43 protein-coding genes (1 of these 43 cut by a window edge) are annotated in these 56,801 nt (G+C 73.6%); 19 read left to right on the top strand and 24 right to left on the bottom strand.

Translation table 11 applies throughout. From position 1 onward, the window contains the following. Positions 1-61 precede the first annotated feature (61 nt). Entirely contained in the window at positions 62-1,348 is a 1,287-nt protein-coding gene (locus IE106_RS07185; protein WP_229840116.1) for a hypothetical protein, read from the bottom strand. Between the two features lie 957 nt (positions 1,349-2,305). Here IE106_RS07185 and IE106_RS07180 point away from each other — a divergent pair. Beyond that, positions 2,306-3,163 carry an alpha/beta fold hydrolase gene (locus tag IE106_RS07180; protein ID WP_189530999.1) on the top strand — a complete coding sequence of 286 codons (858 nt, stop codon included), beginning with the start codon at positions 2,306-2,308 and terminating at the stop codon, positions 3,161-3,163. A 160-nt stretch (positions 3,164-3,323) separates the two neighbouring features. On the opposite strand, the gene IE106_RS07175 is transcribed toward IE106_RS07180, so the two are convergent. The 5 genes from IE106_RS07175 to IE106_RS07155 all read right to left on the bottom strand — a co-directional run bounded on the left by IE106_RS07175 (position 3,324) and on the right by IE106_RS07155 (position 8,240). After that, a complete protein-coding gene (locus IE106_RS07175; RefSeq protein ID WP_189530996.1) occupies positions 3,324-5,228 on the bottom strand; it encodes an ABC transporter ATP-binding protein in 1,905 nt (634 codons plus the stop codon). Positions 5,229-5,258: 30 nt separating this feature from the next. Next, positions 5,259-5,675: a lasso peptide biosynthesis B2 protein gene (locus tag IE106_RS07170; RefSeq protein WP_189530994.1), complete on the bottom strand. Its 417-nt coding sequence runs from the start codon at positions 5,673-5,675 to the stop codon at positions 5,259-5,261. A gap of 187 nt (positions 5,676-5,862) precedes the next feature. Further along, positions 5,863-6,126: a lasso peptide biosynthesis PqqD family chaperone gene (locus IE106_RS07165; protein ID WP_189530991.1), complete on the bottom strand. Its 264-nt coding sequence runs from the start codon at positions 6,124-6,126 to the stop codon at positions 5,863-5,865. 4 nt (positions 6,127-6,130) lie between these two features. Further along, positions 6,131-8,002: a lasso peptide isopeptide bond-forming cyclase gene (locus tag IE106_RS07160; protein WP_189530989.1), complete on the bottom strand. Its 1,872-nt coding sequence runs from the start codon at positions 8,000-8,002 to the stop codon at positions 6,131-6,133. Between the two features lie 130 nt (positions 8,003-8,132). Beyond that, the gene (locus tag IE106_RS07155; protein WP_164551888.1) at positions 8,133-8,240 is read right to left on the bottom strand and encodes a keywimysin-related RiPP; all 108 of its coding nucleotides are present in this window, start codon (positions 8,238-8,240) and stop codon (positions 8,133-8,135) included. A 782-nt stretch (positions 8,241-9,022) separates the two neighbouring features. Between IE106_RS07155 and IE106_RS07150 the strand changes: the two genes are divergently transcribed. The 3 genes from IE106_RS07150 to IE106_RS07140 all read left to right on the top strand — a co-directional run bounded on the left by IE106_RS07150 (position 9,023) and on the right by IE106_RS07140 (position 12,892). Continuing rightward, positions 9,023-10,225 (top strand): NAD(P)/FAD-dependent oxidoreductase, encoded by a 1,203-nt coding sequence (locus tag IE106_RS07150; protein ID WP_189530987.1) that lies wholly within the window; start codon positions 9,023-9,025, stop codon positions 10,223-10,225. A gap of 22 nt (positions 10,226-10,247) precedes the next feature. Then, on the top strand, positions 10,248-11,204 hold the full coding sequence (locus tag IE106_RS07145; RefSeq protein ID WP_189530985.1) for a sigma-70 family RNA polymerase sigma factor: 957 nt from the start codon (positions 10,248-10,250) through the stop codon (positions 11,202-11,204). A 1,280-nt stretch (positions 11,205-12,484) separates the two neighbouring features. Continuing rightward, positions 12,485-12,892, top strand: a complete 408-nt coding sequence (locus IE106_RS07140; RefSeq protein WP_189530983.1) for a hypothetical protein — start codon at positions 12,485-12,487, stop codon at positions 12,890-12,892. A 245-nt stretch (positions 12,893-13,137) separates the two neighbouring features. Here the strand turns inward: IE106_RS07140 and IE106_RS07135 are convergent, their stop codons facing one another. Continuing rightward, complete coding sequence (locus IE106_RS07135; RefSeq protein ID WP_189530982.1) at positions 13,138-13,629, bottom strand: YflT domain-containing protein; 492 nt, start codon at positions 13,627-13,629, stop codon at positions 13,138-13,140. A gap of 251 nt (positions 13,630-13,880) precedes the next feature. Between IE106_RS07135 and IE106_RS07130 the strand changes: the two genes are divergently transcribed. Then, on the top strand, positions 13,881-14,312 hold the full coding sequence (locus tag IE106_RS07130; RefSeq protein WP_189530979.1) for a hypothetical protein: 432 nt from the start codon (positions 13,881-13,883) through the stop codon (positions 14,310-14,312). Between the two features lie 154 nt (positions 14,313-14,466). On the opposite strand, the gene IE106_RS07125 is transcribed toward IE106_RS07130, so the two are convergent. The 3 genes from IE106_RS07125 to IE106_RS07115 form a co-directional block, all read right to left on the bottom strand. Further along, a complete protein-coding gene (locus IE106_RS07125) occupies positions 14,467-14,946 on the bottom strand; it encodes a hypothetical protein (protein ID WP_189530978.1) in 480 nt (159 codons plus the stop codon). Continuing rightward, entirely contained in the window at positions 14,943-16,802 is a 1,860-nt protein-coding gene (locus IE106_RS07120) for a glycoside hydrolase family 15 protein (protein WP_189530976.1), read from the bottom strand. Before IE106_RS07120 ends, IE106_RS07125 begins: the two co-directional genes overlap by 4 nt. Positions 16,803-16,990: 188 nt before the next feature. Then, on the bottom strand, positions 16,991-17,428 hold the full coding sequence (locus tag IE106_RS07115) for a hypothetical protein (RefSeq protein WP_189530974.1): 438 nt from the start codon (positions 17,426-17,428) through the stop codon (positions 16,991-16,993). An 84-nt stretch (positions 17,429-17,512) separates the two neighbouring features. Between IE106_RS07115 and IE106_RS07110 the strand changes: the two genes are divergently transcribed. Further along, positions 17,513-18,217 (top strand): helix-turn-helix transcriptional regulator, encoded by a 705-nt coding sequence (locus IE106_RS07110; protein ID WP_373295917.1) that lies wholly within the window; start codon positions 17,513-17,515, stop codon positions 18,215-18,217. A 179-nt stretch (positions 18,218-18,396) separates the two neighbouring features. On the opposite strand, the gene IE106_RS07105 is transcribed toward IE106_RS07110, so the two are convergent. The 3 genes from IE106_RS07105 to IE106_RS07095 all read right to left on the bottom strand — a co-directional run bounded on the left by IE106_RS07105 (position 18,397) and on the right by IE106_RS07095 (position 23,476). Beyond that, complete coding sequence (locus tag IE106_RS07105) at positions 18,397-21,789, bottom strand: GDSL-type esterase/lipase family protein (protein ID WP_189530970.1); 3,393 nt, start codon at positions 21,787-21,789, stop codon at positions 18,397-18,399. Between the two features lie 212 nt (positions 21,790-22,001). Further along, positions 22,002-22,658 carry a hypothetical protein gene (locus IE106_RS07100; protein WP_189530968.1) on the bottom strand — a complete coding sequence of 219 codons (657 nt, stop codon included), beginning with the start codon at positions 22,656-22,658 and terminating at the stop codon, positions 22,002-22,004. Beyond that, the gene (locus tag IE106_RS07095; RefSeq protein WP_189530965.1) at positions 22,655-23,476 is read right to left on the bottom strand and encodes an ATP-binding cassette domain-containing protein; all 822 of its coding nucleotides are present in this window, start codon (positions 23,474-23,476) and stop codon (positions 22,655-22,657) included. Before IE106_RS07095 ends, IE106_RS07100 begins: the two co-directional genes overlap by 4 nt. A gap of 427 nt (positions 23,477-23,903) precedes the next feature. Between IE106_RS07095 and IE106_RS07090 the strand changes: the two genes are divergently transcribed. Beyond that, on the top strand, positions 23,904-24,734 hold the full coding sequence (locus IE106_RS07090) for a glycoside hydrolase domain-containing protein (RefSeq protein WP_189530963.1): 831 nt from the start codon (positions 23,904-23,906) through the stop codon (positions 24,732-24,734). Between the two features lie 420 nt (positions 24,735-25,154). Here the strand turns inward: IE106_RS07090 and IE106_RS07085 are convergent, their stop codons facing one another. Further along, complete coding sequence (locus tag IE106_RS07085) at positions 25,155-25,871, bottom strand: TetR/AcrR family transcriptional regulator C-terminal domain-containing protein (RefSeq protein WP_189530961.1); 717 nt, start codon at positions 25,869-25,871, stop codon at positions 25,155-25,157. 97 nt (positions 25,872-25,968) lie between these two features. Here IE106_RS07085 and IE106_RS07080 point away from each other — a divergent pair, with 97 nt between their 5' ends. Together IE106_RS07080 and IE106_RS07075 are read left to right on the top strand one after the other, a co-directional pair. Continuing rightward, a complete protein-coding gene (locus IE106_RS07080) occupies positions 25,969-27,654 on the top strand; it encodes a CocE/NonD family hydrolase (protein WP_189530958.1) in 1,686 nt (561 codons plus the stop codon). A gap of 629 nt (positions 27,655-28,283) precedes the next feature. Further along, entirely contained in the window at positions 28,284-28,853 is a 570-nt protein-coding gene (locus IE106_RS07075; protein WP_189530956.1) for a DUF3885 domain-containing protein, read from the top strand. Here IE106_RS07075 and IE106_RS07070 read toward each other — a convergent pair. Continuing rightward, positions 28,835-29,419, bottom strand: coding sequence for a YrhB domain-containing protein (locus tag IE106_RS07070; RefSeq protein WP_189530954.1), 585 nt, complete (start codon positions 29,417-29,419; stop codon positions 28,835-28,837). The two genes, IE106_RS07075 and IE106_RS07070, sit on opposite strands and share 19 nt — an antisense overlap. A gap of 433 nt (positions 29,420-29,852) precedes the next feature. Between IE106_RS07070 and IE106_RS07065 the strand changes: the two genes are divergently transcribed. The 4 genes from IE106_RS07065 (at position 29,853) to IE106_RS07050 (ending at position 35,171) form a co-directional block, all read left to right on the top strand. Continuing rightward, positions 29,853-30,467: a class I SAM-dependent methyltransferase gene (locus IE106_RS07065; RefSeq protein ID WP_189530952.1), complete on the top strand. Its 615-nt coding sequence runs from the start codon at positions 29,853-29,855 to the stop codon at positions 30,465-30,467. 541 nt (positions 30,468-31,008) lie between these two features. Further along, on the top strand, positions 31,009-31,905 hold the full coding sequence (locus IE106_RS30925; RefSeq protein ID WP_373295912.1) for a cysteine/serine endopeptidase inhibitor: 897 nt from the start codon (positions 31,009-31,011) through the stop codon (positions 31,903-31,905). A 162-nt stretch (positions 31,906-32,067) separates the two neighbouring features. Beyond that, on the top strand, positions 32,068-32,439 hold the full coding sequence (locus IE106_RS30660) for a ClpX C4-type zinc finger protein (RefSeq protein WP_373295911.1): 372 nt from the start codon (positions 32,068-32,070) through the stop codon (positions 32,437-32,439). A 302-nt stretch (positions 32,440-32,741) separates the two neighbouring features. Next, positions 32,742-35,171 (top strand): SCO7613 C-terminal domain-containing membrane protein, encoded by a 2,430-nt coding sequence (locus tag IE106_RS07050; protein ID WP_189530950.1) that lies wholly within the window; start codon positions 32,742-32,744, stop codon positions 35,169-35,171. Between the two features lie 163 nt (positions 35,172-35,334). Here IE106_RS07050 and IE106_RS30815 read toward each other — a convergent pair whose 3' ends face one another. Together IE106_RS30815 and IE106_RS07040 are read right to left on the bottom strand one after the other, a co-directional pair. After that, the gene (locus IE106_RS30815; protein ID WP_189530948.1) at positions 35,335-38,772 is read right to left on the bottom strand and encodes a phosphocholine-specific phospholipase C; all 3,438 of its coding nucleotides are present in this window, start codon (positions 38,770-38,772) and stop codon (positions 35,335-35,337) included. Between the two features lie 232 nt (positions 38,773-39,004). After that, a complete protein-coding gene (locus IE106_RS07040) occupies positions 39,005-39,658 on the bottom strand; it encodes an esterase/lipase family protein (RefSeq protein ID WP_189531202.1) in 654 nt (217 codons plus the stop codon). A gap of 465 nt (positions 39,659-40,123) precedes the next feature. Here IE106_RS07040 and IE106_RS07035 point away from each other — a divergent pair, with 465 nt between their 5' ends. Genes IE106_RS07035 through IE106_RS07020 form a run of 4 tightly spaced genes read left to right on the top strand, consistent with a single transcriptional unit; the run spans position 40,124 to position 42,183 of the window. After that, on the top strand, positions 40,124-40,549 hold the full coding sequence (locus IE106_RS07035) for a Tat pathway signal sequence domain protein (RefSeq protein WP_189530946.1): 426 nt from the start codon (positions 40,124-40,126) through the stop codon (positions 40,547-40,549). Continuing rightward, complete coding sequence (locus IE106_RS07030; RefSeq protein ID WP_189530944.1) at positions 40,546-41,157, top strand: class F sortase; 612 nt, start codon at positions 40,546-40,548, stop codon at positions 41,155-41,157. The genes IE106_RS07035 and IE106_RS07030 overlap by 4 nt, the downstream gene beginning before the upstream one ends. A gap of 41 nt (positions 41,158-41,198) precedes the next feature. Further along, a complete protein-coding gene (locus IE106_RS07025; protein WP_189530942.1) occupies positions 41,199-41,690 on the top strand; it encodes an RNA polymerase sigma factor in 492 nt (163 codons plus the stop codon). Then, positions 41,674-42,183: a hypothetical protein gene (locus tag IE106_RS07020; RefSeq protein WP_189530940.1), complete on the top strand. Its 510-nt coding sequence runs from the start codon at positions 41,674-41,676 to the stop codon at positions 42,181-42,183. The genes IE106_RS07025 and IE106_RS07020 overlap by 17 nt, the downstream gene beginning before the upstream one ends. 64 nt (positions 42,184-42,247) lie before the next feature. Here IE106_RS07020 and IE106_RS07015 read toward each other — a convergent pair whose 3' ends face one another. From IE106_RS07015 to IE106_RS06995, 5 genes are all read right to left on the bottom strand, one after another. Next, positions 42,248-43,999 (bottom strand): M4 family metallopeptidase, encoded by a 1,752-nt coding sequence (locus IE106_RS07015; RefSeq protein WP_189530938.1) that lies wholly within the window; start codon positions 43,997-43,999, stop codon positions 42,248-42,250. 447 nt (positions 44,000-44,446) lie between these two features. Next, positions 44,447-46,063: an ADP-ribosyltransferase domain-containing protein gene (locus tag IE106_RS07010; RefSeq protein WP_189530936.1), complete on the bottom strand. Its 1,617-nt coding sequence runs from the start codon at positions 46,061-46,063 to the stop codon at positions 44,447-44,449. 85 nt (positions 46,064-46,148) lie between these two features. Next, positions 46,149-46,826: a macro domain-containing protein gene (locus tag IE106_RS07005; RefSeq protein ID WP_189530934.1), complete on the bottom strand. Its 678-nt coding sequence runs from the start codon at positions 46,824-46,826 to the stop codon at positions 46,149-46,151. A gap of 244 nt (positions 46,827-47,070) precedes the next feature. Continuing rightward, complete coding sequence (locus tag IE106_RS07000) at positions 47,071-49,653, bottom strand: collagenase (protein WP_373295910.1); 2,583 nt, start codon at positions 49,651-49,653, stop codon at positions 47,071-47,073. A gap of 574 nt (positions 49,654-50,227) precedes the next feature. After that, positions 50,228-51,667, bottom strand: coding sequence for an aminopeptidase P family protein (locus IE106_RS06995; protein ID WP_189530932.1), 1,440 nt, complete (start codon positions 51,665-51,667; stop codon positions 50,228-50,230). Between the two features lie 908 nt (positions 51,668-52,575). On the opposite strand from IE106_RS06995, the gene IE106_RS06990 reads away from it, so the two are divergent. After that, positions 52,576-53,538, top strand: a complete 963-nt coding sequence (locus IE106_RS06990; RefSeq protein ID WP_189530931.1) for a LysR family transcriptional regulator — start codon at positions 52,576-52,578, stop codon at positions 53,536-53,538. 214 nt (positions 53,539-53,752) lie between these two features. On the opposite strand, the gene IE106_RS06985 is transcribed toward IE106_RS06990, so the two are convergent. Both IE106_RS06985 and IE106_RS06980 read right to left on the bottom strand, forming a co-directional pair. Next, complete coding sequence (locus tag IE106_RS06985) at positions 53,753-54,187, bottom strand: VOC family protein (protein WP_189530929.1); 435 nt, start codon at positions 54,185-54,187, stop codon at positions 53,753-53,755. Between the two features lie 180 nt (positions 54,188-54,367). Beyond that, on the bottom strand, positions 54,368-55,522 hold the full coding sequence (locus IE106_RS06980) for a trypsin-like serine protease (protein ID WP_189530928.1): 1,155 nt from the start codon (positions 55,520-55,522) through the stop codon (positions 54,368-54,370). A gap of 861 nt (positions 55,523-56,383) precedes the next feature. Between IE106_RS06980 and IE106_RS06975 the strand changes: the two genes are divergently transcribed. Beyond that, positions 56,384-56,801, top strand: the 5' portion of a protein-coding gene (locus tag IE106_RS06975) for a hypothetical protein (protein ID WP_189530926.1). Its footprint extends 77 nt past the window's final position; only the first 418 of its 495 coding nucleotides appear in the window; it begins with the start codon at positions 56,384-56,386; its stop codon lies beyond the right edge, outside the window.

Raw genomic sequence — 56,801 nt, 5'->3', positions numbered from 1 at the left:
GGGGGGGGGGGGGGGACAGAGGTGGTGTCGATGGCCGCAGGAGACAAGAACCGTTGCCGTACTAATCCCTGATCTTGAGGAACCGCATCCGCGTCGCCCCGTTGCTGTCGGTGCCCCCGGCCTCGGCGGTGGAGATCTTGCCGCCGGTGAGGACGAACATCAGGTGCAGGCGGACCGTACGGGGGCCGGAGGCGACCGTGTACTCGGTCATGATGTGCGTCGTTCCGCCCTGCTGCTCCTGGCGTTCCGCGTTGATCGCCGCGATCTGGGTGAAGCTCGTCAGGAGGGTGTCCGCGGTCTCGTCCCGCAGCCAGCCGATGATGTAGCCGCTGCCGCCGGTGGCGGAACCGAGCGAGTACCGCACGTCGCTGTCGATGTGGTACACCCCGGCCTCCGGGAGTACGACGTCGGACTCCGGGACCGGTACGTCGGCACCGGCCTTGGCCAGGAGGTTGGCGTGCTGCCGCTCGGTGTTGAGGAACCCGCTCACCGGTGTGAGACGGGCGCCGACCCGCCACCTCTCGGGGCAGCCGCGCGTCCCGGTGACGTCGATGTCCACCGACCGTTCGGTGCCGGTGTTGCCACCGGGCGCGATGCCCGTCACGTCGATCCGGGGTACGAGCAGCCCGCCGGTCGTGTTCCGGGCGGCGTTGCACGGGGACGGGTCCAGTGCGGGGGTGTCGGGCGCGTACAGGCATCCGTCGCTGCCCCGGACGATGGCGTTGCCCCGGTCGGTGGACAGGCACGGCGGACGGGCGGGGGCGCATCCGTCCTGGCAGGAGACGACCGGGACGACCGGCGGGACGGGGGCGTACGGGGTCGAACCGTCGAGGGTGTCGGTGGTGCAGGTGACCGCTCCGTCGCAGGTGCGGCACGTCGTACGCAGGAACGACCTGCCGCAGCCCGGGGTGGCCGCCCGCACGGTGAGGACGAAGCTGTCGACCGTCCACTGCTTGGGGCCGACCCGGCAGGCGTCGTCGTTGCCGGTCTCCAGGTTGAGCTCTATGACGACCTTTCCGGCGAGGACGTCCGCGAGGGGCACGGCAGTCGGCGGGATGACGCCGTCGTCCTCACCGCCCGCCGGCAGATCGGGCGGGCCCAGGAGGTCGGTGCGGACCGGGGTCGTGCCGTTCCACAGGGCGAAGCGGCCGTAGAGCCGGCACGCCGTGCTGCTGCCGTCGTTGCGGACGTGGACCGAGGCGCTGACCGTGACCTCGGCGGGCTTGCCGCGCAGCGACGCGGGGTCGACACGTACGACGCCGGCGAGCCAGGTGTGCTGCCCGTTGTGCGTCCCGTCGTCGGCCGGGAACGTGCCGGTGCCGCTGTCCAGGATGGTCTGGGCAACCACGGGGTCCAGCGCGGCGTGGGTGTGGGCGATGGTGTAGTACGGCGTCGGGTCGATGCTCCTGGCGGTCGCCGTGACCCGGTACGGCGCGGAGTCGCGCAGCGGGATCGTCTCGCAGTGCTCACACTGCCTGGGGTCGCAGCACGAGGAGCCGCAGCGAGTGGAGCCGGAGCGCCCGGAGTCGGCACACCTGGATGGGGGGCAGGGGACGGGAAGGCGGGCCGGCTCGGTTGGCTGTCGGCCACCGACGGCGATCGGAGACTGTGCGCAGCCGCATCCACTCATGGGACAACTCCTCGTGTGGGGTGGGGTGGCAGCAGTGACGGCGTGCCGCCGTGCCGCTCGGGGCACGGGTGCACGGGTGCACGGGCGAATGAGGTGTCGCGCGGCCGGAGCGCACGGGAACCGCTCCGGAACGGGCCTGTCGGAAACTCACGGCGGACCGGAAGCCTGCCGAGCGACGGGCAGGAAGAGGGAGAAGGGGAAAGGTGAGGAAGCCCGCCCGGACGCAGGCATATCGAAAGCTCATCCGTTCAGCTTCTCTGAAGCCGTTCCTAACGTACTATCTCGTGATCTGCCGGGCATTAACTCGAAAGAGTGGTTGCTTCTCATCGGGCGGCCGGCGGCCTCTTCCCGGCGCCGCACTCCGCCGCCCGACGAAGCCCCGTACCCGGAACAGGGCCCCGGACCCGGGCCGTTGACGGCGAAGGACACCCCGGCGCGGACCCGAGCGGGGCCGGTCGACTGCCTGCCGGCCCCACGAACGCCGTCCACGCCACCACCTGGCCTTCCTCGGCCTCGCCGCAGCCGTCCGCCGCCACGAACGACTCCTCCGCCTCACCCCACAGGGCACGGCTTAAGCTGGGCGGGCCAGGCGGGGAACGCTCCATACGGCGGCGGAGACGACGCGGTCGTGGGGGCCGCCTTCGACATCGGGAACGACCTGCTCCAGGGAGTGCGATGCCGCAGATCGAGCTTTCGGCCGGAACCATCGACTACCAGGACACCGGCGGCGACGGGCCGGTGCTGGTGTTCTGCCACGGCATGCCGATGAACGAGACGCAGTGGCGCAAGGTGGTGCCGCTGTTGGACGGGTACCGCTGCGTCCTGCCCACGCTGCCCCTCGGGGGGCACCGCAGGCCGATGGCCCCGGGAGCCGACCTGTCCCAGCGGGGAATCGCGCTGCTCCTGGGGGAGTTCCTCGAACGGCTCGGCCTCGATGACGTGACCCTCGTCCTCAACGACTGGGGCGGCGGCCAGTTCCTGGTGTCGGAGGGCAAGGCCCAGCGCGTCGCGCGCTTGGTGCTGGTGGCCTGCGAGGCGTTCGACAACTTCCCGCCGGGGCCCGCCAAAGCGGCGGCCGCGGTGTGCAGGGTTCCCGGTGCCGTCTGGCTCCTGACCCGGCTCATGCGCGTCCCCGCTTTCCGGAAGAGCCGCAACGGATACGGCGGGATGAGCTTGCGCGGGATCCCCGACGAGATCATGGCCGACTGGTTCGCCCCCGCCACCCGCAGCAGGGCCATCCGCAGGGACTTCGCCAAGTTCGCCACTTCGGCGCCCAGACGTGAGGTCCTGCTGGCCTGGAGCGAGCGGCTGCGCGACTTCGACCGCCCGGTGCTGGTCGTCTGGGCGACGGAGGACCGGCTGATGCCCCGTGAGCACGGCCGTCGGCTGGCGCAGCTGTACCCGCAGGGTCGGCTGGTCGAGATCGCCGACTCGTCCACCCTCGTGCCGGAAGACCAGCCCGAACGGCTCGCCGAAGCGCTCACCGACTTCCTGACCCGAACCGGGGCGGAGCCGGTGCGGCCCGCCGGCTGAGCCGAGGGGACGACGCGGGCGTCCCGACCCGGCCCGTACGCAGGTGAAGCGGCCGGATGGGAAGGTCGGCCGCCGGGGCCGCCGGCGTCCTCGGCGCGGGTGACGGGTGGTCACGCGGTTCGCCTCTCCCAAAAGCGCCTCGACACGGCCCCCGGTTCGCTCACCCGTCGAGCAGTTGGGTGCTCGCCAGTTCGCCGTAGAGCGCGTCCCGCGCCATGAGGTCGGTGTGGGTGCCCACGGCCCGTACCCGTCCCGCCTCCATGACCACGATCCGGTCCGCCGTGGTCACGGTGGACAGGCGGTGAGCGACCACGAGCACGGTCGTGTCGCGGGCGGTTTCGGTGATCGTGTCGCGCAACGCCGCTTCGTTGACCGCGTCGAGCTGGGAGGTGGCCTCGTCCAGCAGCAACAGCATCGGGCGGCGGAGCAGGGCCCGGGCGATCGCCACGCGCTGGCGTTCGCCCCCGGAGAGCCGGCCGCCCCGGTGGCCGACGTCGGTGTCCAGCCCGCGGGGCGAGCGGTCGATCACCTCGTCCAGCCGGGTCAGGCGCAGAACACGCGCGAGTTCCTCCCCGGAGGGGACGGCACCGCCGAGCGTCAGGTTGTCCCGCAGGGTGCCCGCGAGGACGGGGACGTCCTGTTCGACGTAGCCGATGGAGGCGCGCAGCCGGTCCAGCGGCCACTGCCTCACGTCCTTCCCGCCCAGCAGGACGCGGCCGGAGTCGGGGTCGTAGAAGCGCTCCACCAGGGAGAAGACCGTGGTCTTGCCCGCGCCCGAGGGGCCGACGAACGCGGTCAGCCCGCGGGCGGGGAGGGTGAAGGAGACCTCGTGGTGGACTCGGGGGGCTCCGGGCCGGTAGGCGAAGGACACCCGGTGGAACGCCACGTCGAGGGGCGCGCGCCCGGCTGTCTCCCCGCCCCGCGCGGCCCGCCTCGTGGTGGGCGTCCGCCGCCCGCCGTGCGCGGCCCGCTCGGCTCCCCCGCCCTGTTCGGTGTGTTCCGCGTTCTTCGTGTGCTCGACGTGTTCCGCGTACTCGACGTCGAGCTCCTCCACCTGCTCGATGCGGACCGCGGCCGCCGAACCGACCTGTAGCTGGCCGACGCCCTCGACCAGCTGCCCGATCCGGGGGGCGAGGGCGAACAGGTAGAGCAGGAAGGCGACGAGCGTGGAGACGCCGATGGCCCCGGAGGCGACGCGTGCGCCCCCCACCCCGAGCACCACGAGGAAGCTGACCTGGACGACGACCGCCGAGGCCGTCGCCGACACCGCCTCCCATCCGGCGGCGTGCACCCCGGTGCGCCGCGCCTCCTCGGCCGCCCGGTGCAGCGCTTCGGCCTCCCGGTGCTCGGCCCCGAACGCCTTGACGGTACGGAAGGCTCCCAGGGCCCGCTCCAGGGCGACCCCGATGCGGCCCACCGCCTCCTGCGTGCGGCGGGTGGCCCGGCCGATCCGGGGCGCCACGAGGGCGACGACGACGCCGACGAAGGCGACGACCGCGAGGGTGACGCACAGCAGCACGGCGTCGAGCAGTCCCATCAGGACGACCGTCGCCACGGTGACCAACGTGCCGGTGACCGCCGCGGACACCGCCTGCGGGGCGGTCTGGCGCAGCAGCGTCGTGTCGGAGGTGACCCGGGCGATCAGGTCGCCGGGTTCGGTGTCCTCCACCACGGGCACGCGGAGCCGTAGGATCCGGTCGACCAGCCGGCGGCGGGCGGCGCAGACGACGGACTCAGCCGAGCACTGCAGCAGGTAGTGGCCCAGTCCGGCGAGGAGGGCCCCCGCGACCACCAGCAGGCTGAGGACCACGACCGGGCCGGCCGCGGGCTGCCCCTGTCCCATGTCGTCCATCACGCGCTTGGCCGCCAGCGGCTGGGCCAGGCCCAGGACGCTGCCCACCAGCCCGGCGACGAGACCGGCGGTGATGCGGGCGCGTTGCGGGCGCAGATGCCCCACCAGCGCCCGGTGGCCCGACCGGGCGGCGCCGGTGCCCCCGGGCGCCGGGTGCGCCTTCGGAGCGGCGGGGCCGTCGCCGGTGGCCTCGACGGCGGACGCCCCGGTCATCGCCGTGCTCCGCGGTGACAGGGCATCTGCTCACTCCACGGTGAAGAAGCGCTGGAAGTAGTCGGCCGGCGCGTCCTCGCCGACGAGGACGCCTTCGGCCTCCACCCAGGCGTGCGCGGCGAACGGCGGTCGGGTGCGCACCCCCACGCACCAGACGGGCCACAGGCCGTAGCAGCGGCACAGCAACACGGTGGCCAGGGACCGGGGCAGGCATCCTTTGTGCCCTCCGGCGGCGAGGCTCACGGCGAGCACCGTCTGCCTCACCGCGGCCGCCTCGGCGAGGGTGGCGGGCCTGGCACCGCCGCGCATCCGGCTCAGGACGGCTCGGATGCGGTGGGGCGGCTGGGTCGCCAGCAGGTGGGCGCAGGCCACCGCCGCCCGTGCCAGGAGACGGCGGGCGACCGGAACGGAGCGCGGGTCGTAGGGCATCGCTTCCGGTGTCGTCATGCGTACCTCTTCGTTCCGGGGAGAGGGGTTGGGCGGTCGTACGGGCGGGCGGACCACCGGGCGAAGGCCACCGGGCGGGAAGGCTCGTCCCGCGCGGGCAGGGCCGGCGGTGGGCCGGGGGGGCCGGGCGCCTCGTGTCCCGGGGCGGGGGCTCCACCGGCCGGTGGGCCGGAAGCGCCCGGGGCCCCTACGGATCGGGGACGACGAGTCCCGCGTCGCGCAGTTCGTCGGTGATGCGCCTGACGTCTTCGGCGGCCAGGTCCGTGTCGACGTCGTCGTACCGGGTGGTCAGGATCTCGACGGCCCGCTCGGGGCCGCCTCCGTCCAGCAGGTTCCGCAGGACGACGGCGGCCGTCGGGTTGAGTGTCCAGTACTCGGCGCTCTCCTGGTCGAGGAGCGCCAGGCCGTACTCGGTCTCGGTCAGCAGGACACCGTGCTTCAGCGTGGGCATCGGTTCACCTCTCCTCGTGTTTGCCGCCGACCGGGCGGGGTGCCGTCTCCCGTGAGCGCAGCCACACCTCACAGGCGACGGTGGGGTGCAGCAGGTAGCTCTCCGTCTCCGCCGAAAGGGCGCGGCGGCACCATTCGCGCAGGACGCGTTCGTCGACCAGGCCGAGCCGGGCCAGTCGGGACTCCTCGCACAGCGCCAACAGGGCCGGGCGGTGCTCCCGCAGGCCGGCCTCCTCCTCAAGGGTGGCGTTCGCCTTGGTGCCGCGGGTGCGGACCGCCTCGGGCACGATGCCGCGCATGGCCTCGACGATGAGGGGCTTGTAGCGCCAGGGGGTGATCCGCTCCTGTGGCCGGACGGCGAGGGCCGCCTCGATGACGCGGGCGTCGTAGTAGGGGGCGGAGACGGTGATCCCGAGTGGGGCGGCCATCTGCCCGATGTGCCGGGTCCACTGCGAGATGCCGTCCATCGCGACCAGTTCGCGGTGTTCGCCGTGCCCCCTGCCCCGGGGTTCGACGGCGGACGGGCCGGTGCGCAGGAGTTCGCGGGCCGCCGCGACGGCGTCCGCCGTGGCCCAGGGCGGCATCCGCGGCGGTACCGCCCAGTCGAGCAGCGGCTCGTCGGCGGCGACCGGGGGTTCCGTCAGGTCGCGGGCCGTCCGCTCGGTCCAGGCGCGGTAGGGGCGCCGGTCCAGGAGCTGGCGCAGCACCGCCCGTCGGGTCCACTGGTACTTGGCGGCGTACCCCCGGGCCGAGCGCAGTGCGACGAGGGGGTGGGTGAGCACCAGCGCGTGCAGCCGGGCGGGTGCTCCGGCCAGGAGTTCGTCACCGCCCAGGCCGGTGAGGTGCAGGCCGGAACCTCGGGCCGCGGCCAGCTCCACGATGCCCATGCGGCGGTTGCGGTCGACGGTGAGGATGCTGGGGGTGTCCAGGACGTCGTCGAGCGTGTCGATCCCGTCGAACGTCATGGCCACGTCGCCGGCCGGTACGACGTGGTGTTCCACGCCGCCCAGGGCTTGGACGGTGCGGCCGGCCCAGTGCACGTCGTCGCCGGCCTCGTCGTGGAGGGCGGCGGTGTAGGCGACGACTTCGGCGTCGCCGCGCACCGCGGCGCAGTACACCGCCGTGGAGTCCAGGCCGCCCAGGTCCGACGTCACCAGGTCCCGGCCTCGGGTGCGCACCTCCACCGCTTCGACGAGCGCGTCCCTCAGGCGCCCGGCGCCCTCGGCCAGAGGGACGACGGGGTCGGGCGGCGACCACCAGCGCGTGGTGCGGGTGCGCCCGTCGGGGAGCAGGGTCAGGTGGTGGCCGCCCGGCAGTGCGTGCAGTCCCCGCCACAGGGGGGCGCCCGCCCAGGGGTACGGCACTCCCAGGGTGAGCAGTTCGAGGGCGATGCGGCGCTCGTCGAGTCCGACACCGACCAGTTCGGCGAGGACGTCGGCCCGGTCGCAGGCCACGCCCACCCTTTCGGAGCCGGGCGGTGCCGTCTCGGTGTGGAAGACGCGCCGCAGCTCGACGACGGAGCCCCGCACCCGGACCCGGCCGGCTCCGCTGGCGATCAGGTGGAAGCTGCCGGCCCAGTCGGCGGCGTGGTCCAGTGCCTCCAGGGAGCGGGCGCGGGTCACCGCAGCGGCGGCCCGTTCGGCGTCCCGCGCAGTGGCGGCGTGCTCGCCGGTCACCGCGACACGGGTGCCTTCGTGTTCCCCCACCACCATGGCCCGCAGCGCCCAACGCCCCACGATCCAGGGCCTTCCCGAGGCGTGGCGCAGGTGCCGTGACGCGTGGGCGAGGGCCTTGGCGGCGAGGGGGGCCGCCGCGTCGGTGTCGGGAAGGACGACGAACCAAGCGGGCACGGCCTGGAGTGACAAGGAGGGGTCCATGTACCTCGGCCTTCGGTCGGTTGCTCGGGCAGCGGAGCGGGTGGTGGCCGGATGCCACCACCCGCGGGGCCGGGCCGGCTCGACGGCCTGCCCGTGGGTGCGCCCGCCCGGGTGGGGCGGGCGACCTGTGTCAGAGGAATTGCTTGCCGCCGAGAACGTCCTTGGGACCGGTGTTCTTGATGCCGGTGACCTTGCGGAAGCTGCCCGCCTTCGTGAGGGTGGGACGCTCGTACGTCATGATCCTTCTCCTTCGGTTTCGAGGGTGCTGTACCCGACAGGCGCGTGTACGGTGAATCCTGCTCGGATTTCCGGAGGAAATCGCGAGCGGGGCATCTGCGCCACTTTCAAGCCAAGTGCGAAAAACTCATTACCGCAATGCCTTCGGTTGGGGCTTGAGGAGGTGCGGGCGGGGCGCGTGGGATAACTCCTGTCGACGGCTTTCTCCCTTCACGCCCCCACCCCTGTGGACGACGAGGCCGGGGAGTGCCCCTCAGGGGTGAAGGATGGCTGGGCCGTGCCCGGAGCGGGGTATGCGGAATCGAATGGCCCCCAGGGCGTCGGAGGAGGCCGCGAAGACGCTGGTGCCCTCGCCGAGGACGCGGTCGCGGGACGGCGGGGGCGCAGGGCGGATCGTGACGGGGCATCATGCGCGGCGATCGCCCGCGTGCCGGTCGGTGGCTGCTTCCGGCCGGTGCCGGCGCCCTGCTTCGGCGTCTCGGAGTCGGCCGCGCGCCGACGGTTCCCGATCCGGCTGCGGGCCGGGGCGGCGGGGGTGATGTCGGCGTGCCTTCGGCGGGCTCGCCCGCGGCCGTCTTCCGCCCGGCGCGCGATGCCGGCGCCGGGGGTGACCGGCCTCGGACCATCCCGTTCGGCTCGGCCCGCGCCCGCGCCCCGGCGTCGCGGACACCGCCGGGCGAGGCGCCACCGGGGTGTGACCCATGACACATGCGGGTTCTGTCAGCAATCGGGGCGCCGTCCCGCTCAAGCCATCGGGAACAAGCGAACCGACAGGAGCGAGACATGAAGCACCGCATCGTCGTCCTCGGCGCCGGCTACGCCGGGGCCTACGCGGCCGGGAACCTGGCCCGCCGGCTGTCCCCGGCGGACACCGAGATCACCGTGGTCAACGCCGAGCCGGACTTCGTCCAGCGGCTGAGGCTGCACCAGCTCGCGGCCGGTCAGGAGATCGAGGCTCCACGGCTCGCCGACGTCTTCGCGGGCACGGGGATACGGCTGCGCCTGGCCCGTGTCACCGCCCTCGACCCCGACCGCCGAGCCGTCGCCGTGGCCGACACCGACGGCGGTGGTGGTGAGCTCGGCTACGACACGCTTCTCTACGCGCTCGGCAGCCACGGCGCCGACCGCGGCGTCCCCGGCGTGGCCGAGCACGCCTTCGACGTCGCCGGGCGACCCTCGGCGCTGCGCCTGTGCGCGCGCCTGGACGGCCTGGGCAGGCGGGGCGGGGGCGGGAACGTGGTGGTCGTCGGCGACGGGCTGACCGGCATCGAGACCGCCACCGAGATCGCCGAGTCCCGGCCCGGCCTGTCGGTGACGCTGATCGCCCGCGGTGAGCTGGGCGCCTCGCTCTCCGCCGGGGCCCGCGACCACCTGCGCCGGGCCTGCGACCGGCTGGGCATCACCGTCCTGGAGCACAGCACCGTCGAAGCCGTCGAGGCGAAGCGGGTCCGGTGCGCCGACGGCACCGCCCTGGCGTCCGACGCGACCGTGTGGACGGCCGGGTTCGCGGTCAGCCCCATCGCCGCCGCCGGCGGGCTGGAGGTCACCGGGGAGGGCCGGATCGTCGTCGACCGCGCCATGCGGTCGGTCTCGCACCCGAACGTCCACGCCGCCGGCGACAGCGCCTACGCCATCGGCGACAACGGCCGGCCGCTGCCGATGTCCTGCGCTTCGGCCGGCCACACCGGCATGCGGGCCACGGCCACGATCGTGGGACACCTGACCGGCCGCACGGTCCCGAGCACCAGGCTGGGGTACCTGGGCAACCACATCAGCCTCGGGAGGCAGGACGGTATCCTCCAACTGGTCGACGACGAAGCGCGGGCGAAGCCGCAGTACGTCGGCGGGTGGAGGGCCGCGCGGATCAAGGCGGGCGTCCTCAGGATGTCGCTGTGGACCACCTCGCACCCGACCTTCGGCCTGCCCAAGCGCAAGCATCGCCTGGCCGCCGTGCAGGAGGCGTCCGCCGAGAGGGCGGCCGCGTGACCGCCTCGTGAGGACTTTTCGCGTGGACACCACCGCCATGGATCGTTTCGACGTCGGCCGGTTCGAGGCCTGCCGCAACCGGCTGGCCTCGCTGGCGTACCGGTTGCTGGGCTCCGCCGCCGACGCCGAGGACGCCGTGCAGGATGCCTTCCTGCACTGGCAGGCCGCGGACCGGCGGCGGATCAGGGTGCCGGAGGCGTGGCTGACCAAGGTCGTCACCAACCTGTGCCTGGACCGGCTCCGCTCGGCGCAGGCCCGCCGCGAACGCACCGCCGGCGCCTGGCTGCCCGAACCGCTCCTCGACGGCGATCCGATGCTCGGCCCGGCGGACACGTTCGAGCAGCGCGAATCGGTCTCCCTGGCCGTACTGACGCTCATGGAGCGCCTGTCACCCGTCGAGCGGGCCGTCTACGTCCTGCGGGAAGCGTTCTCCCACGGTCACGCCGAGATCGCCGAGATCCTCGGCATCACCGAGTCCGCGAGCCAGCAGCACCTGCACCGGGCCCGGGAGCGGATCTCCGCCGCGCGCCGCCGCGGCAAGGACGAAGTCGACCGGGCGTCCGCCCGGAGGATCGTCGAGGAGTTCCTCGCCGCCGCCTCCTCAGGGCGCACCGAACGGCTGGTCGCGTTGCTCACCGACGACGCGACCGCGATCTCCGACGGCGCCGGTCTGGCCGGGAGGCTGCTGCGGTTCGACACCGCGCAGCGTGTCGCCGCCGTCGCACGGGCCGGCTTCAAGCCCACCCCCGCGAAACGGCGACTCGCCGGTGGCACGCCCGCCGTCCACTACGCGCTCGTCAACGGGGCTCCCGCCGTCCTCTTCGTACTCGGCGACCGGGTCATCGGCACCGTGGCGTTCGACATCGCCGACGACGGGATCACAACCGTGCGCGGCATCGCCGCCCCCGCCCGCCTCGTCCGCCTCACCGAGGCCTGGCGGCAGCGGGAACCGGACGCGCCGCTCGTCGCCGCGTGGTGACCCGACGCCGGCCGCGGCCGGGCGCGGCGCCCGCGTCCGGTTCGCGTCCCGCCCCCCCGGGCGCCGAACGCCCCGCCCCGGCCGCCCGGTGGCCGGGGCGGGCGTGGAGCGGGCCGCCCGGGCCGGTGAGTGGCGGCGCCGGACACATACGTCCCGGACGTGCCCGCGCTCCGGCCGCCCGGCGGTTCCTGGACGCACGGCCCGGCTCCTCCACCGGGGTCGGATGGCGGGGGTCTTCTCGGTGGAGGTCTCCCCCGTACCGCCGAGCGCCCTGGAGGGTGCCGGTGTCGCGTGCTGCTCGGGTGAGGGGGAGGCCGGTGGGCACTGCCCGCCGGCGCGGGGAGACCGCGGACCACGATCAACACGCGGGCGTCCCCGGGCCGTTGGAAGCCGCTTCCCCGATGGTTCCCGGGACGATCGCCACGGAGAACGACATCACGGTGAGCGACGTCCGGGAGTGCCTCACCCCCGATGAGTGGGAGGCGGCCCTCGGGCCGCCGGAGGAAACGGGTGACGTTCATCCACTCCCGCTCGGCTTCCGGGAAACCCTGGCCACCGCGACCGAACGGATGCGGCTGGAAAAGAGCGCGGTCTGGCGCCGTCGGCACGGCTACGACACCCGTCACGGGACTTCCCGGACCGACCTCACCGTCCGCCCGGCCACCGGAGCGCGGCGGCAGACGCCGATCCCGGTGGCGGCGTCCTGCGCCCGATGGGGGACATCGGCAACGGGACCGCGGCCGGCGAACCGGCTCCTGGGATCGTCCGGTCCAGGGGGGGAGTTCATGCCCTTCCCGAAGCCCGGCGGACAGGCTCCGGTGTGACTCGCGCCCCTGAACCCTTCGCAGTGGCAGCGTCTTCGGCCCGGTCGGCCAGATGAGCACCACGCATGAGGACCAGTCTGTGGCACGCCCGGCAGTCGTCTTGGAGGTTCGGCGGCCCCGGCCACATCCCCCGCACGAGAGCGAGCGCAGCCAGCTCGTGCCGTCGGCGCGGAGAGGGCCCGCCGCGCGTGAACCCCCACACCAACACCCAATAATAGCATTATCACTAATAAATTCTATTCACGCTTTCCAGCGACCACGGGAAGGGATATTCCCCTCTTCCATGCGTTGGGATTGCGCCAAAGGGCGGACTAATCTGACCAGCGGTCAGCGCCCCCGTCGCAAGGCGGGGGAAACGAAGAGGGCCCTGTCCGGGGCGCTCGGCGGCCAGTCATCCGAAGTGCTTCCATCAATCCGTTTCCCCGCCGCAAGCCGGCGGGAAGAAGGAGAGGCACCATGTCCAAGCTCTCGCACATTGCTGCAACCGCAGGTCTTGTCGCCGCGCTGGCGGGGGGCGTCACGGCCCCCAGCGCCGTGGCGGAAACCACCAACCAGCGCAGTTACGAGTGCGTCAACTGGGGTGGCGGTCCCGACCACAAGGTGGACTGCTCCGACTTCATCGACGTCGGCGGCGTCAACATCGGTGACATCAACGTCGTCATCTTCAACGACAAGGTGCTGAGCGGCAACCAGATCTCCGTCCTGGAGAAGTCGCTCAACAACGTGGAAGTCAACGTCGTCGACCTGACGCTCTACCTCAAGAACCTGGAGGTGTCGGTGGTCAACGTGTACAAGAGCTTCAACATCAACCTCTCGGCCGCGAACATCAACACCTGCGCCAAGGCCAAGAACGTGTGCGTCTGACCTTCTGACAGCCGGGTGCGGCGGCCTGACCGCCGCGCCCTCCGGGGGAGCCGGTACACCACCGGCTCCCCCTCTTCTCTTTTGCTCCCGCTTCCTTCACCGGGCCCATGGCAGGACGCACGGACACGGCGGGGCCGCTCCTCTCCCCGAGTACCGCGTGTCCTCGATGAGAGGTCCGGTGATGCGGAGGCGGGGGGTGGAGACGCCCGCCTCCGGGGGCTTCGGGGCTCGTACGGGGCGGGCGCTCAGCCCGAGACCGCCGGGCGGGAGTCGTGGAGGATCGCCCGTGCCCGCTCGGCCTGTCCGCCGCGCGCGATCACGTCGTACCTCGTCGCCGCCAGGCTGCGGACGGAGGAGAAGTCCCGGCGGCCGCCCGTCGCGGCGTGCCCGACGTAGCCGAACACGGCGCCCCACACGGCGCCGATGAGGACGCCGCCGAGCAGCAGGCCCAGCCAGGCCGGGCCCGGGGTGAACAGGCCCACCAGGAGGCCGATGAACAGGCCGAACCAGGCGCCGCTGGCCGCGCCCCCGGCCGCCGCCATGCCCTTGGTGAGCCGGCCGGTGACGTGCTCCACCAGGCGCAGACCCGACCCCACGATGTCGATGTTCTCGACGGGGAACTCCTCGTCGGAGAGGCGGTCGACGGCCGCTTGTGCCTCCTCGTACGAGTCGTAGCTCGCGACGGTGTTCCACGCGGCGCTGACGGGGTCCAGCGGCTCGGGGTCGAGATTCGTCATGTTCGCTCCTCCGACTTCGCTCACTCACTACCGGATTTCCCGGAACGCCTCTCCACCCCTCGGTGTTTCACTCCTGCGACCGCCCGACCGCCCGACCCGGCGGGGCGGGGCGGCGACGGACGTATCGGGACGCGGCTCGGCGCCGGGCTGTCCACGACGGTGTGTCCCCGTCGTGATGCGCGACCCGGGACCACCTCGGCGCCGGTACCGGGGCGCGTACCGGAAGTGGATCATGCGCGTAGGGTGTCGGCATGTCGCTGAGTCGCATCGTCCTCCTGTCCGGTCGTCCGATCGAGCTCACCGAGTTGCGGATGTCCTCGACCTACGGGGGGATGCTGGAGGGCTACCCGTGCAAGTTCGTCAACGACATGAAGGTCAGGGGCCTCCTGCAGGAGGCCGAACGTGCTTTTCCCTCCGCGCCCGTCCACCTCGTTGCGCCCTCCCGCGCGTACCCCGACCAGAGCGCCGGCGCCTTCGGCCCCGTCGAGGTGCTGCCTTCCGTGGCTTGCATCGGCGTCTTCCGCTCGGCGGCGGTCGCTCCCGAGCTCGACCCGGTGCTGCACCGTTCCGCCCTCACCGTGGTCTGGTTCCAGTCCGCCCCGGACGTCCCATCTGGCGAAGACGCCGATCCCGCGCTCCGCGGCGTGCGCTGGGAGGACCTGGCCCGGGACGACGAGCTCTAGCGACGAGCGCCGGTCACGGCCACGCGTTGACGACCGCGGTGAGGGCGGTCGCCGCGAGTGTGTCGTAGTGGGTGGCGGTGGTGCGGTGTCCCCCAGGTGGTCGATCCCGCCCTCGACCGCATGGCGCTCGCGGGGGCCGACCGGGCGCAGGGCGTCAGGGCATCGACGTGAAGCCGCCGACGATCGCCCCGTACCCGACGTGGGCCAGGACGGTGACCACGGGAGTCCCGGGTCCGTAGTTGCGCATCAGGAAGCCCGGAGGTTCCAGCAGCGCCGTCTGCGGGGCACTGGTCAGGGGACTGCCCATGCGCGGATGGACGAGCGGCAGCAGGATGTTGACCAGCGCCGTGCCGGCGAACAGGCCGTGCGCGAGTCCGAACAGGGCGCCCAGCCACCAGCCCGCCCGGTCGATGGCGACGAAGACGGCGAAGTAGACGAACGCGAAGACCTGCCCGTCGAGGAAGTGGATCAGGTAGCCGAGGGCCTTGGCGCGGGTGCGGTCGACGGTGACCGCCGTACCGAGGAGGAACGGCAGGTCCATGCGGGTCAGCCGCAGCTCGCCGGCGGCGCGCAGCACGGTCGTCAGGGCGAGGGTGCCGACGAGGGCCCCGGCGGCGGTTCCCCACGCGTTCACCGCACGGTGTCCCTGCTCGCGGCGGTGATGGCGCAGGCGGCGCTGATCAGCGCGAGGTGGCTCAGGCCCTGGGGCAGGTTCCCCAGGAACTCGCCGGTGGCGGGGTCGATCTCCTCGCTGTAGAGGCCGACGTCGTTGGCCAGCCCGACCAGTTCGTCCATCAGCTCGACGGCCCGCGCCGGGCTGCCGGTGCGGGCGAGGGCTTCGGCGAGCCAGAAGGAGCAGGCGAGGAAGGCCCCTTCGCCGCCGGCGAGACCGTCCTCCCCCGTGTACCGGTCGACGTAGGGGCCGTGCCGCAGGTGGCGTTCCAGGGCGCTGACGGTGGCCCGCACGCGGTGGCCGTCGCCGCCGTATCCGTAGAGGTGGCCCAGCAGGACGGCGGCGTCCAGGTCGTCGCCGTCGGCGGCGCGTGTGTAGCTGCCGCGGCGGTGCGAGAAGCAGCGGGTCTCGACGAACGCGGTGATCGCGTCGCGCGCGTCGTGCCAGCGGTCGAGGTGCCGGTCGGGGATCAGGCCGCGTTCGGCGAGGTCGGCGGCGCGGTCGAGGGCGACCCAGCACATCATCTTCGACTGGGTGAAGTGCCGGGGCGGGCTGCGGACCTCCCAGATGCCCGCGTCGGGCTCCTGCCAGGCCGTGCAGACCAGGTCGGCCAGCTCGGCGAGGCGGCGGGCGACGTCGGCGTCCAGGCGGCCGGTGGCCCGCGCGTACTGCCAGGCCGTCTGCATCAGCTCCCCGTGGGTGTCGAGCTGGAGCTGCGTGACCGCGGCGTTGCCGACGCGGACCGGCCCCGAGCCCCGGTAGCCCTCCCAGGGCAGGGTCTCCTCCGGGGTGCGGTGCCCGCCGTCCAGCCGGTACAGCACGTTCAGGGACGGGTGGGTCAGCTGGGAGGCGTGCATCAGCCACCAGAAGTAGGCGTGCGCCTCCGCCGGGCACCCCAGGCGCAGGAACGCGGCCAGCGCGAGGGCGGAGTCGCGCACCCAGGAGAAGCGGTAGTCCCAGTTCCGCTCGCCGCCGATCTCCTCCGGCAGCGAGGTCGTCACCGCCGCCGCGACGGCGCCGGAAGGGGCATGGACCAGCAGCTTCAGCGTCAGCAGGCTGCGCATCACCGCCTGGTGCCAGCGCCCGGCGTACCGGCGGTCGTACGTCCAGGCCCGCCAGGCCGCGCACGTGGCGTCCAGCCGTTCCTCGCACTCGGCGCGGGCCGGCAGGACCAGCGGCTCCTGGTGGGCGAACGGCATCGCGATCAGCGCGCGGCGGCCCCGGTCCAGGGTGAGGCGGCCGCTGATCGTCGTCGTGTCGTACGCGGGTTCCCCGGCGTCCCAGGCGCAGACCGCGAGCGCGTCCCCTCCGGCCGTCGCCACCGGGACGCCCGCGCGTCGGCCGAGCCTCGTGGGGATCGTGCCGTAGCCGAAACGGGGTCGGACGCTCCAGCGCAGCGGCACGGAGCCGGACACCCCCTCGACGCGCCGCAGCAGCTCGCGCATCGGGGTCAGGGCCGTGTCGTCGTGGAGGGTGAGGGCGTCGGTGACCCGCACCGTGCCCCGGGCGGTGCGGAAAGTGGTCTCCAGGACGTTGGTGCCGGGCAGGTAGCGGCGCTCGCTCCGGTAGGCGACGGACGGTTCGAGCGTGAACCGTCCCCCGCGGGTGGCGTCCAGTACGGCGCCGAACACCGCGGGCGAGTCCAGGTCCGGCAGGCCCAGCCAGTCCACCGACCCGTCCCGGGCGACCAGGGCCGCGGTGCGGCCGTCGCCGATCACCGCGTAGTCCAGCAGCGGGGCGTAACCGCCGGGGCGCGGGCTCCCGGTCGGCGGGCCCGGGACGGTCTTTGTTCCCGCCCGGCCGATGGCGCTTCCCATGACACCACCTTCCCCCGCGGGCCGCTCACCCGCACGGCCCGCCGGCGCGGGGCGGGGCGTCGCGGCGTGCGGGCGCGCGGGGAGAGCTGCCTTCCGCGGTGCGGGGGGCCGTGGCGCCGGCGGGCCGTGCGGGTGGGGCGCCGGAGGGGCCCACCCGCCTTGTCGCCTTCCGCGGCCGGTGCCCGCCGTCAGTGGGACGGCTGCTCGCCGTGGTAGCGCCGGGCGAGCCGGGCGAGGGCGACCGCGCCGAGCAGGAGCCCGAAGTCACGCAGCGCGATGTCGTAGTACCCGGGGACGGTCAGCAGGTCGACGATGATGCCGGCCAGCCAGCCGGCCACCAGCCAGCCCCCGAAGCGGGGGGCGAGAGCGACGGCGATGCCCGCGATGATCTCGATGACGCCCACGGCGTACAGGGCCGCCTGGGCGCTGCCCGGAACGAGGTCGTCGATCCACGGCGCGAGGTAGACCGGCCAGTCCGCGAGCAGGTTGGCGAACTTGTCCAGGCCGAACAGGACCGGCGCCACGACGAAACCGGTGCGCAGGACGAGGAACGCCTGGTAGCCGGGGTCGGCGAGGACGGCCCGGCCGCGGACGGCGGACGTGGGGGTGGTGGTTGCGGACGACATGACACCCTTCCTTCTATCGGCAACTCTTACTGGCAATAGAAGCACTCACCCCTTCTTTGGTCAATGACTTTGGGTTTTACACTGGTGTTCATGGACCACCCGAAAGAGGCACCCCGTCCCGGCGTCTCCGCCGTGGCCGCCCTGGACGAGCCGACCCGGAGGAGGCTGTACGACCACGTCGTGCGCCAGCCGGGTCCGGTCGGTCGCGACGAGGCCGCCGAGGCCCTGGGCCTCGCCCGGAAGACCGCGGCCTTCCACCTGGACCGGCTGGCGGACGAATCGCTGCTCGACGTCGTCTACGAACGGCGCAGCGGCCGTACCGGTCCGGGAGCCGGCCGTCCCGCCAAGCTCTACAAGCGCTCCGGCACGGAGGTCGCCGTCAGCCTGCCCGAGCGGCGCTACGAGCTGGCCGGGCGGCTCCTCGCCCAGGTACTGGAGGAATCCGAGGCCACGGGTGAACCGGTGCGGGCGGTCCTGCACCGAAAGGCCCACGAGCTGGGGACGCAGCTCACCGGACCGGAGCAGACGGACGTCTTCGGCCTGCTGGAAGGCCACGGGTTCGAACCCCGCCACGACGGCGACACCGTCGTCCTGGGCAACTGCCCCTTCCACGCGCTCGCGCGCGACCACACACAGACCGTGTGCGGCATGAACCTCCACCTGCTCCGCGGCGTGCTGGAAGGGCTCGGCGAGAACGGCCTCCAGGCGTGCCTGGAGCCCGGCCCCGGCCACTGCTGCGTCCGCCTCCGGCCGGCGCCCTCGGCGCCCGCGAGCGCGCGGCGTCCCTGAGCCCCGCCCACGCGGAGGACGTCATGGGCTCCGCCCCGGCGGGTCCCCGTGGCCGTACGGACATGCGGTCGTGCGGTCGTGCGTGAACGGGAGGGCGACGGCCTGACGGACCCCGGCATGCCGGGGTCCGTCAGGTCCGGGTACCGGACCGGTGTCCCTGCGGGTGGGCCCGGCGGGCGTCAGATGCGGACGCGGGCGGCCGGGCTGCCGGTGCCGGTGGCGATGACCCCGAGGCCCTTCCAGTCCGCCGTCGCACCGGCCCCGGTGATGTTGTCGTAGGCGGTCAGCGCGCCGTCGGGGGCGAGGACGAGGTAGTCGGCGCGGGCGTCGCCGGTGACGTCGCCGAAGCGGACCTGGTCGCCCGTCCACTGCGAGGAGCCGGAGGCGACGTAGCCCCGGCCGTCCCACGCGACCGTGCCGTCCGCGGTGGTGGTGTTGACGTACGCCTGGATCGCGCCGTTGCCGGCGACGATGAGGTAGTCGGCCTTGGTGTCGCCGCCGACGTCGGCGAACCGGACGTCCTCGGCGGTCCACCGGTCCGAACCGGTGGCCACGGTCCCCTGGTCGCTCCACTTGACCGCGCCGGTGACCGTGGTGGTGTGGAGGAAGGCACGGACCGCGCCGCGGTCGGACACGACGAGGTAGTCGGCCTTGGCGTCGCCGCCGATGTCGGCGAAGCGGACCTGCGTACTGTTCCAGGCGGTGGAGCCGGAGGCGATGGTGCCGAGGTCCCGCCAGCCGCCGCGCCCGTCGCCGCCCTCGTTGACGAACGCGCGCACGGCGCCGTTGGGGGCGAGGACGAGGTAGTCGGCGCGGGCGTCGCCGCCGACGTCGGCGAAGCGGACCTGGTCCCCGGTCCACTGGGCGGAGCCGGTGGCGATGACGCCCTGGGCGGCCCACTTCACCGTGCCGTCGGCGGCCGTGGAGCCGGTCCAGGCGCGGACGGCGCCGTTGTCCTCGACGACGAGGTAGTCCGAGCGCCCGTCGCCGTCGACGTCGACGCGGTAGTCGCCGGTCACCGTCGGGCTCCCCGTGCCGGGCGGGGCCGGCTTGACGGTGACGTTCTCGTCGATCCACTTGTTGCGGGCGGCGGTGACGACGCCGCCGTGGAAGGTGCCCGCCATCTTCAGGTAGCCCCGGTCGTTGGGGTGGAGGTCGTCGTCGAGGTCCGCCACCGTCAGCGTGCTCATGCTGACCTGGGTGATGCGGTAGCCGCGCCGGGCGCGGTCGGCGACGATGCCGGGGATGGCCCGGTTGTACGCGTTCACCCGGGCCTGCACGGTCCGGTCGGCCGCCGGTACGAGGGAGGCGACGACGATCGCCGTGTTCGGCGAGGAGCCGTGGATCTGGTCGATCAGACCCGCCAGGCGCTGCGGGGCGGTGTCCACCTGGTGGTCGCGGTTCATGTCGTTGGTGCCGATGTGCAGCAGGACCAGGTTGGGCTTGGCCTGTTCCATCCAGCGCTCGACGTTCGCGGAGATCTGGTCGATGCGCCAGCCGGAGTGCCCCTCGTGGCGGGTGCCGTCGGCGTCCTGCATCGAGCCGACGAACCGCACGTCCGGGGCGTCCTGGGCGAGCATCTGCGCCAGCGCGGGCCGGTAGCCGGTGCGGGTGCCGCTGCCCACGCCCAGGGTGATGGAGTCACCCAGCGGCATCACGGCGAGCTTCTTCAACTCGTCGTGCGGGGGCGGCGGTTCCCCCGGCAGGCCCGGGACGGTGTCCCCGGTGGGCATCAGGTGGAACCGGGTGGTGTGCTCGGGGAAGACGGTCAGGCCGGTGCCCAGGGTCGGTGAGGCGGTGGGGGCATGCCCCAGGACCGCGCCCGTGTGGGCGTTCTGGACCTGCCCGTCCACGTAGTGCCACGACAGGGTCAGCGCGGCGTCCGGCCCGCTGCCGGCGGCCGGGCAGGGCCGGGTCCGGGACTGCACGGGGAACATCAGGGGCAGGGTGGTCTCGGCGCTGAGGCAGCGGCCGGACCGGCGGTTGATCAGGTACACGCTGCCCGGGAGGGCGGACGGGCGGAGGACCCACTTCTCGTCGTCCGCGCCCGCCATGTGGTCGCGCAGGTGTCCCTCGACGACCTCGACCGCCGCGGTGTCCTCCCGCACGGACCGCTCGGTGGTGCGGTTGACGAGGTAGACGGGCTTGTCCGTGTCCACGGGGAACCCCGCGGTGTCCAGGTGGTCCAGGTCGACCGTGTGGATCGACCAGGACGCGGACGGGTCGGGGTCCACCGGCACGGGCTTGTGCATCCCCACGTTGCGGTCGTTCCCCGACATGGCGAGGCGCTGGTTGCTGGTGTTGCGGATGGTGTCGCCGTCGAAGCGCCACAGCCAGGCCTGGGCGGGAAGGGCCGGGTCCACCAGGTAGGGCTTGTCCCCCACCACGCCGTAGCTCCCGGACAGCATGAACGTCGAGGTGGCCACGTTCTGCAGCTTGAAGTAGACGTGCCCGTCCTCGAACAGGGTGTGGTCGACCGGGCGCCAGGTCTGGTTCCGCCGGCTGCCCCACACCTCTCCGTTGGGAGTGCCTCCCGGGTCTCCGGTGAGGATCCCGGCGGCGCCCGCCGCGTTGTTCTCCAGGAGGAGGGCCTCGCCCGGCTCCGCCTGGGCCCGCAGCGTCCCGCCGAACGACACCGAGAAGTGGTCGCTGCCGGAGTCGCCCCACGCCGTGCTGCCGATCGCGTAGGCGTGGTGCCAGTGCGCCTGCGGGGCGGACGTGACCATGTAGTCCAGGGTGCCCGCGCCGGGACTCGTGTGCGTGCGGGCCGGGTTGCCGTGCGCGTCGCGCGGGAAGATGACCGTGGCGCCGAGGTTCCGGATCGTGGTGCTGTTCGCCATGGTGTCCGGCTGCCGGTTGAAGTCGCCGATGACGGCCCAGTTCCAGGGCTGCCCGCCGTTCTGCCCCAGGGCGCCCACCTCGTTCGCTATCTGCTGGACCATCTCGTGGCCGAGGTTGTTCGGGGTGGCGTTCGCGTGGAAGGAGGCGTACGCCATCCGGTGGGAGTCGTCGAGGACGACCAGGGCGTTGCGCCTGCTGTTGGCGTGGTGCACGTCCAGGGCGTTCCAGGCCCGCTGCGAGGTGATCATCCCCACCGGCAGGTTGTGGGGCTCCTGCGTGCCGGAGGTCTGCAGCAGGTAGAGGTAGACCTCGCGCTGCCGGTAGGCCGTGCCCGCGTTCCAGCGGTACTCCGTGACCCTCGGGGGCAGCGCGGGGAGCTGGCCCGCTCCGCCGCGGTCCGTGAGCAGCTGCAACCGGTTGCCGGCATCGCTGCTCGGCGGGAGGGGGACCCGTTCCCCGTTCACCATGCCGTGGGGCACTTCCTGCAGGGCGATCACGTCGTGGTGCCCCGTCAGCAGCGCGATGCGCGCGTTCCAGAGCGCCCTCTGCTGCATGTTCTGGGTCGCCACCCGGATGTCCTGCGGCCGTTGCAGCGCCACCGCGTCGGTGGGCACGGCGATCACGGCGGCGAGACCGGCCAGCAGGGCCAGGACGCACCCCAGTGCCGTCCACCGGTGGCCCGCGTGGACCGAGGGCGGCCGCGCGCGTTCGGCTCTTGCGACAAAGGACAAGGGACTACCTTTCGTCGGGTCGGTCGGCAGGGTGCGCCCGTGGCCCTCGCCACGCCCGGGCCGCCGAGGGGCACGCCTCCGTCGAGTGCACCACCGGGGCCGGAGCCGTCACCAGGCGGAACCACCGGCGGAAGTACGGTCCGCGCCACTTCTGCCGGTGGATCGCGCCGCGCCCGCCCGCCCGGGCGGGCGCGGGCACACCGCCGCGGGGGTCATGCCTTTCTGCGGGTGATCGCCTGGGTGACGGCCGCCGCGGTCGCCAGCAAGCCCGTGGCGGCGGCGAGCATGAGGCTCGTGGGCACCAGGGCGGCCGACGAGTCCGGCGCGTCCTGCAGGTGAGTGAGCATGGTGCGGACCGGGGAGACGCCGTCGCCCAGCAGTACGGCCAGCAGAAGCAGCAGGGCGAGGACGAGCGCGTAGCCCTGCCGTCGGAACACCAGCCGTGAGCAGACCAGCCCGACGGCCATGCCGGTGAAGGCGCAGGTGAGTTGGGCGGCGGTCCCCAGCACGAGGTCGGCGGGGGCCGGGGAGTGGGCTCCGAGCATCAGCGGCAGCACCAGGCCGGCGGCCGTCAGCAGCAGGCACCACAGGGTGGCCGTCCCGACCGTCGCGAGCAGGACGCGCAGACGGCTGCCGGCGCTGACGACGACGATCGAGCGGTGCGGCTGGTCCTCGAGACCGACCAGTGCCGTGGTCAGCCAGACCGAACACGGCAGCAGGGCCCCGGCGACCGAGGCGTAGGTCGCGGTGAGCGGGCCGGTGTCGCTGCTGGTCAGCACGGCCACCAGGCCGAGGAACAGCAGCAGCGGCGCGAGGTAGCGCTGGGACAGCAGCAGCACCGTGGACATGTAGCGGACCAGCGCGATCACCGGACGGCCCTCCCCGCGCCGCCCCGGAAGCCGGCTTCGTCCGCCGCCCCGGTCAGGCTCACCACCGACCACCGGTGCCGCAGCGCCGTCAGCAGTACGGCGTCCGCGTGCTCCCGCGCCACCCGCAGGACGATCTCCCCGCCGCGTCGGGCGCTGTCCACCACCCCCGGCGTCCCGGACCAGTCCACCTCGATCGGCGGGGTACCGGCGGGGGGCGCGGCCAGGACCAGTTCGACCATCGGGAGGCGGCCACCGGTGTGCCGGCCGCCGTGCGGGGTGACCCGGCCGTCGCCGAGGACGTAGGCGCCGCCGGCGTGCGTCTCGGTGATCGCCTCGCGGTGGTCGGTGAAGACCACCGCACCGCCCTGTGCCGCCACCTCCCCGATGAACTCGGCGAGGACGCCGTGGGCCGAGGCGTCCAGGCCCGACCAGGGTTCGTCGAGGACCAGCAGGTCGGGCGGGACGAGCAGGGCCTGGGCGAGCGCCACCTTCTGCGCGTTGCCCTTCGACAGGGTGCGCAGCGCCGCGTTCCGCCCGCCCACCAGGGACAGCCGCTCCAGCAGGTGGTCTCCCCGGGTGCGGGCGGCGGAGGCCGACATGCCGCGGATACGCCCCAGGTGCGTGAGGTAGGAAAGGGACGAGATGCGGTCGGGGGCGGTGAAGCGGTCCGGTACGTAGCCGATGCGCGGTGGTCGGCCCGACACGCTCCCGGTGGTGGGCCGCGACAGCCCGGCGAGGATCCTCAGCAGGGTCGACTTCCCCGACCCGTTGCCGCCCACCACCGCGAGGACGTCGCCGCCCGAGACCTCCATGTCCACGTCCCTGAGGACCCACCGTCCCCCGCCGTAGCGTTTGCCGACCGCCTCACACCGTAACAACTCGACTCCTCACCGTGGCCCGCTCGCCGGCCCCTCCGGCCTGGCGGGTGTGCGTGCCGTCCAGGCTGTCAGACAGGTGAGGCCCCCTGGTGGACGGGCTCCCGGCCGAAGGACCCGTCTCCCCCGGAGACTTCGCGTGCCGTGCCTCCCCCCTCCGGCGGCGACGGGTCCGGCTCCGCCCCCGCCCTCCCGCCGTCCGTCGCCTGGAACGGCTGGGAGCGCCCGTCCGGGACGGCCGGCGGCGCGGCGCCCTCCGCACCGGCGGTGGCCCTGCCGCTCCCGGCCGTCGCGGTCCCGCCGCCACTGGGTAGGGTGGGCGGGCTCCGGAGCACCGGAGGCCGCTGTGACACGTCGTATGGGGTGGGGAATGTCGAAGCACCGGCTGTCCAGGAAGAATCGTTACATCGCCTTGGCGGTGACGGGGGCCGCCGTCGTGGCCGGGGCCGGGGTCGCGGCACAGACCTCGATGGCCGCCCCGGCGTGGCCGGCGCAGAAGACCTACACGGGCCGGGCGTTCGACGCCTGCACGGCGCCCTCGCTCACCGCGATGAAGGCGTGGAAGAAGGACGCCTACTACGGCGGCGTCGCGGTCTACGTCGGCGGCAAGAACCGCGGCTGCGCCCAGCCCAACCTGACCAAGTCCTGGGTGAAGTCGGTCGACACGCTCGGCTGGCGGGTCATCCCCCTGTACGTCGGCGCCCAGCCGCCGTGCCAGAAGAGCGGCAACAAGGAGAGGTTCACCGCGGCCACCGCGGCCTCGGTCGGGGTGAGCAACGCCAACGACGCGATCGCCAAGGCCTCGGCGCTCGGCATGAAGGCCGGCAGCCCGATCTACCTCAACATGGAGTCGTACGACATCGCCGACAAGGCGTGCAACGACGCCACCCTCGCCTACGTGCGGTCCTTCACCAAGACCCTGCGCGCCAAGACCTACCGCGCCGGCCTCTACGGCTTCAGCAGCTCCAGCGCCAAGGCGATCGCCACCGCCAAGGACCGCACGGACCTGCCGGGCAACCTCTGGTACGCCCTGTGGAACGGCCAGGAGACCACCACCAAGGACTGGCCCTGGGACCCGAAGCTGTACACCGGCCACAGCCGCGGCCACCAGTACAAGGCCAACAGCAAGGAGACCCGCGGCGGCCACACCATCAACGTCGACCGCAACGCCTGGGACGCCCCGGTCGCCATCATCGGCTGACCGGCATCCCGCGGGACGCCGTTCCCCCGGTGGCCACTGGTCGGGCCGTGCATGACGGCTCCGGCGGAACGGCCGGTGCCGGACGGTCGGTGCCGGACGGGCCGTGGACGCCGGCCCGGCGGGGCGGTGACCGGAGGCCGCCGAGGGGGCGTGGAAGGCGGCGTCGAAGGCGTCCGGGGCGGTCTCCCCCGCGCGCGGGCCGGCGGGACCGGCCCTTGCCGGAGCCCGGACCACCGGCCCGTCGGCCGGCCGGTCGTCCACGGCCTCCGCCGGCGCGGCCCCGACCCCGTACTCGCCCCCTCCCCTCCCCCGCCCTCCCGCTCGTCGACGCGTCCACGGTGGAGGGGCACCTCGACCGGCTCCCTGGGCGGAACCGGTGGGGACGGGCCGGCGGGCACCGCTCGTCCCGCGTGGGCGGGATCAGTCGGTGGCGAGGCCGTCGACCAGGCGGTCGAGGAACCGGCTGAAGGTCGCTTCGGGGGTGAGGGGGCGTCCGGGGGCGGAGAGGGCTTCCGCGAGTTCCGGGTGGCGGCCGTCGGCGGCGACGGCGGCGAGGTAGCGGGCTTCGGCTGCGCGCCGGTCGGGGGACCGTGCGGCCGCGGCCTGGGCGATCTCGTGGCCGACGTGTCCGGCCACGAAGGCGGTGAGCTGGGCGAAGACCTCCAGTCTCGCGGCGCCGTCCAGTCCGGTGGGCCGCAGTGCGGCGAGGGCGTGTTCCAGGAACGCCAGCGTGCGGGGGCCGGGGGTGCGGTGGGTCGTCAGGGCGGCGGGCAGCCAGGGGTGTCGCAGCATGAGGGCGCGCTGGTGGTGGGCCATGGCCTTCAGGTCGGCCCGCCAGTCGCCGGTGACCGCGGGGGTGGCCGGCAGTTCGCCGCCGACGTGGTCGACCATCAGCTCCAGCAGCGTCTCCTTGTCCGGAGCGTAGCTGTAGAGCGACATGACGCCGGCCCCGACCTCGGCGGCGACCCGCCGCATGGTGACCGCATCGAGTCCCTCCGCGTCCGCCAGGGCCACGGCTGCCGCCGTGATCGCCTCGCGGCTGAAGGAGGGTCTGCGGCCCCTGCGGGGTCCGGTGGCACGCAGCCAGAGCTGTTCGGGGTCGACGCCCGCGGCGCCGGGCCCTCCGTCACGGGACACGGCTCGCGCTCCTCTCCTGTTCGTCGTGGAGGTCCTTGCGTGAGACATCCAAGCATCCTCTATTCTCGTACACCGTACGGAATATAGGAGGGGAACGATGCCATCACGCACGCCCGGCACCGCGGACGGTCCTGCCTGGGTGCCACCCGCCGGCAGGCCGCCGCTATCCTCGCGCTGGGCGAGGGCCACCTGGCGGGGGCTTCCGGCCAGGCGGTACGAGGCCGGATGGGAACCGGGGCTGGTGGTACCGGCCGCCGACGGCAGCCCCCTGGTCACCGATCACTACTTCCCCCGCGCGGAGGGGGCCTTCCCCACGCTCCTGGTGCGCTCCCCCTACGGCCGGGGCGTGCCGTGGTCCCCCATGTACGGCCTGCTCTTCGCCGAACAGGGCTTCCACGTGGTCCTGCAGAGCTGCCGCGGTACCGGTGGGTCGGGCGGGGTGTTCGACCTGTGGCGCAACGAGGCCGCCGACGGACAGGCCACGGTGTCGTGGCTGCGCGGACGGCCCTGGTTCGACGGAACGCTGGGGACCGTCGGCCCCAGCTACCTGGGCTACGTGCAATGGGCCCTCGCCCTGGACCCCCCGCCGGAACTGAAGGCCATGGTGGTGCAGGTGGGACTGCACGACCCGTACGCGCTGTTCCACGCGGACGGCGTGCTGCGCTTGGAGAACGTCCTCGCCGTCGGCGCCGGGATGACCTACCAGCACCAGGGCGCGGCGCCGTTCCTGAAGGCGATGCTGCGCCTGCAGCGCCGCCTGCGCGCCGCCACCACCGCCCGCCCCCTGCGCGGAGCGTACGCGTCCGCGCTCGGCGGCCAAGTGCCCTGGGTGGACGACGTGATGGCGCACCCGGACCCCGGGGACGCGTACTGGAGCGACGCGTCGCCGGCGGAGTCGGCAAAGGGCCTCCGCGTGCCCACGACCCTGATCACCGGATGGCACGACGTACTGGTCGACCAGGCCTTCGAGCAGTACGACCGGCTGCGTCGGGCCGGCTGCCGGACCGCCCTGCTCGCCGGCCCTTGGACCCATGCCTCCGCCCTGCGGCGGGGATGGCCGCAGGTGTTCGCCGAAAGCCTCGCGTGGTTGCGCGCCCACCTGTGCGCCGACCCCTCCGGGCTGCGCCCCACCGCGGTGCGCGTGCACGTCGGCGGTACGGACACCTGGCGCGACCTCGACGCCTGGCCCCCGGCCTCCGGCACCACCGCGTGGCACCCCTCCCCGGGCGGGCACCTCACCCGGCGGTCCCCGGTGGACTCCGCGCCCGTGGCGACGTTCCGCTACGACCCGGCCGATCCCACCCCGTCCCTCGGCGGCCCCCTGCTCTCCCGCACGGCCGGCCCCCGGGACAACAGCGCCCTGGAGGCCCGAGACGACGTCCTGACGTTCACCGGCCCTCCGCTGACCGAACCCGTGGACGTCATGGGCCCCGTCTCCGCACGGCTGAGCATCTCCACGGACACCGGTCACGCCGACGTCTTCACCCGCCTGTGCGACGTGGACCCGCGGGGACGTTCGGTCAACGTCTGTGACGGGCTGGCCCGGCTTCGGACCACGGAAGGGACGCCCTCGCAGGTCACCGTGCCGATGAGTTCCACCGCCCATCGCTTCGCCACCGGTCACCGCATGCGCTGGCAGATCAGCGGCGGCGCCCATCCGCGCTACGCCCGCAACCCCGGCACCGGGCAGTCCCCGCTGGACGCCACCGTCTTCGCGCCGGTACGCATCACCCTCCACGCGGACTCGGCGCTGACGCTCCCCCACGGCTCCGGACCCGTGTGATCCCCCGGTGACCGCGGTCCGCACTCCGCACCGTCCGGCCGCACCGGCTTCCTTGGGTGGCCCCGGACGGCCCCGAGCGGTCCCGGGCGGTCCCCGTGCGGTGCTCCCCGCGGGCGCGGGGACGGTTCGGCGCGTGCTCAGCCTTCATCGGGTACTCCTCGGGGAGGCGGCACGGCGGCGGGTCTCGGTGAAGTGGAGGTCGACCCACCGGGCGAGGATCAGCCCGTCCTGGGGCTTGTCGGCCTGGAAGGTGAAGCCGTACAGCAGACCGACGTCGGGGGCGACGCCTTCGCGGGAGAGGACGAGGACGAGGGTGAGGAACGCGGATCAGGTGTTGCCGTCCTCGAAGGGGTGAAGAGGCACACGTCGAGGTGGACGCGCGCGGCACGGGCGGTCGGAGAAAGCGGCGCGCCGTGGCCCTTGGCGCTCTGGACCAGGCCAGGCGTCGAGGCGGACCCGGATGTCCGAGGTGATGCCGTAGCGTTCCCGGCCGCCCTTGGCGAAGACGCGCGACTGGACCGTCTGCATCAGCGGTCGGCGAAGCAACGGCGAACAAGTCGGTCCCTCGTTCGTGACCACCGGCATCATGGTCGTCGGCAGGTTCATACGTGAGAGGACGAGTGCGAAGGTTGTCTGGAGACGGGCAGGCGGATCTGACAGAACTGTGGCGGCAGCGTTGGCCCGGTTGCCCTCCGGTCGGGCACAGGCTCCGTGACCTGTATCGGGATGTCTGGGTACGTTTTCACAGCCTGCCGGAGTCGAAGCGGTATGCGGAGGACGAGAACGAGTACACCGTCGTCCTGGAGCGTTACAACACCGTTCTCGATGAGTTGTTCGCTGGTGCGGACGTGTATGTGATCACATCGTTCTGGACGACCGAAGCGGAGGATCCGTCCTATCAAGCCGTCGCCGGGTACTGGCAAAGCCTGCTGGTGCAGGACGATCCCGACCCTGAGTTCCGCACCTACTGTCACCTCTTCACCACCCGTCGGCCCTGGCAGCGTGGTTGCATCGACGAGTTGCTCCGGGACATCGCCGACGACAAGACGACGGGCGTCCTCGTCACCGACACCCGGATGCAGCGCGTCCACCACCCCTATGACGGTGGCGCCGACGTCTTCCTCGCCACACCCGACGAGCGGGACCGGCTACGCGATCGGCATGCCGACTGGCTTTCCCGTCATCCGTTGGGGCTCTGACCGGCTCGGGTCGCCGCCCCGTTCAGAACGGTCTTCACCGCGAGTACGGGGTTGAGAGGCGCCACGAGTTCCTCGGTGGCGACAGCCGCGAGGCGCGCGGGCACATCTCCCTCCAACAACGCGTTCACGTACTCGATGGCCTCCGCGGGCAAGAGCATCGGCAGTCTTTGGCGCAGTGTCCGCACAGCGTGCACGCGTCCGCGCGTGGCGGCGACTCCGCGGAGCGCATCGTGCAGATCGTCCACCGCACTGCGCACCGGCAACCCGCGTATACGGGCGCGGTAGTCGGTCTCCCACTCCCCTGTTTTCGCGGAGACGACGCTGATCTGGTGTAGTCCCCCGTCGACGCGGTCGACCAGGTACGGCCCATTGCCAATCAGCGCGTACTTCGCGTTCCGGGTGCATACGAACTCCTCGGACTGCCAGGAGACGATCCACACCAGCTCGTGCTCCTTGACATGGACCACAGCCATCCTCATCGCGTCCGTGCTCACTGCTCGCCACTGCTGGTAGTCGCGCTCCAACTGCTCTTCGACAGCCCGAACGGCGGCTTCTCGCTCGATCACGCATGCAGCATCCCGTATCGGCCTCTTCGCCGACCAGCGAATTCGCACGACCCGGCACCACGTACAACGGCCTCCCCGGCCGCTCCGCCCGGTCCTCACCCACCCCGTGCCACCAGAGGCTGGGCGAGGGCCGGAGAGGTCGGCTGGCCCCTTTCTCAGCCGATCCGCGAAAGACCCGCGCCTCCGTCACCCTCGACGCCCACCAGCTCGGCCGCTTGATCCAGTCGTGTCCGTAAAGTCGATCGCCTGTGGCTCGATTCGCCCTGCTTCGGCATGAACTGACGGATGACTCATGGACGTTGATCATTCCGCTGCCGCCGCCGGGCAACCGCCGACACCGCGACGGTGGTCGGCCTGACCGGTCGGCCAGCCGGTTCGGGGCCGTGTCCGCCGGAGCGCGCCGGGGATATGACCACGCCCTTACGATGACTCGATGCGTCAGGCCGACCCGAAGCCGTACTGGAACACCAACGTCGCCCGGCATCCGGGCATCCTCCGCGTGGTGCCCGAGGGGTGCGGCGACGCGTTGGACGTCGGGTGCGGGGACGGGCTGCTGGCGCGGAAGCTCGCCGGGCGGGCGAAGCGCGTCACCGGGATCGACAGGTCGCCGGAGATGATCGCCCGCGCACGCGGGCTCGCCGCCGACTGCCCGGATCTCACCTTCGTCGAGGGCGACTTCCTCACCACCGGCCTCCCCGCGGCCGGGTACGACTTCGTCTGTTCGGTGGCCACGATCCACCACATGGACTTCGAGACGGCCCTCGTCCGCATGCGTGAGCTGCTGCGGCCCGGGGGCACGCTGGTGGTCGTCGGACTGGCCCGGGAGGCGAGCGTGGCGGACCGGGCGGCGATGATCGCGGCCGCCCCGGTCGTACGGACCATGAAGGTGCTGCGTCGCGCGCGGGAACCGGAGGGCATGCCGGTCGCCGACCCGCGGATGGGCTACGGGCAGGTGCGGGCCGCGGCACGGCGGGTGCTGCCCGGTGTGCGCTACCGCCGGCACGTGCTTCGTCGTTACTCGCTGACCTGGGAGAAACCCCTCGACTGAACCCGGCCGAGGGGCGGTTGCGGCAGGTGGGCCGGCCGGAGGTCGGCAAGCACCGTCACCACGTCGACAGCCCACTGGTCGAAAGCCCGCCGGGAGCGGCCTCCGTCTCCGTCCTTTGCCGGCGGGGTGGAACGCCCCGCCGGACCGCGGGGGCCGCACGTCGTCATCAGGTCAAGAAGAGTGCGGGAATCAGCCTTCCCCACGGCCACATGCGACCCACCGGTGACACAGGGCGGTCCGGCGGGGCGGCACGGGGCCTCGGTGCCCCGTCTCGGCACCGAAGCCCGTCGGGAGCGGCGGCCGGACCACCGTGCCGGTGGCCACCACCACGGGCGGCGGGCGGTCGTCGTACCGGGCGGACGCACGGGCGAACGGTGCGGACGGGGGGCGGCGCCACGCGCCCCGGGACGCCCCTTCCGGCCGACACCCGGCGCATCAGGCGCCGTTGACCAGGGGACCGGACGCGTCTTTCCTGGTGCCGCGACGGCGCGCGTCACCTCCGACGCGCGCCCGCCTTCTCGTTTCCGTCCCGGGAGGACGCATGCAGCGCACGTTCCCGCAGCGGTGGGGCCGGTGGGCCGGCACCCTGCTCGGCACGGTGCTCGTCACCGTGCTCGGCATCGGCACCGCCTTCGCCGCGTTACCCATCGGCGAGCCCAGAACCGGCAGGATGACCTGGTACGACGACGCGGGCACCGGCGCCTGCGGCACGCCCATCCATCCGGCCACGGAGGACCTGGTCGCGGTCTCCCACCTGTGGTGGACCTCGACCAACCCCAACAACGACGAGCTGTGCCGGGGCATCTCCGTCCAGGTCACGTACAACGGCAGGACCCTCACCGTGCCGGTCCGCGACAAGTGCCCGTCGTGCGCCGCGGAGCACATCGACCTGAGCAAGGCCGCCTTCCAGAAGCTGGCCGACACCGACCTCGGTGTCGTCCACGGCATCACCTGGAAGTTCGTGTACACGAACGGCGGGGACGGGGGCGGTTCGGACACGCGGGCGCCGAGCACCCCCACGGGCCTGCGGTCCACGGCCACGACCTCCTCCAGCGTCTCGCTGGTCTGGGCCCCCTCCACCGACGACACCGGCGTGACCGGCTACGACGTGTACCGCGGATCGACCCGGGTCGCCACCGTGCCCGGCACCGGCACCACCGTCGGCGGGCTCTCCCCGAGCACGGCCTACACGTTCGCCGTGGCGGCGCGGGACGCGGCCGGCAACGTGTCCGCACCGTCCGGCGCCGTCACCGTCACCACCGGCCCCGGGAGCGGCTCGTCCTGCCCCGCCGCGTGGAGCGCCACCACGTCGTACGTCCCGGGTGACAGGGTCTCGTACGCGGGCCGCGCCTACGCCTCCACCCACTACTCCACCGGCGCCGTACCGAACGCCCCGAGCTCCTGGGCCGTGTGGCGCGACGAGGGGGCCTGCGGCTGACGCGTCGGCGCCGGCGTCCCCGGGACCGCCGGGCCCGGGAGGGGCCGGATCCCGCCGGTGCCGGAGGGCGACAGCCCCCGCTTGTCAGGGCGGTCCTGACATCCGTACCCTGATCGTCAGGACCGGCCTGACAGCCAGGCCGTGGTGGGAAAAGGGGAGGTCGTGCCGGTGGGGATGGAGGAACGCGGCGGTCGGGCCTGCTCGTTCTGCGGCAAGCCCGAGGCGGAGTCGGTCAAGCTGATCGCCGGCCCGGGGGTGAACATCTGCAACGAGTGCGTGGACCTGGCCGCCTCGATCGTGGCCGAGTACCGTCCGGGCCCGGTCGAGCTGCGGATGCCGATGTGGGGCGAGCTGACCGATGCGGAGATGCTGGAGCGGCTGCCCCGGGTCGCGTCGGTCGCCGATCAGGTCGAGGCCGATCTGCGCATGTGGGTCATGGAGTTGCGGCGGCGCGGCGTGACCTGGGCCAGGATCGGCGAGGCGCTCGGCATCACCCGCCAGTCGGCCTGGGAGCGGTTCTCCGGGGAGGAGTGACCCCGGGGCGCCGGCCGACCCGGGAACGCCCGACCGGCACACGGGCCCCGGACCGCGGGAGCGGACCGACGATCGGTCCGCGAGGAAGGTACGGCCTGGGGGCATCACCGTCCTCGCCCCTCCCCCTGGAGCGGCTCGAGGAGCACGGCGCGGGCGCGGCGGCGGCCGGGGCGGGGCCGGACGCCGCGGAAGTGGCGGTGGCTCCACCCCCGGAAGGGGCCCGCGCGCGGAACGGGTACTCACCCCGACCTGAGTAGCCGCGCGCATGCCGTGAAGGCGTGCCGGGCACCACACTGCCCGGCATGGACAGCCTTCCTTCACCGGCTCAGGAGCTGGTGCTCGTCGATCGTGAACTGGCCCAACTGGACGCCCGCCGGGCGATGCTGCTGACGCGCCGGACGTGGCTGCTCCACGTGCTGCGGGGGGAGGCCGCACAGCCGGCCGGCGCCGCGAGCGCGGCGGGCCCGGTGGCGGGCGGTGCCGCGGCGTGGGGCAGGCCCGGGGGCGAGGCGTCGGCGTGGGGCGTACGGACGGTGCTGCTGGCGTTGGGCGGGGCCCTGCTGGCGATCGCGGCGCTGGCGTTCACGCTGGTGAGTTGGGGGGCGCTGGGCATCGGCGGCCGCACGGCGGTGCTGGGCGTGGTGACGGCGGTGGCCCTCGGGGTTCCGGTGGCGCTGCTGCGGCGCGGCCTGTCCGCGACGGCGGAGACGGTGGCCGCGCTGGCGCTGGCGCTGACGGTGCTGGACGCGTGGGCGCTGTACCTGGTGTCCGGGCCGTGGGCGTGGGGCGCGTCGGGGTACGCGGCGGTGGCGGCGGCGCTGCTGTGTGCGCTGTGGGCGGGGTACGGGCTCGCGTTCCGTGGACTGCGCGCGCCGCTTCCCGCGGCGGTGGTGATGGGCCAGCTTCCTTTCCTGCTGGGGGTGTCGGCCTTCGACGGTGACGGGCAGGCGGTGGCGTGGGTGCTGCTGGCGACCGGGACGGGCGACGTGTCGCTGGCGCTTCGGGTGCGTTCGGTGGCGGTGAGGGCGGCCGCGTGGGCGGCGGCCGGGATGACCACGGGGTACGCGCTGCCGGCGGGCTTCGAGGCGTCGCTGCGCGGCGGGGGTGTGGAGCCCGTCCTGCTGTTGCTGGCGGGCGCCGCGCTGGGGGTCGTCGTCGCGTGGCGGGTCGAGGGCGCCTGGGCGGTGGCGTGCGCGGTGGTGGCGGCGTCGGCGTGGACGGCGGCCGGGGGCGGGCTGCTGCGCGCGGTGGTGCCCGGGGCGTGGGTGGGGGTGGGGTACGTGGCGTGTGCGGCGTTGCCGGTGGTCGCCGTGGCCGCGGGCCCGGCGGTGCGGGTGGTGCCGGAGGCGGTGCGGCGCGGGCTGGTGTGGGCGTCGGACGGGCTGATGGGGGTGGGCTTGCTGGTGGCCGTGCCGCACCTGCTGCGGGTGCCGGTGGAGCGGGTGCCCGACGTGTGGTCGGGTGCGGTGCCGGCGGGTTCGGTCGGGGTGTGGCCGGCGGTGGTGGCGGCGCTGCTGGTGGGCGGTGTGCTGGCGTCCGGGGCGGTGGTGCCCGCCGGGTCCGGAGGGCCGGGCGTGCGGGTGGCCGCGCGGTGCGTGGCGCTGGGCCTGGGGGCGCTGGTGGCGCTGGTGGTGCCGGTGGCGGCGGGGCTGCCGTACGGGGTGGTGTTGGCGGTGCACCTGCTGGTGGTGGCGGCGCTGCTGGGCGTGGCGGTACGTCCCCGGTACGTCGTCGCGGGGCTGCCGGAGGCGGTGACGGGCGCGGACGTCGCGGCGGCTGCCGGGTTCGGGTGCGCGGTGGTGGCGGCGTCGGCGGTGACGGTGTCCGGGCTGGTGACGGAGGCGGCGACGCTGGTGGTGTTGGGCTCGCTGGTGGCGCTGTTCGCGGGGGCTTCCGTGGCGGGCGGGTCGCGGCGGTGGCTGCGGGCGTCGTCGGCGTGCGGGGCGGTGGTGGCGGCGGCCGGGTTCGTGGGGGCCGCGGGGGCGGCCGCGGGGTGGCCGGCGTACTGGGTGGCGGTGGCGCTCCTGGTGGTGCCGGGTGCGACGGCCGGTCTCGGGGCCCGGCTGCGGCGGGACGCGGCGGGGGCGCCGGTGGAGTGGACCGGTGCGGCGGTGGGTGCCGTGGCGGTGGCCCTTTCGGTGGGGCGGCCCGGGGTGCTGGCCCTGGTGCTGGGCCTGTCGGGTGTGATCGCGGCGGGTACGGCCGCGCGGCCGGAGCGGCTCCGGGTGGCGGGGCCGGTGGCGGCGGTGCTGTTCGTGGCGGCGGCGTGGGTGCGGCTCGCGCTGTGGGAGGTGACGGTTCCGGAGGCGTACGCGCTGCCGGTGGCGGTGCCGGCGCTGGTGGTGGGCGCCTTGCGCAGGCGGCGTGACGCCGGTACGGGGTCGTGGGTCGCGTACGGGCCGGGACTCGGTGCGGGCCTGGTGCCGAGCCTCTGTGCGGCATGGGGCGACGCGGGCCCGCTGCGGCCGCTCCTGCTGGGCGTGGTGGCGCTGGGGGTCACGCTGGCGGGGGCCCGGTGGCGGTTGCAGGCGCCGCTGGTGCTGGGCGGCGGGGTGCTGGTGCTGGTGGCGCTGCACGAGTTGGCTCCGTACGTGGCGCAGGTGGTGGGCGTGCTGCCGCGGTGGCTGCCGCCGGCCCTGGCCGGGCTGCTGCTGCTGGTGGTGGGCGCGACGTACGAGCGGCGGCTGCGTGAGCTGCGGCGGCTGCGCGAGGCGGTGGGGCGCATGGGGTGACCGGCGGGGCGTGGGACCGGCCCCGCCCGGGGGGCCGGCGGCAGGGCCCCACGGCTCCGGCGGAACGTACCGGGGTGACCGGCCGGCCGCCGCCACGGCGCCCGGCAGGCGCGGGCCCGCCCCGCCCGACGGGGGTCCCGCCGGGCGGGGCGGGGCCCGGTGGTCAGGCGTCGGTGATCGGGGCGGTGCCCAGGCGGACGTGGTCGATCGCCCAGTACCAGTTGTTGCCCGCGTTGAAGAGCCGGAAGGACACCTTTGCCGAGCCGGCCCCGGCCGGGACCGGGCAGGAGAGCCGGACCAGGCGGTTCTCCTGGTCCCGGTCCTGGCCGGTGTCGCCGGAGGCGGCGCCGCCGTAGTGGAGCAGCCGTACCTTGTCGCCGGAGTCGAACTCGACGGTGACCTCCGCCTCCTGGGGGCTCTCCTGCCGGTAGTGGGAGTCGAAGCCCAGGTGCAGGGTGGAGGTGCCGGGTGGGATGTCCACCGCCGGGCTGGTCAGGGTGGAGTCGAACCGGCCCCGGCCGGACGGGCCGCCGGTGTCGTCCCAGTCGTCGGGGTCGGCGACGGCGACGACACCGAGGCCCCGGGTGAAGTGGGAGCGGTTCTGCCCGGCGGGGAACCAGAACTGCTTGGACACGAGCGTCCAGCCCTGCAGTTCCCTCGTGCCCTGCGGCATGCCGGGCGCGTTGGTGACCGTCCAGCCCCCGGGGACGGTCCGGGTCCAGCCGAGCAGGCCGGGGCGGTCGAGGTCGGCGGCCGGGCCGAGCGCCGGGGCGACGGACTCGAAGTCCTCCGCGAGGAGGTGGCCCGTCATGACGGGACCGGTCCTGACGGGCAGCGACGCGGACGCCTCCGTGGTGCCGGCGCCCCACTTCGCCGTGACGACCGCCCTGAGGGTGGCGAAGGCGCGCGCGGCCGTGAGGGGCGCGACGACGTCCCAGGCCAGGGTCACGTCCGAGCGTGCGGGAACCGACGTCGGCACGGTGCCCCGGGCGGTGGCCTTCCAGCCCTCCGGGAGGACCGGCGTGACGGTCAGGCCGGTCAGGGGCGTACCGCCGGCATGGGTGACGGTGGCTTCGACGGTGGCCGGCCGGCCCGGGGACAGGACGGCGCCGTCGGTGCCGGGCGAGCTCGCCGGGCCGGTGAGCGTGACAGTCAGGGCGGGGGCGACCTCGGTGCGCACGCGCGTGTCGGCGAGCCTGAGCAGTCCGTCGCCGCGGGCGTGCGCGGTGACGGCCAGCCGGCCGGCGGTGGCGTCGCCGGACGGGGTGACCGTGAAGCGCAGGTCGGCCGTGTCCCCGGCCGCCAGCGTCCGGGGGGACGGGCCGGTCCGTTCGACCGCCCAGCCGGACGGGGCGATCAGGGCGGTGGAGAGGTCGTCGAGCCGGCCGTGGCTCCGGTTGTGCAGGGTGACGACGACGTCGGTCGGGCTGCCCTGGACGAACGGCGTGCCCAGGGAGGGCAAGGGCTCGGGCAGGCCGACGGTCGCGGCCAGCGCGGGAGGGGTGCCGGTGGCCGGGTCGGTGACGCCGGGCCGGTCGTGGGCCAGGCGGCCGGTCATGCGGCGCAGGAAAGCCGGGTCGTCACGGTCGACGACCACGATGTCGTACCAGCCGTGGTCCGCCGGGCGCAGCCGCACCGTGTGCGAGGCTCCGGACCTGAGGGTGACGGTGTGCACGCGGTCGCCGTGCCCGCGGGAGTGGACCGACTCACCGACGAGGAGCCTGCGGGTGGTGGCGGACGGGTTGGAGCACACGATCCGCACCCGGCCGGCGGCCGGCTGCTCGGCGAGGTGCGCCTCGGCACCCGCGCCGGCGCCGCGCAGCTCCCACACGGACCATCCGGGAGCGTGCACCTGCAGGTCGTAGCCGCTGCCGTCGTACGCGACCGTGTGGTCGGCGTCTTCGCGCGCGGGGACGGTCCAGGTGTGCGGGGCGGTGCCGTCGCCGGGGTAGGCGGTGAACCAGGCGCCGGTGGATCCGTCGTTACCGAGGCGGAGGCGGACGCCGGTGCGGGTGACGTCGGAACGCAGGGACAGCCGGTACGGCGAGGGACGGGTGCGGCGGGTGCCGGGTTCCTGCTCGGGCGGCGTCTGGTTCTTCGGCGGTACGGGCTTCCAGCGGCCGACCGGCGCGGGGATCGGGCCGGGCTGCTCGACCTCGGGCGGGCGGTGGCGCCGGTGGAAGTCGAAGGCGGAGGTGAGGTCCCCGAACACACTGCGGCGCCAGGCGCTGATGTTGGGTTCGCGGACGCCGGTCCACCTCTCCAGGAACCGGATGACCGACGTGTGGTCGAACGCCTGGGAGCTGACGAAGCCGCCCACCGTCCAGGGCGACACGATCGTCATCGGCACGCGCGGGCCGGGGCCGACCGGACGGCCGTCGAACCAGTCGTCGTCGTTGCCGGAGGCCGGCCGGGGCGCGACCGGGGCCGGCACGTGGTCGAAGTAGCCGTCGTTCTCGTCGAAGTTGATGAACAGCACCGTCTTCGACCAGGTATCCGGGTCGCTCGCGAGGGCGTCGAGGAGGTCGTAGACCAGGTGGGCGCTGCCGACCGGGGTGGAGGTGCCAGGGTGCTCGGAGAGCGCCGCCGTCGGGACGACCCAGCTGACCCGGGGCAGGGTGCCCCGGTCGATGTCGGACCGGATCCGCCGCACGAGCGTGTCCGGCTCGGAGCGGTGGGCGCCCCGCAGGAACAGCCGGCGTTCGGCCTCCGTCAGCGCGTCGACGCCCCGCTGGAACTCGGCCAGCTCGGCCCCGCGCTGTTCCGGGCCCTTGCGCAGCAGGCTGTCGTAGAACTGCTCGGTGGTGGAGTAGGAGCCGCTGACCTTGGAGAGGATCTTCCGGCCGATCTCCTTCCAGGGCCGGAAGTACTCCACCGCGTTGTCGGTGAAGTTGTCCCACTCCTGGTAGATCTGCCAGGAGACACCGGCCGCCTCCAGGCGCTCGGGGTACGTCGTCCAGGTGTAGCCGGCGTGGTCGTGGTCGTATGCGGCGTTGGTGACGGCCCGCTCGACGCCGTCCGGTTCGTAGCCGGTGGTACCGGTCCACAGATAGTTGCGGTTGGGGTTCGTCGAGCCGTGGACCGAGCAGAAGTAGGCGTCGCACAGGGTGAAGCGATCGGCCAGTTCGTACTGGAGCGGGATGTCACGCCGGTCGTAGAAGGCCATGGTGCTCTGGGTCTTGGCCGCGACCCAGTCGTTCCACCAGCCGTTCGCCCGGGCCTGGTTGGCGTCGTGGAAGCCGTGTGCGAGCGCACCCAGGTACTGGATGTCGCTCTCCGGGCGGCCCGCGTCGACCGCCGCCCGGCGGGCCGAGAAGGGCAGGACCGCGCCGCCCGCGGGCCGCGGCTGCGCGAAGACGTCGGTCCCCGAGGGCAGGCGCAGCGGCGTCCGGTCGCCGAAGCCGCGCACCCCCTTCAGGGTTCCGAAGTAGTGGTCGAAGGAACGGTTCTCCTGCATCAGGACGATCACATGCTCGATGGCACGCAGACCGCCGTGCGGCATCGGCGCGGCCATCGCCTTGTGCAACGACGGGGGCAGGAAGGACAACGCGGCCCCACCTGCGAGAGTGCCGAGGACCTTACGGCGGGAAACGGTGGACATGGCGGGGACGCTAGGGTGCGTGTACCGAACAGGAAACCCCGTGCGGCGAGTTTTCGCCGGCCGTTCACCGGGGGACGTCGGCTGTTCCACCGCCCGTGGGCCCGGGCCCGGTTTCCCGCCGGCGGGTGGGACGGCCGGGAGACTCCGGGGCCGGGACGGTGGTGGAGGTCGGTGTCGCCTGACGCGCCGGGCCGGGCACCTGCGGGCGGCCGGAGGAGTGGCGGGACGGTTCTCAGCGGACGTGCGTCCTGACCTGGTCGTACACCGTCTTCTCGGTGCGCAGCTCGCTGTGGCCGAGGCAGCCGGTGGTGGTGTTGAGGGCGCCGGAGAGGGCGACGCTGCTCTGGGGGCTGACGACGTTGTCGCACGGTGAGCGCCAGGTGGCGTAGCGGGGGGAGCCGGGGGTCTCGTCACCGGTGTTGAGCGCGTTCAGGAAGTCGGAGCCCGGTCGCATCTCGACGCAGGGGGCGCCGCCGCACCAACGTGCGGTCTCGGTTCCGTGGTTGGGTCCCGCCAGGGAGACCCACGCGTCGACCTTGGCGGTGCCGCCGAGGTTCTTGAGGTAGTAGCGGGAGGACAGGGCGCCCATGGAGTGGGTGACGACGTCGACCTTGGCGGCGCCGGTGAGGCGCAGGACGCGTTCGACCTCGTCGGCGAGTCGTGCGGCGGTCGTGGCGTTGGACTGTGTGGAGTCGTAGTTCCACCGGTCGAGGTGGTCGGCCGGCCAGCCGTCGGCCCGGAACCGGTCGGCCATGGTCTGCCAGGCGGAGCCGTCGGAGTTCCAGCCGTGGACGAAGACGATCGGGTCGGGGCGGGCGGCCCGGTGCTGGTCGTCGGCGGCGGCGGAGGAGGCGGGGAGGAGGGGGGCGAGCGCGAGGAGGAGCATGGACGAGCTCCGCGACAGGTTCCTGATCACGCTCGGTTTGTAGCGCCCCGGCGGCCGGAGCGGCAGGCCCCGACGTGCGTACTCACCCGCCCGGGGGCAGGGTTTCACCGCAGAAACGTGACAGCGCGGGACTCCGGGGTCGTTCGGCGACGGCCCGGGGCCGTGCCTTTCGCCGGTGGGCCGGCTTCCCGGCCGCGCCGACGGCGCCGGGCCGGCTCGTGAACCCGGTCGTCGAGGTCCGCGGTTCCTCCGGTACGTGCCGGGGCGGTTGACGCCGCGCGGGGCGGGCCGGAGCGGGCGCCCCGACGGACACGTCGTCACGACCGCCCGGGGAGTGGGCCGGGACGGGACGACGCGACTTTGCCGTCTCTTTACAACCCGCCCCACCGCCGCCTCGTCTCTCCGTCCGATCCACGTCCACACCCCACGCGGCATCCGCGTGGACCGACGAGAGAGAACCGACCCATGCACCGAACCATCCTCAGCGCCGCGGCACTGGCCTGCTCCGCCGTACTGGCGGGCGCGGCGCCCGCGTTCGCCGACGACCCCACCGCGGTCCCCTCCGCTCCCCCGACCGCGAGCACGCCCGGTCCCGGCACCGAGCCGTCCCAGGCGCCCACGCCGTCCGTCAGTTCCCCCGCGCCGGCGCCGTCCGTCAGCTCCCCCGCGCCGGCACCCTCCGTCAGCTCGCCGGCGCCGACGGCCGTGCCGTCTCCGGTGGCCGGTCAGGTGTCCGCCGTGCCCAAGGGCGCGCCCGACACCGGAGCGGCGGGACCGCGGTCCTCCGGGGGCGGCGCCGGGCTCGTCGGCGCGGGCGCCGGGGCGGTGCTCCTCGCGGGCGGCGCGGGCGTGTTCGTCGTACGCCGCCGACGGGCGGCGACCGGGGCATGACCCCGCTCTCCAGGCGCGCCTTCGCCGCCGCCCTGCCGGCCGTGCTGCTCGCGGGCTGCGGTGGCGGCGGGGACGCGCCCGTACGCCCCGGGACCACGGCCTCGTCCGCGCACGTCCCCGCGGAGCCGGTGCGGCCCCTGGAACGGTCGGTCCCCATCGGCCTGCGCATCCCGGCCATCGGGGTCGACACCCCGGTGATACGGCTGGGGCTGGCGGCGGACGGCACGGTCGAGGTCCCGCCGGTCACGGACGACGACCGCGCGGGCTGGTACCGGCACTCCCCGACGCCGGGCCAGGTCGGACCGTCGGTCGTCCTCGGCCACGTCACGGTCGGCGCCCACGGGGACGGCGTCTTCCGCCACCTCGCGCGGCTGCACCGGGGCGACCGGATCGAGGCGCGCCTGGAGAACGGCACGACGGCGCGGTTCACGGTCACCGCCGTACGGACGGTGGCGAAGGCCGACTTCCCGACGGACGACGTCTACGGGGACGTGGACCGGCCGGAGCTGCGGCTCATCACCTGCGGCGGCCCGCGGGTCGGCGAGGAGTACCGGGACAACGTGATCGCCTTCGCCGCGCTGAGCGCGACGGGCCCCGCGACCTCCTGACCGACCGTGCGTACCGCATACCCTCACGACCATGGAGAACGTTGAAACGGTCCCGTGACAGGGCGGCGTCCGAGCTGTTCGCCGCCCTGTATCCGCGCCTGGCCGGCTGGTGCCGCCGGCTCGTCGACGACGACGAGACGGCCCACGAGATCGCCTCGGAGGCGTTCACCCGGCTCTGGGCCCGCTGGACGGCCGTGGAGGAGCCCCGCGGCTTCCTCTACGTCACCGCCGCCAACCTCGTCCGCGACCACTGGCGCAAGCTGGAGCGCGAGCGCCGGGCGGTGCGCCGGGTCACCGCCGAGGTCGCCGTCCGCCCCCATCCCGAGCAGGCCGACCCCTCGGTACGGCTGCTCGTGCAGTCCCTGCCGGAGCGACTGCGCGTGCCGATCCTCCTCCACTACTACGCTGACATGCCGATCCGGGAGGTGTCCGTGCTGACCGGACGCAAGGAGGGAACCGTCAAGGCCGACCTCCACGCGGCCCGCGAACTGCTCCGCGTCCATCTGAGGAGAAGCGTTGACCAGACACCTTGAGGACGAGCCGGGGTTCGAGCGGGACGACGACGATCCGCTGCTGGTCGTGCTGCGCCCGGGCGGCGACCGCCTGGGGCCGCCCCCCGGCCGCTACGAGGCGATCCGCCGGGCGGCGTCCCGCCGGCGCCTGCTGCGCGCCGCGGCCGGCGCCGGCGCCACCGCTGCCGCCGCCGCCCTGATCTCGCTGTCGCTGCCCTGGGCGGTCCCCACCGACCCCACGCGCCCGACGGCTCCGCTGGCCCCGGCCCCCGTCGCCCCCGCCCCGGCGACCTCGCCGAGTCCCGCCCCTTCCCGTGGTACGCCCTCGCAGGGGCCCGCGCCCGAGGCTTCCGTGTCCTCGGCACCGAGGTCGACGCCGACCGCCGTGCCGAGCAGCCCGTCCCCCGACGGCGCAGCGCCGTCGGGGACGCCCGGGGACGGGACGTCGGCCCGGCCGAGCAGCGCGCCCATGCCCTCGGGGTACGACGGCACGGCGGTGGCGCCGGACCGGTGACCCCTCACGCGGCGCCGCTCGCGGAGGGCGACGCCGAACCCGGGGCGCCCGGCCCGGCGGAGCGCTACCCGGGGGCGTCCGCCCGGACGCCCACCCGGCCGTACGCGTCGTCGACGGCCGAGGCCACCGAGGCCCTCAGCGCCGCGTTGCCCATCAGATAGGTCTTGGTCACGGCGTGCAGGGCCTTCCGCATGTCCTGGAAGCCCGACAGGGGCAGCAGCCGGAGCATGGCCAGGTACACCAGCAGTGCCCACTGGTCGACGCCCAGGAGCGGGTTCCCGGAAGCGTCCGTCGACGTCAGCAGGTGGTACACGGCCTTGTTGTGGATGTTGCTGTTCTGGTGCACGCCTCCGTTGTCGTGGGGGGTGCGCACGTACTGGTCCATGTGCGCCGGGTCGCCCGTGGTGGTGGGGTCCCTCATGTCGCGCAGCGGTGAGCCGCCCGGACCGAGCCCGGCGCCGATGTGCCAGGTCCACGTGCCGACGTCGTGGCGGTCGGCGGCTTCGTACCAGTTGGCGATGATCACGCCCATGGTGTCGGCGAGCGACTCGTTGAGCGCTCCCGACTCGTCCTGGTAGACGAGGCCGCTGGAGGTCTCGATCACTCCGTGCGTGATCTCGTGCGCCACGATGTCGAGGTGGAGCGCCAGGCTGACCAGCCGGTCACCGTCGGAGATCTGCCCATACCACATGCGCCGACGCCACCACATGGCGTTGCGCCACTCCTGACGCGGGGTGCCGCGGCGCCTGTAGGTGCAGTTGACGGTGGAGACCAGCCCCATGCTCGCGTCGTCGATCCCGTTGCGGCGCAGCTCCTCCCGGTAGAACCTGGAGACGCGGGCGGCGTTGACGTGGGCCGAGACGCCCGCCCGGTGGTCGCCCCCCAGGTTCGCGTTCCGTGACGCGAGCGCGGTACCGGGCAGGTTCCCCTGGGCGCAGTCGGCGTACTGCAGGTCGTAGGTGGTGATCTGTCCCCTCCTGTCCTCGAGGAGGTAGAAGCCCGCTTGCTCGCTGCCGTGGAACCGGTGGTGGACGCTCCTCTCGTCATCGCCCTCCAGGCTGACGGGCACCACGGCCGTGGCCGTCGGGGTCATGCCGTACGACCACAGGACCTCGCCGGTGGAGGCGTCGACGAGGTACCCGGTGAGCGGGAAGTCGTCCCGGGGGGAGGGGTCGAGTCCGTGACCGCGCTGGTCGTCCGTGCGGTGGGCTTCCGGGGGCTGCGCCGGGACGTCGCGCAAGTGCCAGGCCAGGCGCCACTCGTCATGGTGGTTCACGTAGGTCAGTGCCGGCGGTGGCAGTTCCTCGGCGTCGATCGGGGTGCCCGTGAGGTCGGCCACCCTGGCGAGCGCGTCCGTCCCGCCCAGTTCCGGAACCGGACTGACCCCGCCCACCTCACCGAGCCGGCAGTCCAGCGAGACGAGCCGGTTCCCGCGGTCGACCTCCACGATGGCCGCGGTACCGAAGACCGGGATCTCGTCATGGGTCTGCTCGAAGCGGACGATCGTGGTGGCGGTGGCCTCCTGTGTGCGTTCGTCGAGGAGCGCGAGGTCCGGCACCCGGTCGGGCCGGTCCTCGCGGACCACGCTGCGGAGTTCCGGCTGCGGTTGCTCCTGCAGCATCTCGGACAGGTAGAAACGCGCCGCCGAGGCCGGGGAGTGGAACTCGATGGCCGGTTCCGGGGCTTCTTCCGCGGAATCCGCCCCCGGCTCGCCGAAACCGCGCAGCGTGTCGCGGACGGTCTCCGGTCCGAGCGCCTCCTCGTGAGCCCGAGGGTCGTCGACGACGTGATATCGGTAGCGCTGAAGATGCGGCATGGCGCACCCCTACTCTTCGGTCCCCTCCGCCTTTCCTGGGATTTCCCCCCTCCATCATCACCCCCTGCCGATAAATCCGGCAATTGCCTTGGGGGGGAAGAACGAATGGCCGGGGAGGCGGAATTTCCGGCCGCGTACGAAAGGCGTTCACGATGGTGGAACGTCGTACTTTTGAAAGGGAAATGAACCGGGTCGGCGGCCACTGTCCGGTCGGTGCGGCCCCGGCCACCACCGGCCGTGTCCCGTCGGGTCCGGAGGTTCCTCCGTGCGGGCTCCGGGCGCCCGGAAGGCGGGGGGCCCGCCCCTCCCGGAGCGTGTGCGGCCTCCCCCGCACGTGGGCGGCGGGCCACCACCCGGACGAGCGGCTTCGGTCTCGCGCGGCTCGCCCGGGGCCGCCTCCCCCGGCTTCGCCGGGTCACGGCGAAGCCGGGAGCGGGGCGGCGGGGGTCAGGAGACGAGGGGGGCGGCGTCCACCTCGGACAGCTTGACCGTGCACAGGCCGCCGCGCTCGGTCGTCACGTCCGTCACCTTGAGCTGGGTGCCCGGCGCGAGGATGTACTCCTCCTCTCCGGTGAACGCGGAGAAGCTGCGGATCGGCACGGCGCGCGCGGGAGTGACCTCGAAGAGCGTCCGCTTGCCGCGGCTTCCCAGGAACGACCGGGCCACGCTCAGCTCGGAGGTGCACGAGGACACGCCCCACCACGTCACGGTCCGCCCGGCCGGGTACTGCTTGCGCAGGTCCAAGGACACGCCCCGCCACAGCGGCCGGGTGTGGGCGGGCAGCGCCGACACCGCCGAGAAGAGCAGCCGCAGATAGGGGAGGTAGGGCACGACCTTGGTCCGGTCCGGGGAGCGGAGGACCGCGTTGATCTCCCGGTAGAAGGCGGACTCGCAGGTGTAGAGGTGGAGCGCCGCGATCGCGTCGGCGGACAGGTCGCCGGCCGTCTCGTCCGCCCGCCGCTTGCCGAACTCCCCGGAGCGGTCGATGTGCCGGCCGAGCCCGGACAGGACCTCGGCGACCGGTGCGACGGCGTCCCTGAGGTCCATCAGCGGGGTGTCGAACACACCGGTGATCGCCGGGAGGACGAGTCCCTCGTCCTTGACGCCGGTGAGCCGCTCCAGGTACAGCTGGTGCAGTTCCATGGTCGACGCGATGAAGGCGCCCATGCGCGCCGCGACGTCGCCGTCCCCGCCGCCGGTGCTCGCCGGTCCCTCGTTCCACCCCTTGCTCGGCAGCCAGTCGATCTCCTCGGCGCCCAGGGACGCGAGGGCCGCGTTCACCGTGGTGAAGTGGTCGCCCTCGCAGAAGATGTCGCCCTGGGCCGCCGGGTTGGCGTGGTCGATGTGCCGCACCTCGACGTCCGGGTACTTCTCCTGGAGCCGCAGGACGACCTTCTTCAGGTTGCGGGCATGGGCTCCCCACCAGGCGAAGACGACGCCGCGGTCCTCCTCGTCGGCGCCCTGCTTGGCCTTGAGGATCTCCTCGACGATCCGCTCGGCGACGGGCCGCCAGAACGCGGTGTGCCGGTCGGCCCTCATCGCGCCGTCGCCGCTGGCGGTGAGCGAGGCGTTCAGCAGCAACACGCCCTGCGTGAGCATGGCCTGGAACCACTCGGGCGGCTGGACCGTCTCCCGCTCCTCCAGCAGGGCGCGGACGTCGGCGACGGGTGTCTTCCTGGCGATGCCGTACTTCCACATGGCCGCCGCCTTGATGATGCAGCGGATGCTGACGACCCTGCCGAACTGGCTGTCCTTCCAGTCGTTGAAGGCGTTGTCGAACATGGCTATGCCGGTGGCGCTCTCCGGCCGCGGGTACGGGTTCTGGCCGAAGACGACGACCTTCCACTTGTGCGGCGGATGGGGCTTGAGCGCCTGGAAGGTCAGCTCCCGGACCGGGACGACCTCCGGGCTGCGGCCCTGTCCGATGAACTCGGCGGCGTCCGGCTGCGCCTCGATGACGGGCTTCAGGAGCGGCAGCCAGGTCTCACCCCCGCTGAAGAGTTCGGTGAGGCCCAGGGGATCGTCGGCGTCGGAGGGGGACGGGGCGGTGGTGGCGTCGCTCATGGGGGAAGGGCTTTCGGTGGTCGTGTCCGAGGCGGGAGGGTCGCAGGCGGGCCCCCCGGCCGGGTGGCCGGCGGGACGGAGCGGCTCAGGAGCGAAAGGAACGCCCTTTGGGCGGCACGATGCGCACCCGCTGCGCGACCGGCGCGTCCTCGATGCCGTCGAGCTGCGCGGTGATCACCGAGCGCAGCTCGTCGTCGTCCTCGAAGCAGTGGTCGTGGAAGAGGGTGTGGCCGGTCCACATGAGGTTGGCGCAGACCCGGGCCGGCACCCGGCCGGTCTGCGCGCCCATCCCCACGAGCGCCACCGACCGGATGCCGCCCGGCACCTGCCGGTTCTGCCGGTGGACGGCCTGGAACGCGGCGGCGCACGCCAGTGCCACGTTCAGCGTCTCGCTCACGTTCTGCGCGGACTCCACCATGGTCGGCGTCGATATCACGTACCGCGGGACGGTCGCCCCGGACGGGACGCAGACGGCGCTTCCCACCGGGAGGACGCCGGCGAACCCGTCGCGGATCGCCCGCTGCACGCGCAGCTGGATGCCGGCGCCGAGATGCCGCTTGATGGCGGCGTCGACGCCACCGTCCATCCGGCCCCGGGAGTTGGTCGGGGTGACCCAGGCGTCGACGTCCGCGTCGAGGATCGAGCCCCTGCGGATCTCGATCCCGGGGGTGTCGGCGAACGCCGCCCGCCACTCGTCCACCACACGCTGGTTGACGTCGGTCAGCACCACCCTGAGCCCGGGCTTCGCGCGGTTCTCGGTCATCGTCCACTCCCGTCGGGGTAAAGGCCCTTCAACACCCCTGACGCTAGTGGTGACCACTGACAACGGCCGTGCCGGCGGCGGGCGGTGGGCCCGTGGCACGTGCGCGTACGGACTGCCGGCGGCCGGTGCGGCGGCGGATCGCCGCGCGGCGGACAAAACGCCGCGCGGCGGGGCCCGGGACGGAGGTGCGTGCCGTCCCGGGCCCCGCCGGTGCGGTGCCGTGTGCCTTCCTGCCTTCCTGCTTTCAGTAGCTGGTGCTGACGGTCACTCCGGCGAAGCCTTCGACGGCGTGCAGACTGATGAAGTGGGCGCCCGCCTGCGGGTTCGTGACGGTGAGGGTGTGGTGGTTGCCCGCCCCGGTCGCACGCTGCGTGTAGCCGGTGGTGCCGGGCCAGGTGGTGCCGCTGTGGTACAGGTCCGCGTCGCCGGTGCCGCCGGAGGTGGTGACCGTCAGCCGGGTGGTGCCGGGCGGGACGTACAGGTAGAGGTAGGCGTAGTCGCCCGTGGCAGCGGCCTGGTCGCTCCGCCGGCAGTTCCTGCCCAGTTCCCGGGGGTCGGTTCCGGTGCACTCGACGACGGTGCCGCCGCCGACGGTGACGGTCCTGCCGGCGGTGGCGGTCGCCCCCTTGTCGTCGGTGACGGTCAGCTTGACCGTGTAGGTCCCGGCGGTGGCGTAGGTCTTGGTCGGGTGGGCGGCCGTCGAGGAGGTGCCGTCGCCGAAGTCCCACGACCGGGACGCGACGGAGCCGTCGGGATCCGTGGACCGGTCGGTGAAGGCGACCCGCAGGCCCTGGACGGAGTCGGTGAACGCGGCGGTGGGGGCCTGGTTGCCCGGAGGGGTGGTGCCGCCGCAGGCGCCTGCCGCGCAGCGCGCCAACCATGCCCGCCAGTCGCTGTCGTAGCGGGTGCCGATGGTGCCGGTCAGGTGGGCGCGGGCGGCGTCCCACCTGCCGGCGCGGTAGTGGGAGAGCACCGTGTCGACGTCGCCGCGGTGGTTTTCCAGCATGTACCGGACGGCGAGGTAGCCCCAGCGGTAGACACGTGTGGTGTCGTGGTCGTACGTGGTGTCGAACAGGGTGCTCAGGGCGTAGGTGCCGCGTCCGGCCTCGGCCATGGCCGCGTCGTAGGGGACGCCCCGGTAGGAGTAGGAGACGTACTCCCCGAAGCCCTCGATCCACCAGACGGTCGGGGTGGCGATGTTGGCGGTGAAGTCGCCGTACATGTCGAACCGGCCGTCGAGGTAATGGGTGTACTCGTGGTTGAGGTTCCAGATGTGGAACGCCGGGCGCAGCCACTCGGCCTCGTAGGCGATGAAGCGGGGCTGGTTGCCGGCGGCCGCCGGGTCGCCCTCGAGGTACATGCCGCCGTTGTTGGTGTCGATGCCGTACATGGCGCCGGCGTAGGTCTGGTAGTCGCGGCTGGAGTCGAAGGCCACGACCTCGACCGTGCTGTTGTGGTCGTCGGCGACGGGCCCGCTGTCACGGACGGTGTCGTGGAAGTAGGCGTCCTGGCCGCGCAGGCCGGCGCAGGTGGCGGACAGCTCGCCCGACGTCATCTGCTGGGCCCTGACGGTGATGCCGGGGCTGCAGGCGTGGGTCACCGGCAGCACCGCCCGGGCCAGTTGGGACTGCAGGTCGCAGGTGCCGTAGGAGGAGCAGTGGGCCTTGTCGTAGTGGTCCGTCATCTCGGCCACGCCGACCCACAGCGGCGCGGTCGCCCCCGTGATCGAGCTCCTGTCCAGCAGGCCGGCCGCCAGCGGACGCACCTTGGAGCGCAGGGCCGCGTGCTGCAGGAAGCGGCCGAGTTCCCGCCCGGCGTTGGACGTGAGGTACGACCGGTCGGTGCCCAGCAGGGCGAGGTGGCGGGTCGCGAAGCCGTACAGGGAGTCGATCAGGCTCGGGTCGGCCTGGACGGCGCTGACGAACGCGGGCACCTGGTGGCCGCGGAACGTCACGGTGTAGACGTTGTTGACGGCGACGAGCATCCACCGGTGGGCGTTCCAGGAGGAGTCGTAGCCCGACAGGAGCCGCTTGAGGACGTGGAGGTAGCGGGCGTTCTCCTCGGCGCTGTCGATGAGGGTGACCGCCTCCGCGAGCGTCTCGCCGTTGGCGTCGGTGACGTCGCGGGAGCGCGGGCTGGCGAAGAAGGCGTCGAGGCCGGCGCGGAGGGCGGTCCCCAGGGTGCTGCCGTAGGGCCCCACGGCGTCGGGGTGGTAGTAGTGCACGTAGTAGCCGGCGCGCAGGTAGAGCACCAGCTGCGGCATGCCGGTGGTGGCGTTGCCGGGGTAGGAGGCCGAGCCGTCGCGCACCGCGTGGGCGACGGTGGCCATCTGCGCTTCGCGGAAGGCGTGGTGGGCGTCGCTCCCGGTCAGGCCGAACAGGGTGTTGACGCAGTCGGTGGTGGACGCCTGGATCTGGCGCACCAGTGCGCCGCCGGTGCGGCCGGTGAAGTCCGCGACGTCGCAGCCGGCGGCCGACCGGGCTCCGGCCGTGTCCCCGCCGGTCGTCCTCCCTGACACGGAGGGCCTGGCCGGTGGCTCGGTGTGGTTGCCGTAGGGCTCCTTGAGCGCGTCCCTGTCCGCGGACAGGGGCGGTATCCGGGACGCCTCCAGGCGGCCCTCGCCCACGTGGTCGGCGTGCCCGGTGGCGGACGGCCCGGCGGGGGCCGGGCCGTCGTGCCGCGTGTCCCCTGCCACGGTGCGCGCGGCGGACGGGGAGGTGCCGGTACGGGCCTGCGCCTGCGGCGCGAGCAGTCCCGCGCCCATGGAACAGGCCAGGGCCAGCGGCAGCGCCGCGCCCAGGCATCGCCGAACGAGTGTCCTTCTCAATGCGTCTCCTCCGGGGGACGGGCCATGGGGATGGGGTGGCCCTGGTGGGGGGTCGGGGTCGCGGGGCGGTGCGGCGCTCCTGTCCGCGTCCACGGCGGGACGGGGCGCCGCGCGGCTGCACGTGACATGCTCACGACCTTTGTGCCATGTAACATTTCACAGGTGACGTTACGTGGGGAAGACATCTGACCGAACTCGCGGACGTCCAGGGCCTCATGGGCGGGAGCACGGCAGGAGACGGGGTGGCGTCCTCCCCGCTCGGCGGGCCCGGCGCAGTGGCGGGTTCGGCACTCCTGGATCACCGGTCGTCAGGGTCCCCCGCCGTACGGTCCCCCGGGGACGGCGCCCCAGGCCCGGCCCGCTTCCCCGAAGCCGCAGGCGCCCGTCGGGGCGGGACGGTGCACCGGGACCGGACGACGCGCTGCGGGGCGACGGCACGCGCGGGCGGGCGGATCGAGGGCCGGGGCCACCCGATCCGCCGGTCGCGGGGGCCGAAGCCCCGCCGGCGGCCGCACTCCGGCGGCCCGGTCCGCGGTCGCGTACCGACCGGCCGGGCGCCGGGGCGCGGCGCCGTTCAGCCCCGCAGCCGCGCCATCCACGCCTCCACTTCGTCCGGATGCCGGGGCAGGCCGGCGGTGAGGTTCTCGTTGCCCTCCTCGGTGACCAGGAGGTCGTCCTCGACGCGTACGCCGATGCCGCGGTACTCCTCGGGGACGGTCAGGTCGTCGGCCTGGAAGTAGAGGCCCGGTTCGACGGTGAGCACCATTCCCGCCCTCAGCGTGCCGTCCACGTACATCTCGGTACGCGCCTTGGAGCAGTCGTGGACGTCCAGGCCGAGCATGTGGCCGGTGCCGGCGAGCGTCCAGCGGCGGTGCAGGCCGAGCGCGTACGCCTCGTCGACCGGCCGGTCGCCGAAGAACCCCCACGCGGCCAGCCGCTCCGCGAGGACGCGCTGCGCGGCCTCGTGGAAGTCGCGGTAGCCGGCGCCGGGTCTCACGGCGGCGATGCCGGCCTCCTGCGCCGCGTACACCGCCTCGTAGACCTCGCGCTGGAGCGGGCTGAAGCGGCCGCCGACCGGCAGGGTGCGGGTGACGTCCGCCGTGTAGAGGTTGCGGGTCTCCACCCCCGCGTCGAGCAGCAGCAGCTCACCGGGGCGGGCCTCGCCGTCGTTGCGCACCCAGTGCAGGGTCGTGGCGTGGGGTCCCGCCGCGCAGATCGACGCGTAGCCCACGTCGTTCCCCTCGACGCGCGCGCGGGTGAAGAACGTGCCCTCGATGAGGCGCTCGGGGGTCGGCTCCCCGGTGGCGAGCACGCGGACGACGTCTTCGAAGCCGCGCACGGTGGCCTCGCAGGCGAACCGGAGGTCGGCGATCTCGAACTCGTCCTTGACCAGGCGCATCTCGGACAGGGCCACGCGGAACTCGTCGTCGTGCTCCGTGGTCGCCCTGCCGTCGAGGGCGGCTTCGACGCCCGCGTCGTACCCCCGCAGGAGGCGGACGCGGCCGGCGGCCCCGCCGAGCCGATCGGGCAGGGTGCGCACGTCGCGGCAGGGAAGGCCGAGCACCTGCTCGTTCTCGGTGAGGCTGTTGCGGCGGCCGTCCCAGAGCTCGCCGTGGTAGTCGAGCCAGAACTCGCCGTTGTCACGGTCGGAGCGCGGGCGCAGGTAGGCGGTCGCCCGATGGCCGCCGTCCTCGTCCGGCTCCATGACGAGCACGGCGTCCTGGGACTGGTCGCCGGTCAGGTAGGCGTAGTCGGAGGAGGGGCGGAAGGGGTAGTGGGTGTCGTTCGCGCGGACCTTGGCGTTGCCGGCCGGGATCACCAGCAGCTCTCCGGGGAACCGGGCGGACAGCTCGGCCCGGCGGCGTGCCGCGTACGCCGCCTGCGGGGCGGGCCGCAGGTCGCTGTGTTCGGTGTCCGCCCAGCCCTGCCTCATGTGGGCGGCGAGTTCGTCGCTCACGCGCCGGTACAGGCCGTTCTTCCGGTCCCGGTTCTCGTCGCTCTGCACGGTGGTCATCACCTTTCCGTCGTGTGTTCCCCCCTCGGGGGGCTTTCGTACCGGCGGTCGACGACCGCCGGGATCGCGCGCGACGCGCGGGAGGGCAGCGGGCCGCCCGGGGACCGCGTGGTCCCCGGGGCACCGCCCCACCGGTCTCCGGCGTGCGTCGTACCCGGGTCTCCCGGCGGTCCCGTCGGCCGCTGCCGCGGTGCGTTCCGGCGCTTTTCGGGGGCGTACGGGAGGGGGCCGTCCCGTCGTCTCCCGCATCCCACGTCATCGGGGCGGCCGCCTCGGCGGCCCTTCTCCGGCGGGTGCGAGGGCTCCGCGTACGGGGGCGGGAAGGGGCCCGTCCGGTCGCGCCTGCCGAACGGCGCCAGGTGGGCGTCCCCTTCAGGCGGGGAGTCCCGACAGGCGCGTGCCCGCGCCCTTCCTCGCCGTACCGCTCCGCGCGTGCGGCGGGTCACCGGCGAGCGGCTCCCCGTGCGCCGGCCCCGGGGAGGGCAGCCCGTCGTCCGGCGAGGCGCCCCACGGCTTCCCCGGCGCCGGGGGACGTCCGAGCGCCCGGCGGCCCCGGCCCGCCGAAGGGCTCACCGCCGGGGCGGCGCGCATGAGCGGAGATCGCGCACTGATCCTCCTTCCGAGGCGGCCGTACTGCGGAGCGCGCGGGGAACCGGAAGAGGCCGTGCACCGGATCCGTCACGCGGGGACGAGGACGCACTGCGACACTTCCACGGCAGCCCTCCCGGGACAACGGGATCGGGCATAGGACCCCCACGGCGCCGGGCATAACGCGGGGCGGCCCTGCGGGCCCGGCACGGCGCCGGGTGCCCGGAGTCCGGTCCGGGGTGCGGCCGTCACCCCCGTGCCAGCCGTCGGGGCCCAGCCGCATAATGGGTTCCGTTTCCGCCGCCCAGCGAGGTGTTCGAATGGATCTGGAGCTACGCCACTTGCGGGTGCTGTGCGCGATCGCGGACTTCGGGAGCGTCGGCCGGGCCGCCGCCGCGCTGGGGTTCACCCAGCCCGCGCTGAGCACGCAGTTGCGGCGGATCGAGCGGCTCCTCGGAGACGGGCTGTTCGTGCGCAGCCACACCGGTGTGGAGCTGACGGCGTACGGCGCCCGGGTCGTCAGCCAGGCCCGCGAGATCCTCGCCCGCGCGGACGCCCTCGTCCGCCGGCCCGCGGGTCCCCCGGCCGAAGGGGTCCGTCCCCTCCGGCTCGGTGTCACCAACACGCCGGTCCTGCCGTTCCTGCTGGACGCGCTGCGCACCGCGAGTCCCGACCTCCCGGTCTCCGTCAGCAGCGTCTACGCGACCGGTGACCTCCTCGCGCAGCTGGAGGCGGGAGAGCTCGACGCCGCGCTCGGTGTCGACTACCCCGGGCTGCCCCTGCGGCACTCCCCCGCGCTGGTGCACCGGGCCATCAACACCGTGCCGATCTTCGTGGCCATGCCGGCCGGCCATCCGCTGGCGCACCGTGTCGAGGTCCCTCTGGAGGAGCTGTCCGAGGAGACCTGGTTCGTCGCCTCCGACGACGGGGTCGGGTGGCCCGGCGCGTTCTACGACGCGTGCCGGACGGCGGGCTTCCACCCCGTCGACGTGCACGAGTTCCACGTACTGGACCAGCTGCAGCTGATGATCGCCAAGGGGCTCGGCGTGACGGCGGTCCAGCCGACCCTGCGCCCCATCGACGGAGTGCTGGTCAAGCCGCTGGCGGGTGCCCCCCTCTGGCAGCGGCACGTACTGATATGGCGCACGGGAGCCGTCGACGCGCCCGTGGTCGAGGCCCTGCACCACCACGCCGTCCACGTCCACCGCAACCTGCTGGCCCAGGCGCCCCACCTCCAGCGGTGGGTGACGCGGGCGTACACCACCAGCCGTCCTCCCCGGTGACCGTGCCCCCGGTGGTGCCCGCCGCACCCGCGGCGCGGGCCGAGGGCGGCCCGTGACCGCCAGCCACGCGGGAGGTGGTCCTGCGGCGGCCGGGGTGACCACGGCGTCGGAGCCGTCCGGGACGGAGGACGCCGACCGCCGGACCGCGGTCGTCGCGGACGGCGGCTGCCGGGGCGCCGGCCCGGTCATCCCGCACCGCCGTCCGGCGGACGGCTCAGTCGAGGCAGAACTCGTTGCCCTCGACGTCCTGCATCACCAGGCACGACTCGTTGACGCCGTCGGCGCGCAGCAGTTGCACACGTACCGCGCCGAGCGCGACCAGCCGTGCGCACTCGGCTTCGAGCACGGCGAGGCGCTCCTCCCCCACGAGCCCGGTGCCGACCCGCACGTCGAGGTGCACCCGGTTCTTGACGACCTTGCCTTCGGGGACGCGCTGGAAGTACATGCGCGGTCCCACGCCCGAGGGGTCCACGCAGACGAACGCCGCGCCCTGACGCTCAGGCGGCAGCGAGCGGTCGAAGTCGTCCCACGTGGCGAACCCCTCCGGCGGCGGCGGTACGACGTACCCCAACACCTCGCACCAGAAGCGAGCGACGCGCTCGGGTTCCGCGCAGTCGAAGGTGACCTGGAACTTCTTGATCGATGACATCGGCGCACCATAGCAGGAGGGTTCCCGCCCTTCATCTCCGTTCACGGGCAGGTACGTTGGCGGAGGGAGGGCCCTCGGAAGCCGCCGCGTACACGGCGGAAGGCCGCCCTGCCCGCTCGTCGCGGGCAGGGCGGCCTTCCGTGGTCGACGCTCGGACCGGGTGCGGTCCCCGGACCGCCGTCAGAGCTTCCACACCTGGTCGGCGTACTGCGGGTTGCACTCGACCTGCCGGGCCGGGGCGCCGTTGTCGGGCGTCTGCCAGGGGACGTACAGGCAGCGGTCGCTGAAGACGTTGCGGATCTGGTAACCGCCGCCGGTGACCGGCTCCAGCTTCCACACCTGGTCGGTGTACTTCGGCTCGCAGTCGTACTGCGTCGCCACCGCGCCGTTCTCCGGCGTGCGCCACGAGACCACGAGGCAGCGGTCGGTGAAGGTGTTGCGGACCTGGTAGCCGCCGCCGGTGACCGGCTCCAGCTTCCACACCTGGTCGGCGTACTGCGGCTCGCAGTCGGCCTGCCGGGCCTCGGCGCCGTTGTCGGGCGTCTGCCAGGGGACGTACAGGCAGCGGTCGCTGAGCGCGTTGCGGATCGAGGCGGTGGTGAGGCTCTGCTGCCGTACCCACGCCGCGAGGCCGTCGGCGCGGGCGGAGACGGCGCCGGTGCGGGTCTCGGCCGGGTCCGTCCCCAGGCAGCCGCCCTGCCAGGACCGGGAGTTCACTCCCACGACCTCGCCGGCCGCGTTGACCAGCGGGCCGCCGGTGTCGCCCTTGCAGACGGCGTCGGTGCCCTTGCCGGTGATGCGCAGGGTGGTGGCGTCGGAGGCGTCGACCGTGAAGGCGCCGGTGTGGAGCCTGTCCGGCACCCACACCGTCCTGGTGCGCCCGAACCCGGCCGCCGTCAGGTCGGCGCCGACGGCCGGGGCCGCGCCGGCGAGCGAGGCGGTGGGCGTGCCGGTGACCGGGGCGGCCAGACGCACGAGGGCGATGTCGCGGTCGGTGCGCGGGGCGATCTCGGTGAGGGTGACGGTCTTGCCGTCGCCGAGCGTCGCGGTGGCCTTGAAGGAGAGTTTGCCGGCCGGGACCGGGGTGCCGGGGGTGGTGGCGAAGCAACTCGCGGCGGTCATCACCCAGAAGCGGTCGACCAGGGTGCCCGTGCAGCCGCGGGTCGTCGGCTCCTCCCCGATGGTCAGCCGCGTCGCGTACGGGTGCGCACCGGCGGCGGCCTGCGGTCCGGTCACCGCCACGGCGGGGGTGGCCGGGAGCAGGCCTACGGTCATCGCGGCGGCGGCGGCCAGGAGACCGGTGGTCCGTGCCGTGCGCGGACGGGGTACGTGCATGCGTCATCCTTCGGAAGGGTCCGGCGCGCGAGGACGTCGCCGGTCGCGCGCCGGACACGGGTCTGCGGTGAGGTGATCGGGTCGTACGACGAACAGGGGGACGGCGCTCCGGAGGGACGGCCGGCCCGCGCGGCGGCGGTCGGCGGCCGCGGTGGGCGGGCGGGTACGTACGCGGTCGCCGCCCCGGAGGGACGGCCGGCCCGCGCGTACCGGCCCGGCGGGCCGCGGCCTCGGAGAGGCGGCTAGGTGGTGTCTTCAAAGTGGCGTCGTTCGCCCGTAGGGCGGGCCGGGCGGCGTCTGGTGCGTGCGATCGCAAGGCGGAGGAGGGAGCCACTGCGGAGCATTGGCGACCGACGACAACGCGGCGAGCGTGCGTGCCAGGCGTCGCCCGGCAGACGGGACTTTGAAGACACGACCTAGGGGAGCCGGTACCTGAACGGTCCGGTGGGATGCGAGCGTCCCGCGTCGGCGGTGCCGGCTGCTGGTCCACGTGCCTTCATGATGTGCGCCCCCCGAAATCCCCCGACTTCGCGCCGATCCTAACGATCTCACCGATCACGGCTCAAGTGCCCGCCGCCGCGAAGGAGCCGGCGCGCACCCCGGTACGGGCGCGAGCCGGCGCGGCCCTTCGGGGAACGCTCCTCGCCGCGCAGCGGCCCGGTGGCCGTCGCCGGCCGCTCGCCGCCGGCCGGCGGCCGGTCCGGCGTCCGTCGGGGTGCGTGAGGAGTGTCGCTCCGTCAGGACGGCACTGCCGCCGTGCGATGCTCGCCCCACTTCCGCACGGGTCCACGGCCGCCGGGGCCGTCACCTTTCGAGCCGGTTCCGGGGACGCGCCGTGCGGATCCTGACACGGGAGGCCCGGTGGACGTCAGCACCTTCTACGCACTCTTCTCGGCCACCTGCTTCACGCTGGTCGGCCTCTGGTGGAACGTGGTGCAGGGGCACCGGGACTGGCTGCGCGATCCGGCGCTGCGCCGGACCGTCGGCGGTGTCTACCTCTCGTTCCTGCTCCCCGCGCTCATGGGGTTGTTCGCGCAGGTCGGCGGCACCGAGACCCCGGGGATCTGGCGGTTCAGCTTCGTGGTGCTCGCCGTGATCGGCTGCGTGTCGACGCTGCGCCTGACCGGCCGCGGCCGCCGGGAGGGCTCCTCCGCGTTCCTGACCCTGGCGCAGGCGGTGGCGGCCCTGTTCTACGCCCTGATCGCGGTGGTGGGCGCGAAGCCCGAACTCGCGGGTGTCGTCGATCTGAAGCCGATCCAGGCCGAGGCGGTCCTGCTGA

It is taken from the genome of Streptomyces roseolilacinus, assembly GCF_014649335.1.
Lineage (GTDB): Bacteria > Actinomycetota > Actinomycetes > Streptomycetales > Streptomycetaceae > Streptomyces > Streptomyces roseolilacinus.
This window is presented reverse-complemented; position numbering and strand designations above follow the sequence as displayed.

Coding starts and splice junctions, on each gene's coding strand:
- IE106_RS30815 (WP_189530948.1), bottom strand. CDS start 38,772: ATGTCCACCGTTTCCCGCCGTAAGGTCCTCGGCACTCTCGCAGGTGGG.
- IE106_RS06985 (WP_189530929.1), bottom strand. CDS start 54,187: ATGTCATCGATCAAGAAGTTCCAGGTCACCTTCGACTGCGCGGAACCC.
- IE106_RS07040 (WP_189531202.1), bottom strand. CDS start 39,658: ATGCTCCTCCTCGCGCTCGCCCCCCTCCTCCCCGCCTCCTCCGCCGCC.
- IE106_RS07135 (WP_189530982.1), bottom strand. CDS start 13,629: ATGACGAATCTCGACCCCGAGCCGCTGGACCCCGTCAGCGCCGCGTGG.
- IE106_RS07080 (WP_189530958.1), top strand. CDS start 25,969: ATGCCATCACGCACGCCCGGCACCGCGGACGGTCCTGCCTGGGTGCCA.
- IE106_RS07015 (WP_189530938.1), bottom strand. CDS start 43,999: ATGCCGCATCTTCAGCGCTACCGATATCACGTCGTCGACGACCCTCGG.
- IE106_RS07165 (WP_189530991.1), bottom strand. CDS start 6,126: ATGCCCACGCTGAAGCACGGTGTCCTGCTGACCGAGACCGAGTACGGC.
- IE106_RS06990 (WP_189530931.1), top strand. CDS start 52,576: ATGGATCTGGAGCTACGCCACTTGCGGGTGCTGTGCGCGATCGCGGAC.
- IE106_RS07170 (WP_189530994.1), bottom strand. CDS start 5,675: ATGACGACACCGGAAGCGATGCCCTACGACCCGCGCTCCGTTCCGGTC.
- IE106_RS07050 (WP_189530950.1), top strand. CDS start 32,742: ATGGACAGCCTTCCTTCACCGGCTCAGGAGCTGGTGCTCGTCGATCGT.
- IE106_RS07065 (WP_189530952.1), top strand. CDS start 29,853: ATGCGTCAGGCCGACCCGAAGCCGTACTGGAACACCAACGTCGCCCGG.
- IE106_RS07140 (WP_189530983.1), top strand. CDS start 12,485: ATGTCCAAGCTCTCGCACATTGCTGCAACCGCAGGTCTTGTCGCCGCG.
- IE106_RS07175 (WP_189530996.1), bottom strand. CDS start 5,228: ATGACCGGGGCGTCCGCCGTCGAGGCCACCGGCGACGGCCCCGCCGCT.
- IE106_RS07180 (WP_189530999.1), top strand. CDS start 2,306: ATGCCGCAGATCGAGCTTTCGGCCGGAACCATCGACTACCAGGACACC.
- IE106_RS07005 (WP_189530934.1), bottom strand. CDS start 46,826: ATGACCGAGAACCGCGCGAAGCCCGGGCTCAGGGTGGTGCTGACCGAC.
- IE106_RS07030 (WP_189530944.1), top strand. CDS start 40,546: ATGACCCCGCTCTCCAGGCGCGCCTTCGCCGCCGCCCTGCCGGCCGTG.
- IE106_RS07120 (WP_189530976.1), bottom strand. CDS start 16,802: ATGGGAAGCGCCATCGGCCGGGCGGGAACAAAGACCGTCCCGGGCCCG.
- IE106_RS06995 (WP_189530932.1), bottom strand. CDS start 51,667: ATGACCACCGTGCAGAGCGACGAGAACCGGGACCGGAAGAACGGCCTG.
- IE106_RS07090 (WP_189530963.1), top strand. CDS start 23,904: ATGTCGAAGCACCGGCTGTCCAGGAAGAATCGTTACATCGCCTTGGCG.
- IE106_RS07115 (WP_189530974.1), bottom strand. CDS start 17,428: ATGTCGTCCGCAACCACCACCCCCACGTCCGCCGTCCGCGGCCGGGCC.
- IE106_RS06980 (WP_189530928.1), bottom strand. CDS start 55,522: ATGCACGTACCCCGTCCGCGCACGGCACGGACCACCGGTCTCCTGGCC.
- IE106_RS07130 (WP_189530979.1), top strand. CDS start 13,881: ATGTCGCTGAGTCGCATCGTCCTCCTGTCCGGTCGTCCGATCGAGCTC.
- IE106_RS07155 (WP_164551888.1), bottom strand. CDS start 8,240: ATGACGTACGAGCGTCCCACCCTCACGAAGGCGGGCAGCTTCCGCAAG.
- IE106_RS30925 (WP_373295912.1), top strand. CDS start 31,009: ATGCAGCGCACGTTCCCGCAGCGGTGGGGCCGGTGGGCCGGCACCCTG.
- IE106_RS07010 (WP_189530936.1), bottom strand. CDS start 46,063: ATGAGCGACGCCACCACCGCCCCGTCCCCCTCCGACGCCGACGATCCC.
- IE106_RS07160 (WP_189530989.1), bottom strand. CDS start 8,002: ATGGACCCCTCCTTGTCACTCCAGGCCGTGCCCGCTTGGTTCGTCGTC.
- IE106_RS07150 (WP_189530987.1), top strand. CDS start 9,023: ATGAAGCACCGCATCGTCGTCCTCGGCGCCGGCTACGCCGGGGCCTAC.
- IE106_RS07035 (WP_189530946.1), top strand. CDS start 40,124: ATGCACCGAACCATCCTCAGCGCCGCGGCACTGGCCTGCTCCGCCGTA.